Source organism: Pseudomonas sp. NPDC089406 (assembly GCF_044900265.1).
In the GTDB taxonomy this organism is placed as follows: domain Bacteria; phylum Pseudomonadota; class Gammaproteobacteria; order Pseudomonadales; family Pseudomonadaceae; genus Aquipseudomonas; species Aquipseudomonas fakonensis.
The window spans coordinates 55,312-112,982 of the sequence record NZ_JBJDNC010000017.1 but is presented as its reverse complement, the minus strand read 5'-3'; the positions used below and the strand labels follow the sequence as shown (position 1 = coordinate 112,982).

General features: G+C 64.3%; 46 protein-coding genes (2 of these 46 only partly in view). 13 read left to right on the top strand and 33 right to left on the bottom strand.

Features of this window, described 5'->3' with window-relative positions:
- The 5 genes from urtE to urtA all read right to left on the bottom strand — a co-directional run.
- A protein-coding gene (gene urtE / locus ACI2KK_RS14255) for an urea ABC transporter ATP-binding subunit UrtE (protein WP_404669355.1) crosses the window boundary here: on the bottom strand, positions 1–41 show its 5' portion. The gene continues 658 nt to the left of window position 1, outside the view; only the first 41 of its 699 coding nucleotides appear in the window; the start codon lies at positions 39–41; its stop codon lies off the left edge, out of view.
- Positions 42–167: 126 nt separating this feature from the next.
- Positions 168–1,025 (bottom strand): urea ABC transporter ATP-binding protein UrtD, encoded by an 858-nt coding sequence (gene urtD, locus ACI2KK_RS14250; protein WP_404669354.1) that lies wholly within the window; start codon positions 1,023–1,025, stop codon positions 168–170.
- Complete coding sequence (gene urtC, locus ACI2KK_RS14245; protein ID WP_404669353.1) at positions 1,022–2,101, bottom strand: urea ABC transporter permease subunit UrtC; 1,080 nt, start codon at positions 2,099–2,101, stop codon at positions 1,022–1,024. Before urtC ends, urtD begins: the two co-directional genes overlap by 4 nt.
- On the bottom strand, positions 2,101–3,621 hold the full coding sequence (gene urtB, locus ACI2KK_RS14240; protein WP_404669369.1) for an urea ABC transporter permease subunit UrtB: 1,521 nt from the start codon (positions 3,619–3,621) through the stop codon (positions 2,101–2,103). The genes urtC and urtB overlap by 1 nt, the downstream gene beginning before the upstream one ends.
- Positions 3,622–3,726: 105 nt before the next feature.
- Positions 3,727–4,992, bottom strand: coding sequence for an urea ABC transporter substrate-binding protein (gene urtA, locus ACI2KK_RS14235; RefSeq protein ID WP_217887379.1), 1,266 nt, complete (start codon positions 4,990–4,992; stop codon positions 3,727–3,729).
- A 520-nt stretch (positions 4,993–5,512) separates the two neighbouring features.
- Here urtA and ACI2KK_RS14230 point away from each other — a divergent pair.
- Complete coding sequence (locus ACI2KK_RS14230; protein ID WP_404669352.1) at positions 5,513–5,812, top strand: hypothetical protein; 300 nt, start codon at positions 5,513–5,515, stop codon at positions 5,810–5,812.
- A gap of 90 nt (positions 5,813–5,902) precedes the next feature.
- On the opposite strand, the gene ACI2KK_RS14225 is transcribed toward ACI2KK_RS14230, so the two are convergent.
- From ACI2KK_RS14225 to cbiE, 14 genes are all read right to left on the bottom strand, one after another.
- Entirely contained in the window at positions 5,903–12,865 is a 6,963-nt protein-coding gene (locus tag ACI2KK_RS14225) for a neuraminidase-like domain-containing protein (protein ID WP_404669351.1), read from the bottom strand.
- Positions 12,866–13,100: 235 nt separating this feature from the next.
- Positions 13,101–14,507 (bottom strand): D-serine/D-alanine/glycine transporter, encoded by a 1,407-nt coding sequence (cycA, locus tag ACI2KK_RS14220; protein ID WP_404669350.1) that lies wholly within the window; start codon positions 14,505–14,507, stop codon positions 13,101–13,103.
- A gap of 286 nt (positions 14,508–14,793) precedes the next feature.
- Positions 14,794–16,158 carry a PepSY-associated TM helix domain-containing protein gene (locus tag ACI2KK_RS14215; protein WP_404669349.1) on the bottom strand — a complete coding sequence of 455 codons (1,365 nt, stop codon included), beginning with the start codon at positions 16,156–16,158 and terminating at the stop codon, positions 14,794–14,796.
- Positions 16,159–16,213: 55 nt separating this feature from the next.
- Positions 16,214–18,280: a TonB-dependent copper receptor gene (locus tag ACI2KK_RS14210; RefSeq protein ID WP_404669348.1), complete on the bottom strand. Its 2,067-nt coding sequence runs from the start codon at positions 18,278–18,280 to the stop codon at positions 16,214–16,216.
- Between the two features lie 69 nt (positions 18,281–18,349).
- On the bottom strand, positions 18,350–18,793 hold the full coding sequence (locus tag ACI2KK_RS14205; protein WP_404669347.1) for a DUF2946 domain-containing protein: 444 nt from the start codon (positions 18,791–18,793) through the stop codon (positions 18,350–18,352).
- A gap of 18 nt (positions 18,794–18,811) precedes the next feature.
- On the bottom strand, positions 18,812–19,294 hold the full coding sequence (locus tag ACI2KK_RS14200; RefSeq protein WP_404669346.1) for a copper chaperone PCu(A)C: 483 nt from the start codon (positions 19,292–19,294) through the stop codon (positions 18,812–18,814).
- A gap of 49 nt (positions 19,295–19,343) precedes the next feature.
- Complete coding sequence (locus ACI2KK_RS14195; RefSeq protein WP_404669345.1) at positions 19,344–19,733, bottom strand: DUF2946 domain-containing protein; 390 nt, start codon at positions 19,731–19,733, stop codon at positions 19,344–19,346.
- A gap of 270 nt (positions 19,734–20,003) precedes the next feature.
- Positions 20,004–20,858, bottom strand: coding sequence for an SPFH domain-containing protein (locus ACI2KK_RS14190; protein WP_404669344.1), 855 nt, complete (start codon positions 20,856–20,858; stop codon positions 20,004–20,006).
- A 27-nt stretch (positions 20,859–20,885) separates the two neighbouring features.
- Positions 20,886–21,323 (bottom strand): NfeD family protein, encoded by a 438-nt coding sequence (locus ACI2KK_RS14185; protein WP_369988296.1) that lies wholly within the window; start codon positions 21,321–21,323, stop codon positions 20,886–20,888.
- 80 nt (positions 21,324–21,403) lie between these two features.
- Entirely contained in the window at positions 21,404–21,814 is a 411-nt protein-coding gene (gene vapC, locus ACI2KK_RS14180; RefSeq protein WP_404669343.1) for a tRNA(fMet)-specific endonuclease VapC, read from the bottom strand.
- Positions 21,814–22,044: a type II toxin-antitoxin system VapB family antitoxin gene (vapB, locus tag ACI2KK_RS14175; protein WP_404669342.1), complete on the bottom strand. Its 231-nt coding sequence runs from the start codon at positions 22,042–22,044 to the stop codon at positions 21,814–21,816. Before vapB ends, vapC begins: the two co-directional genes overlap by 1 nt.
- 59 nt (positions 22,045–22,103) lie before the next feature.
- Positions 22,104–22,856: a cobalt-precorrin-6A reductase gene (locus ACI2KK_RS14170; protein WP_404669341.1), complete on the bottom strand. Its 753-nt coding sequence runs from the start codon at positions 22,854–22,856 to the stop codon at positions 22,104–22,106.
- Complete coding sequence (locus ACI2KK_RS14165; RefSeq protein WP_404669340.1) at positions 22,853–23,947, bottom strand: cobalt-precorrin-5B (C(1))-methyltransferase; 1,095 nt, start codon at positions 23,945–23,947, stop codon at positions 22,853–22,855. Before ACI2KK_RS14165 ends, ACI2KK_RS14170 begins: the two co-directional genes overlap by 4 nt.
- Positions 23,940–25,151, bottom strand: coding sequence for a precorrin-6y C5,15-methyltransferase (decarboxylating) subunit CbiE (gene cbiE / locus ACI2KK_RS14160; RefSeq protein WP_404669339.1), 1,212 nt, complete (start codon positions 25,149–25,151; stop codon positions 23,940–23,942). Before cbiE ends, ACI2KK_RS14165 begins: the two co-directional genes overlap by 8 nt.
- Before the next feature lie 202 nt (positions 25,152–25,353).
- Between cbiE and cobG the strand changes: the two genes are divergently transcribed.
- The 7 genes from cobG to ACI2KK_RS14125 all read left to right on the top strand — a co-directional run bounded on the left by cobG (position 25,354) and on the right by ACI2KK_RS14125 (position 31,845).
- Complete coding sequence (gene cobG, locus ACI2KK_RS14155; RefSeq protein ID WP_404669338.1) at positions 25,354–26,679, top strand: precorrin-3B synthase; 1,326 nt, start codon at positions 25,354–25,356, stop codon at positions 26,677–26,679.
- The gene (locus ACI2KK_RS14150) at positions 26,672–27,298 is read left to right on the top strand and encodes a precorrin-8X methylmutase (protein ID WP_404669337.1); all 627 of its coding nucleotides are present in this window, start codon (positions 26,672–26,674) and stop codon (positions 27,296–27,298) included. Before cobG ends, ACI2KK_RS14150 begins: the two co-directional genes overlap by 8 nt.
- Positions 27,298–28,029 carry a precorrin-2 C(20)-methyltransferase gene (locus ACI2KK_RS14145; protein WP_404669368.1) on the top strand — a complete coding sequence of 244 codons (732 nt, stop codon included), beginning with the start codon at positions 27,298–27,300 and terminating at the stop codon, positions 28,027–28,029. The genes ACI2KK_RS14150 and ACI2KK_RS14145 overlap by 1 nt, the downstream gene beginning before the upstream one ends.
- On the top strand, positions 28,026–29,717 hold the full coding sequence (gene cobJ, locus ACI2KK_RS14140; protein ID WP_404669336.1) for a precorrin-3B C(17)-methyltransferase: 1,692 nt from the start codon (positions 28,026–28,028) through the stop codon (positions 29,715–29,717). The genes ACI2KK_RS14145 and cobJ overlap by 4 nt, the downstream gene beginning before the upstream one ends.
- Positions 29,718–29,809: 92 nt before the next feature.
- A complete protein-coding gene (locus ACI2KK_RS14135) occupies positions 29,810–30,490 on the top strand; it encodes a hypothetical protein (RefSeq protein ID WP_404669335.1) in 681 nt (226 codons plus the stop codon).
- Between the two features lie 58 nt (positions 30,491–30,548).
- Positions 30,549–31,229 (top strand): hypothetical protein, encoded by a 681-nt coding sequence (locus ACI2KK_RS14130; protein WP_404669334.1) that lies wholly within the window; start codon positions 30,549–30,551, stop codon positions 31,227–31,229.
- A complete protein-coding gene (locus ACI2KK_RS14125) occupies positions 31,222–31,845 on the top strand; it encodes a hypothetical protein (protein ID WP_404669333.1) in 624 nt (207 codons plus the stop codon). Before ACI2KK_RS14130 ends, ACI2KK_RS14125 begins: the two co-directional genes overlap by 8 nt.
- Here the strand turns inward: ACI2KK_RS14125 and ACI2KK_RS14120 are convergent.
- The 8 genes from ACI2KK_RS14120 to prmA form a co-directional block, all read right to left on the bottom strand.
- A complete protein-coding gene (locus ACI2KK_RS14120; RefSeq protein WP_217840506.1) occupies positions 31,842–32,438 on the bottom strand; it encodes a MarC family protein in 597 nt (198 codons plus the stop codon). The two genes, ACI2KK_RS14125 and ACI2KK_RS14120, sit on opposite strands and share 4 nt — an antisense overlap.
- 183 nt (positions 32,439–32,621) lie before the next feature.
- Positions 32,622–35,381, bottom strand: a complete 2,760-nt coding sequence (locus ACI2KK_RS14115; protein ID WP_404669332.1) for a response regulator — start codon at positions 35,379–35,381, stop codon at positions 32,622–32,624.
- Positions 35,382–35,516: 135 nt separating this feature from the next.
- A complete protein-coding gene (purD, locus tag ACI2KK_RS14110; protein WP_404669331.1) occupies positions 35,517–36,812 on the bottom strand; it encodes a phosphoribosylamine--glycine ligase in 1,296 nt (431 codons plus the stop codon).
- Positions 36,813–36,999: 187 nt separating this feature from the next.
- Entirely contained in the window at positions 37,000–38,607 is a 1,608-nt protein-coding gene (gene purH, locus ACI2KK_RS14105; RefSeq protein WP_404669330.1) for a bifunctional phosphoribosylaminoimidazolecarboxamide formyltransferase/IMP cyclohydrolase, read from the bottom strand.
- Between the two features lie 79 nt (positions 38,608–38,686).
- The gene (gene fis, locus ACI2KK_RS14100) at positions 38,687–39,007 is read right to left on the bottom strand and encodes a DNA-binding transcriptional regulator Fis (RefSeq protein ID WP_008093076.1); all 321 of its coding nucleotides are present in this window, start codon (positions 39,005–39,007) and stop codon (positions 38,687–38,689) included.
- On the bottom strand, positions 39,004–40,017 hold the full coding sequence (gene dusB, locus ACI2KK_RS14095) for a tRNA dihydrouridine synthase DusB (protein ID WP_217887401.1): 1,014 nt from the start codon (positions 40,015–40,017) through the stop codon (positions 39,004–39,006). Before dusB ends, fis begins: the two co-directional genes overlap by 4 nt.
- A gap of 173 nt (positions 40,018–40,190) precedes the next feature.
- A complete protein-coding gene (locus tag ACI2KK_RS14090; RefSeq protein WP_404669329.1) occupies positions 40,191–41,495 on the bottom strand; it encodes a DUF3426 domain-containing protein in 1,305 nt (434 codons plus the stop codon).
- 42 nt (positions 41,496–41,537) lie between these two features.
- A complete protein-coding gene (gene prmA, locus ACI2KK_RS14085; RefSeq protein ID WP_404669328.1) occupies positions 41,538–42,416 on the bottom strand; it encodes a 50S ribosomal protein L11 methyltransferase in 879 nt (292 codons plus the stop codon).
- A gap of 186 nt (positions 42,417–42,602) precedes the next feature.
- Between prmA and ACI2KK_RS14080 the strand changes: the two genes are divergently transcribed.
- Positions 42,603–46,490, top strand: coding sequence for a dermonecrotic toxin domain-containing protein (locus ACI2KK_RS14080; RefSeq protein WP_404669327.1), 3,888 nt, complete (start codon positions 42,603–42,605; stop codon positions 46,488–46,490).
- Positions 46,491–46,663: 173 nt separating this feature from the next.
- Here ACI2KK_RS14080 and accC read toward each other — a convergent pair whose 3' ends face one another.
- From accC to ACI2KK_RS14050, 6 genes are all read right to left on the bottom strand, one after another.
- Positions 46,664–48,019, bottom strand: coding sequence for an acetyl-CoA carboxylase biotin carboxylase subunit (gene accC, locus ACI2KK_RS14075; RefSeq protein ID WP_404669326.1), 1,356 nt, complete (start codon positions 48,017–48,019; stop codon positions 46,664–46,666).
- A gap of 17 nt (positions 48,020–48,036) precedes the next feature.
- Positions 48,037–48,498, bottom strand: a complete 462-nt coding sequence (gene accB, locus ACI2KK_RS14070) for an acetyl-CoA carboxylase biotin carboxyl carrier protein (protein WP_217887405.1) — start codon at positions 48,496–48,498, stop codon at positions 48,037–48,039.
- 100 nt (positions 48,499–48,598) lie between these two features.
- Complete coding sequence (gene aroQ, locus ACI2KK_RS14065; RefSeq protein WP_011535870.1) at positions 48,599–49,051, bottom strand: type II 3-dehydroquinate dehydratase; 453 nt, start codon at positions 49,049–49,051, stop codon at positions 48,599–48,601.
- 177 nt (positions 49,052–49,228) lie between these two features.
- Positions 49,229–50,992, bottom strand: coding sequence for a protein-disulfide reductase DsbD (locus ACI2KK_RS14060; protein WP_404669325.1), 1,764 nt, complete (start codon positions 50,990–50,992; stop codon positions 49,229–49,231).
- A gap of 116 nt (positions 50,993–51,108) precedes the next feature.
- Complete coding sequence (locus tag ACI2KK_RS14055; RefSeq protein WP_404669367.1) at positions 51,109–51,888, bottom strand: methyl-accepting chemotaxis protein; 780 nt, start codon at positions 51,886–51,888, stop codon at positions 51,109–51,111.
- A gap of 1,405 nt (positions 51,889–53,293) precedes the next feature.
- On the bottom strand, positions 53,294–54,910 hold the full coding sequence (locus ACI2KK_RS14050) for a PleD family two-component system response regulator (RefSeq protein WP_217887408.1): 1,617 nt from the start codon (positions 54,908–54,910) through the stop codon (positions 53,294–53,296).
- 250 nt (positions 54,911–55,160) lie between these two features.
- Between ACI2KK_RS14050 and ACI2KK_RS14045 the strand changes: the two genes are divergently transcribed.
- The 4 genes from ACI2KK_RS14045 to speA form a co-directional block, all read left to right on the top strand.
- Entirely contained in the window at positions 55,161–56,228 is a 1,068-nt protein-coding gene (locus ACI2KK_RS14045) for a DUF2333 family protein (RefSeq protein WP_404669324.1), read from the top strand.
- Between the two features lies 1 nt (position 56,229).
- On the top strand, positions 56,230–56,766 hold the full coding sequence (locus ACI2KK_RS14040; RefSeq protein WP_404669323.1) for an NUDIX hydrolase: 537 nt from the start codon (positions 56,230–56,232) through the stop codon (positions 56,764–56,766).
- A gap of 317 nt (positions 56,767–57,083) precedes the next feature.
- Positions 57,084–57,455 (top strand): translation initiation factor Sui1, encoded by a 372-nt coding sequence (locus ACI2KK_RS14035; RefSeq protein WP_217840492.1) that lies wholly within the window; start codon positions 57,084–57,086, stop codon positions 57,453–57,455.
- Between the two features lie 150 nt (positions 57,456–57,605).
- On the top strand, positions 57,606–57,671 hold the 5' portion of the coding sequence (speA, locus tag ACI2KK_RS14030) for an arginine decarboxylase (RefSeq protein WP_217886651.1). Its footprint extends 1,848 nt past the window's final position; only the first 66 of its 1,914 coding nucleotides appear in the window; its start codon is at positions 57,606–57,608; the stop codon falls past the right edge of the window.

Genomic DNA, 57,671 nt, shown 5'->3' with positions numbered 1-57,671 from the left:
CTGCCGCCGTAGTATTGGTGCAGGGTGTCGATTTTGAGCATGTGTTGTTCCTGAAAGGTTGGGGTGGCAGTGCTGGCCCTATCGCCGGCAAGCCGGCTCCTACAGGGAATGCGCCGGCCTGTAGGAGCCGGCTTGCCGGCGATAGGGCCCTCGGGCCCACCCGAAGATCATCGACCGAGATACACCTCGACCACCCGCTCATCCGCCTGCACCTGGGCCAGCGACCCTTCGGCCAGCACGCTGCCCTGGTGCAGCACCGTCACATGGTCGGCAATGCTGCCGACAAAGCCCATGTCATGCTCCACCACCATCAGCGAATGGGTACCCGCCAGCGAGCGGAACAGCTCGGCGGTGAACTCGGTCTCGGCGTCGGTCATGCCGGCCACCGGCTCGTCCAGCAGCAGCAACTGCGGCTCCTGCACCAGCAGCATGCCGATCTCCAGAAACTGCTTCTGGCCGTGGGACAACAAGCCCGCCTGGCGCTGCGCCAGGGGCAGCAGGCGCAGGGTGGTGAGCACCTCTTCGATGCGCTGGCGCTGCTCGCCGGCAAGGCGCGAGGCAAGGCTGGCCCACACCGACTTGTCGGCCTTGAGCGCCAGCTCGAGGTTTTCGAACACCGTCAGCGCCTCGAACACCGTGGGCTTCTGGAACTTGCGGCCAATGCCGGCCTGGGCGATCTGGCACTCGCTCATGCGGGTCAGGTCGAGGGTGTCGCCAAAGTACGCGCTGCCGGTGTCGGGGCGGGTCTTGCCGGTGATCACGTCCATCATCGTGGTCTTGCCGGCGCCGTTGGGGCCGATGATGCAGCGCAGCTCACCCACGCCGATGTACAGGTTCAGCGCGTTGAGCGCCTTGAAACCGTCGAAGCTGACGCTGATGTCTTCCAGGCTCAGCACCGTGCCGTGGCGGGTGTCGAGCCCGGCCTTGCGTGGCTGGCCCAGGCCGATGGCGTCGCGGCTGCTGCCGAGGTTGTCGAATACCGGTTCCAGCATGAATTCCGGGTGTACCGGGGGCACGCCTCTCATGGCTGGCTCCTTTTCTTCACAAGCCCGACCACGCCCTTGGGCAGGTACAGGGTGACGACGATGAACAGCGCGCCGAGGAAGAACAGCCAGAACTCCGGAAACGCCACGGTGAACCAGCTCTTCATGCCGTTGACCAGCCCGGCACCGAGCAGCGGGCCGATCAGCGTACCGCGCCCGCCCAGGGCCACCCACACGGCGGCCTCGATGGAGTTGGTCGGCGACATCTCGCCGGGGTTGATGATGCCCACCTGGGGCACGTACAGGGCGCCGGCCAGGCCGCACAGCACGGCGCTGAGCACCCATACCAGCAGCTTGAAGCCGCGTGGGTCGTAGCCGCAGAACATCAGGCGGTTCTCGGCGTCGCGCACGGCGGTGAGCAGGCGGCCGAACTTGCTTTGGGTCAGCCGCCAGCACAGGTACAGGCTGCCCAGCAGCAGCAGCACGGTCAGGCTGAACAGTACCGCCCGGGTGCCGGGGGCAGCCACGTCGAAGCCGAGGATGGTGCGAAAGCTGGTGAAGCCGTTGTTGCCGCCAAAGCCGGTCTCGTTGCGAAAGAACAACAGCATGGCGGCGAAGGTCAGGGCCTGGGTCATGATCGAGAAGTACACGCCCTTGATCCGCGAGCGGAAGGCGAACCAGCCGAACACCAGGGCCAGCAGCCCCGGCGCCAGCACCACCAGGCACAGCGCCCAGGCAAAATGCTGGGTGCCGGCCCAGTACCAGGGCAGCTCGTTCCACGACAAGAAGGTCATGAAGCCCGGCAGGCCGTCACCGGCGGCCTGGCGCATCAGGTACATGCCCATGGCATAGCCGCCCAGGGCGAAAAACAGCCCGTGCCCCAGCGACAGCAGCCCGGCGTAGCCCCACACCAGGTCCAGGGCCAGGGCAACGATGGCGTAGCAGAGGATCTTGCCCACCAGGGTGAGGGTGTAGGCCGACACCTGCAGCGGGTTGTCGGCCTGCAGCAGCGACAGCAGCGGCAGGGCCAGCAACACCAGCACGGCGAGGGCGCCGATGGCCAGGGTCAGGCGTGGCCCGGCCTTTTGCGTGGCGGTGACGATCAGTGGCTGGTTCATCAGTCGATTACCCGTCCCTTGAGGGCGAACAGGCCTTGCGGGCGCTTCTGGATGAACAGAATGATCAACGCAAGGATGAGGATCTTGCCGAGCACCGCACCGATCTGCGGCTCCAGCAGCTTGTTGGCGATGCCGAGGCCGAACGCGGCCCACAGGCTGCCGGCCAGTTGCCCGACGCCGCCGAGCACCACCACCAGGAACGAGTCGATGATGTAGCTCTGGCCCAGGTCCGGGCCGACGTTGCCGACCTGGCTCAAGGCCACGCCGCCCAGCCCGGCGATGCCCGAACCCAGGCCGAAGGCGAGCATGTCGACGCGCCCGGTGTGCACCCCGCAGCAGGCGGCCATGTTGCGGTTCTGGGTGACCGCGCGCACGTTCAAGCCCAGCCGCGTGCGGTTGAGCAGCAGCCAGGTCAGCAGCACCACCGCCAGGGCGAAGCCGATGATGACGATGCGGTTGTACGGCAGCACCAGGTTGGGCAGCAGCTGGATGCCGCCGGACAGCCAGGCCGGGTTGCTCACCTCGACGTTCTGCGCGCCGAACAGCAGGCGCACCGCCTGGATCAGGATCAGGCTGATGCCCCAGGTGGTCAGCAGGGTTTCCAGCGGCCGGCCGTACAGGTGGCGAATTACCGTGCGTTCCAGTGCCATGCCCACCCCGGCACTGACGGCGAAGGCCACCGGCAGGGCGATCAGCGGGTAGAACTCGATGGCGCCCGGCGCGTAGCGCTGCACCAGCACCTGGACCATGTAGGTGCTGTAGGCGCCGAGCATGAGCATCTCGCCATGGGCCATGTTGATCACCCCGAGCAGGCCGAAGGTGATCGCCAGGCCCAGCGCCGCCAGCAGCAGGATCGAGCCCAGCGACAGGCCGCTGAAGGCCTGGCCGAGCAGCTCGCCCACCAGCAGTTTGCGCTGCACCTGGGCCAGGCTGGTTTCGGCGGCGGTGCGTACCGCGGCGTCGCTTTCGGCGCCGGGTTGCAGCAGGGCTTCGAGGCGGGTGCGGGCCAGCGGGTCGCCGGTTTCGCCAAGCAGGCGCACGGCGGCCAGGCGTACCGCAGGCTCGCTGGCGCCCAGTTGCAGGTTGGCCAGGGCCAGGCCCAGGGCGGCGTGCACGGCAGCGTCCGCTTCGGTGGCGAAGCGCCGGTCGAGGAAGGCCATTTGCGCCGGTTGGGCGCTCTTTTGCAGTTGCTGGGCGGCGGCCAGACGAACAGTGGCCTGGTCGCTGAGCAGTTGATGGCTGGCCAGGGCGTTGTCGATCAGCCCGCGCAGGCGGTTGTTCAGGCGCAGCTTGCGGGTGTCGTCTTCGGCGATGCGGCCCTGGCGCAGGTTTTCCAGCAGCGCCAGGCGTGCCGGTTCTGGTTGGGCGGCCCAGCCTTCGAGCAGGCGGGCCTGCTCGGCGGGCTTGGCGCCGAGAAAGAATTCGCCCTCGCTGGCCTGGGTTGCCAGGGGCAACAGCAGCAGGAGGGTGAGCAGGAGTCTGAGCATGCGGGCAATCCTGTAAAACGGCGGTGGATTCATCGCCGGCAAGCCGGCTCCTACAGGTACGGCGCAAGGTCTGAAACTGTGCGATCCCTGTGGGAGCGGGTTTACCCGCGAATGGGCCGCAAAGCGGCCCCAGTGCACTCAGTTACCTTTCACCGCATAGTCAGGCCGCTTGTCATTCCCCGGAATGAACGGGCTCCACGGCTGCGCCCGCAGCGGTTGCTCGGTTTCCCACACCACGCTGAACTGCCCGTCATCCTGGATTTCGCCGATCATCACCGGCTTGTGCAGGTGGTGGTTGGTCTTGTCCATGGTCAGGGTGTAGCCCGACGGCGCCTTGAAGCTTTGGCCGGCGAGAGCCTCACGCACCTTGTCGACATCCGTGGACTTGGCCTTCTCTGCGGCCTGGGCCCACATGTGGATGCCCACGTAAGTGGCCTCCATCGGGTCGTTGGTCACCGCCTTGTCGGCGCCCGGCAGGCCCTTGGCCTTGGCGTAGGCCTTCCAGTCGGCGACGAACTTCTGGTTCACCGGGTTATCCACCGACTCGAAGTAGTTCCACGCCGCCAGGTGGCCTACCAGCGGCTTGGTGTCGATGCCGCGCAGCTCTTCTTCGCCCACCGAGAACGCCACCACCGGCACCTCGGTGGCCTTCAGGCCCTGGTTGGCCAGCTCTTTGTAGAACGGCACGTTGGAGTCGCCGTTGACCGTGGAGATGACTGCGGTTTTGCCGCCGGCGGAGAACTTCTTGATGTTGGCGACGATGGTCTGGTAATCGGCGTGGCCGAACGGGGTGTAGACCTCTTCGATATCCTTGTCGGCCACGCCCTTGCTGTGCAGGAAGGCGCGCAGGATCTTGTTGGTGGTGCGCGGGTAGACGTAGTCGGTGCCCAGCAGGAAGAAGCGCTTGGCGCTGCCGCCGTCTTCGCTCATCAGGTATTCCACCGCCGGGATGGCCTGCTGGTTGGGCGCGGCGCCGGTGTAGAACACGTTCGGCGACATCTCTTCACCCTCGTACTGCACCGGGTAGAACAGCAGGCCGTTGAGCTCCTCGAACACCGGCAGCACCGACTTGCGCGACACCGAGGTCCAGCAGCCGAACACCACCGCGACTTTGTCCTGGGTGAGCAACTGGCGGCTCTTCTCGGCGAACAGCGGCCAGTTGGACGCAGGGTCCACCACCACTGCTTCGAGCATCTTGCCGTTGACCCCGCCCTTGGCGTTGATCTCGTCGATGGTCATCAGCGCCATGTCCTTGAGCGAGGTTTCGGAAATCGCCATGGTGCCTGACAGCGAATGCAGGATGCCGACCTTGATGGTCTCGGCGGCCTGGATGCTCCAGCTCAGGCCCATCGCCGCGATCGATGCGCTGAGGGTGAAGGCCTTGATCAGACTGCGTCGCTTCATGTGCTCTCTCCGATGAGATGGTTGTTGTTGGCAGGTCGGAGATTGCAAAGGCTGTGCCGAGCGGCGGAAGGCCTGTGATAGAGCAGCTGTGCGACGAATCGGGGCGTTGGGTGCGTCCAGGATGGTGCTTGCGGGTTCGGCTTGCACAGGAATGGGGCCAGGGGCCTGTGAACACTTTTGACACATAAGCGGTACTTGAGTACCGTGCCGCACCGCAGTAGTTTCTGCGGTTCGGGATTGGCGTCCCGGATACAGAGAGCGAGCACTTTCAACAGTGCTCTGCATGGCTGCACCCGTTATGGGCGGGGCCGTGTGTGGGAGCCTTCGGGCTCACCGGCTCTCTCTGTCCGGCACGCCAACCCGCACGGCTCCGTCCACCCTTATTGGCGTATGGGCACGGGGCTTCATAACAGAGAGCCGCAAGGAGATGCACCATGCTCAAGAAGATCGTTCCAGATCCACCGTTCGCGCCTGTCGCTGGCGCACCTCTCATCGATGCTCCCCACCGAGAGGTGCACTCATGAACCCGGAATCGCGGGTCAACCCCGCTATTTGCAAACCCCGCCCCGCTACCGGTTGTTCACAGTTCGGTACCTGCAATCACGCCCACGCCCCGATGCTCTCGGTACATGCCGGGGTGGACAGCGAGGATGCGCTGGTGTGCGCCGTGGCGGCGTTGAAGGCGGCGTATGAGACCAATGCCACGGCATTGGAAAAGGCAGATGAGCCGTTGCGCAGTTTGCTGACGGCGACCGAGAACTCGCTGGAAAAGGGGTTGGCGTTGGCCGAGGCGGTGCTTGAAGGGTTGGAGCACGGCTGAACCGCTGAGGCCGCTTTGCGACCCTTCGCGGCATAAGCCGGCGAAGGGTCGCAAGGACAGCTAAAGGAACGAAGGCGCCTCTGGCTACTGTTAACCTTCGCTGGCCGGGGCAGCCTTTTGCCTGGCCTCGCCAAGCGCCTTGATGAAAGTTTCATCCCCGGCCTTGGCGGTGTAGACCATGTTGAACCTTATGTCCTCGATGACCGAGAGGTCCTTGAGCAGGCCCTCGTCGCCCAGCAGTTCGAGTGTCCATTGCGAGATGGCGCCAGTACCCTCGAAAGGCAGGTAACGGCCATCGTGGAACATCAGTTCATAGACCCAGGTGCCCGCATCGTACCCCAGCCCGTCTTCGGCCACCGTCGACGACAACGCGATCTGCTGGTTTTCGCGGGGATTGCGCTGCACCAGAGTGGGGTTTTCGCGAGCCTCTTTTGCCTTGGCGTCGTCTTTGCTCTCGGTGTAGAGCGAGAACGCTGCGGTCGAGTCGGGCTCAAGCAGCGTTGTACTGCCGGTCTGCTTGAGGAGTGCACACAGCTCTTCCACCGGTTTGCCCGATTTGAGCACGAGCGTGACAGACACATACTTGAGTTGGCGCAGGTATTGGCCTGGGTAGTTCTTGTCAAAGTCGTCCGCCGTGAACGCGAATGTGTGGATCAGCGGCTTGGTGCGCTCGGCGTCCGTTGTGAAAATGTCGGCCCACTTTTTTTCTGCCGTGGCTGGGGTGCTATCCAGTTTTTTCTTGAGGCTGAACGACTTCTTGATCGTCAACCGCCGCTCGTTTTGGGCGAGGTACTCGTTCTCCATCTGCTGCAAGTTCACCAGCAGCGATTCGCCCACCAGCATGCCTTTGTAGTTGTCGCGCCAGGCGGTGGTATCGATGAAACTGTCACGCCGGTAGTTACCGATTTCGTAGCGCCAGGCGGCTTCTGCACTCATGCACAGCGAGCGTACAGCGTCGTAGGCGGCGCCGTAGATCTGTTCCTGGCGTGCCACCAGCCAGTTGTAGATGGGAATGATGGTGAAGCCGGTGGTCATGGACACGTAGGCCTCTTTCAGGTTGACAAGGTCCTGCCGGCACTGTTCAAGGGCGATGCTGCTGGCATTCAGCTCAATGTCAGTTTCGGCAAGCTGCTGGTCGATGATTTTGAGATCCCATTCGGTCTGGGATTTACTGAATTTCCATTCGGCTTCGCGGCGGTTGTAGGCGGCTTGTACAGTCAACTCGCTAGATATGCAGCTTGCTACGGTTGCTAGTGCCTTGCAGTCTTCGGCAGCCGCTTTGGCAATGGCCTCAGGTTTGTTACCCCCTGCCGCCACTCCAAAAATGGTAGGCACTACAGTGGCTGTCACCCCCCCCAATATTTCGAAAACGGCGCTACCTGCCCTATAGGTATTCGCTATCCAAGTAAACGCTGTAGCGCTTTCCTCTTCTGGCGAACGGCCGGTATCAATAAGCTGCTCAAAGTAGTTTTGCTGTGCGGCTGACTTGTCACGGCTTGTAAGCAGTACTTTTCTCTTCGCCTTGATGCTGTTGACAGCCTCTTTCCCTAGGCGCATGGCAAATTCGGCCATCTTGATATCCTGCTCTTTGAGCTGCACCGACAAGCTGGTGTTGAATTCCTCTTCCATCAAGCTCATGTAGTGTCTGCCGAAGTCCGACAACTGCTGGGCGGCTGCCTTGGCGAGGGGCAGCAGTTGGCGGAAGCGGTAGTGCGGAATGTCAACCTGGTCACGGCGGTAGGGGATCGGCAGGTTGCTCACGCCGCCTCGTCCATTGTCGAAGGCGTCCAGGCTTTCGCTGTTCCAGTCCAGTGGTGGGAGCTGTTTGCCATCCAGGGTAAGCCCGTGGCGCAGGTTGTACAGACGGCTTTGCAGGGTCTGGTGCAGGTCGAGCACGCGGCCATTGAGGGGCCGACGGAACCCGCCAGGCTCGACCGCAGCCAGGGCCACAGGGTTCCAGCGCGAAGCATTGCTGCCCTCGGGTAGCGGGCCGAGCAATTGCTGCGCCTGCTGGTAACACAGCCAGGCCTGGTTCAGTGAGCTGAGGGTGAGCTGGCGGTAGAAGTGATCGCCCTGCAACTGCCAGTTCTCCAGCAGCGCCAGGTAAATTGCCTGTTGGTAGTGACGCGACAGGGTAAACACCCGGCTGATGGGGTCGACGCCCTTGCGCAGGGTCGAACTCAACGTCCCCACCTGGGCAAGCGGGCGGGTCCCCCAAGGCGCGGGCCTGCCTTCCTCGTCGGCTTTGCTCCGGTAAGGGTTGAACAGGTAACGCAGGTACCAGTCCTCGGCTTCTTCGAACTGTTGTTGCTCGGTCAGGCGCATGGCCACCAAGGCGGGCAAATGCAGGAACAGTTCACGCAAATAAAGCGCGTTGGCGCCGTGGAAGTCCATGTCGACAAGCGCGTCCGACTCAAGGCTCGGTTCTTGCAGCTTCTGCGTGTCCCAGGCCAGCACCTGCTTGACCCCTTGGCTGGCGCGTGCGACCAAATTCTTGCCGAAGAGCGTATTGAGACGAATCTTGTGCATTGGCAAGGCAGGTTCGAGTTCTTTAACCTGGCTAAGGTCGAGATACTGTGCCTGATTAGCATTCGAAGCAATGGACACCGTCCAAGGCTCGTCAGCGTCGGTGATTGGTGCTACGTCGAATACGGCCTTCCCTATATCTATTTCACTAGCGAAATCATATCGGGTTTGCCCGGTATGACTCATCCTGGATACATATTTATGATGTTTGACTGATATCGTTATTTTCTTGTGTTCTTTGGCTTCGATTTCCAGTGAGATGGAATAGTCGTCAGACGTGAATTGGTATAGGTTTTTCCTGATTGATTCATCATCTACAAAAATTTCTGTACAAACTTTTGTTTCATCGTTGTTACGGCCTGGGATGCCGGATGTCTTAGCGAGGTCTGTGCATCCGCGAATATTAATGCTGATTTTATCTCTCTCGGGAGAAGAGAATTTTGCGGTAATGTCAACGTGGTTCATGTTGGCGCTTGTTAGCACTAGATGTACTGGACTGCCGTCGTAAGGATGCTGGATGTCGTGCGTATTTTTGTAAGAAGCCAAGAGTGAGGTGCAGAGCTTTTTTGCCTCTTCGTCACTGATGTTCTTGTTGTCTAATAGCAGGAGGTCCCGTGCTTCAAGGTAGTAATCGGTATTCCGGACGAGTTCATTATTTTCGTCGTTTTTCAGCGATTTGGTAGTGTCATGCAATAGCGCCGTAAGCCACAACCCATTTTTAGTGGTTTCCTGAACAATCACGATCAAACCGGGCATGAAGTTGACGCTCTTTGTGAGCTTTTCATCCCATGCTCCATCTTTATAGCCATTCAGGCAGAACAGTTCATTGCTGGTGCTCCAAGTGTCATCGCTCTGTTGAAATGAAAAGTTTACTGACAGCTTTCGCTTGTTATGTAACGACTTATTAGGCTGTGTGCCGTCAGGCAGGTCGGTGCTGCCACGCTCTACCCAAAACACATAGCGTCGACCGGCAATGACCACCGGGCGAACAGTGTCCTGAAGGTGGCCGTCCGACTTGCTTTGGGCCATTTCACCGGTGGCCACCAGGTCGATTTTCTCCCACTCGCTCCAGGCCAGCGGGCTCAGCCGGTTCTGGTTGTCACGCAGGCGCATGTCGAGTGTCCGCCAGTAATACTCACGCGGTGTGGTATTGGTCTTGGCGATCAGGTGATAGGTGTCCTGTTTGGGGTCATGCCCATCCAGGTAACCGCTGATCACTTGCAGGTTGCTGACCCGTTCGAACTTGGCCAGGTAGGTGCAAATGGCGGTGTGCAGCAGCGAGGCGTCCATCTTGCCCTGGTTGAGGGCCACCTCCAGCTCCTGAAACGCCACGCTCTTGTTGGGCCGGTTGGCGTAGTAGATCAGGTTGGCGGGGTGGTTGTAGCGGTCGATCAGGCGTTTCCATGTGCCGTATTGCCCCAAGCCATTTTGCCATTCGGCCTGGGCGTCGCCTGTGGGGCCTGTGTCGTCGTACCCCGGCTCAAGCCGTGCAAACAGGCGCGAAAGATAGTGCTGCAGGCTGCCGATGGCTTGGTTAAGCAACGTCGTGGTGACCTTGCTGCTGACCCGGATATCGGTCAGGCAGTAACTCGACAGGTCATCGAAGGAGGCCACGCTGGGCTTGGCGTCAGGTTCAGGCGGAGCCCAGTGTCCGATCAGATAGCCGGCCAGTGCGTCGCGCCAGTGTTCGCGCATCTGTTTTTCGACCACTTCCCGCAGGGCGTCATCGGCGCTGGCCATCAGCAGTTGGCTGGCGCCTTCAAATTCCCGGTAAGGTGAGGTCTCGTTGAGCTCGCTGAGGCTCAGCAGCGAGTTGCAGGCCAACCCGGTTTTATCGCATAGCCGTTTCAGCCTCAGGATAAAGTCGATATCGCTGATGGTGCTAGGCACACAGGGGGTGCCGACCAGGCGATTGACCGTCCCAGGACGGTCAGCCAGCGCTTCCATGGCAATAGGCTGATAACCGTACGTTCGCTTCGCTTCCCAAGCGTTTGTCCATTCATCAGGTTTATACGCTTGGGTGTACTGGGCCTGCGTGAGCAGTAACGGCCCTGGGTTGTGATTGAGAAACTCGACCAGTTTGTCAATAAAACTTCCGAGCGCACCTGCGTAGCGAGAGCCACTCGTTGGGCGACCGATAAACCACCTGAGTACATAACGGATGCCATGTTCGCTGTAGTAAGACAATTCCGGCTCTGAGAGCGTTGTCAGAAAGTCATCAAAGGTTGGCTTTATATCCTCAACCACCTCCACTTCCAGGGTGTTCGGGCAGGCCATTACGACTTCGCTCGCGCGCCATCCGATCAAGGTGCTCAATGCTTTGGCAGCATCGGCAACATTCGCTAAATCGGTTGTGTGGCGGTGCTTGGTTAGATAATCGGTGGCATCACGCTCATCGCCGCCATTTGCCCTGCACACCTCGACCCAAGCCCGGAAGCGGCTGAGCTGATAGCACAGGTCGAGGTTAATGACCTCGCCAGGCGTCTTCTCCAGGTCGAACCATTCCGGGTTGTCACACAGCGCCCGCAACGCGCCGGGGCTCAAACGCAGCAAGGCAACGAGCACGCAGCGGCGCTCAAGTTTGAACCACAGCTGCTTTGCAACTGATCGGGCAGTAGCGTCGGTCTCGCTCTTGCCGTTTTTAGCCAATACCCGGGTTGCTGCCTGCAGCACCTCTACCGCAGTCGTGCCGGCCCAGCCCAACAGCGGCGGCACATGCTGCAGGCTTAGGCCGGCTTGAGCCCGCTGGTTCCCAAAAGCGATCATCAGCAGGGTCGCGGCCGTGTCGTGCTGTTGGCTTTGCGTCGCTTCGGGCTGCAGCGCATCCTCGATAAACTCTTGCTGCCTCTGGAGGGCGTCCATCAGCTTGCTGCCTGGCGTTTCCGTTGCTGTGGGCACTGGCGTCAGCGCCCCTAGCAAAACGCTGGGCAGGATCTGCTGCTGGCGCAGCCATTGGTCCAGATTGCTCAGCCCGACCAAGATGTCGAGTACATCGCCACCGCGGATATCACTGATCAGCGGGATGCCGGCCAACTGAGCGAGCACGTCGCTGCCCGTTGTCGCCAACAGCGCAACCAATGCGCTTGCCTCGCGGGTAGAGCGCCGGAACAAACGATGCAAGCGGCTGAGGCGATACAGGGCAGAGAGCAGCGACAGCGAGACACTGAGCGTTTCCAAGCCTTGTGTCTGCTTGACCTGCGCCAGATACACCTGTGTTGCCTGCTCATCCACGCCCAAGGCCTTGGCCAGTGCGGGCACGACCTTGAACTGGCCATCCTTGCCATCGCTCGGGTCGAATGCGCGGTCGTCGAGGATCAGTAGGTCTAGCGGGTCGAGCTGCCCGGCACCTGGGCCATCGAGTACCCGGTCGAGCATGGGCACTTGCTTGTCAATGGCATACGGGTTGACTTCACACACCAGGGCGGCGAACTGCTCGGCGCTGATTCCGTAAGCTTCATTCAGGTAGCGGAAAACCCCGAAGGCACTAAGGGTGCGGGGAGTCAGGTGCCAGTTTTCGAGCTGTCCTTCGGCACGCAAGATCGAGGTCAATAGCAGATCGACGTCATTGAAGGGCAGCGCCAGCGCCCGTTGCAGGCGGATCATCTGGTACATGCGCGACAAGGCGTCGTAATCGAGCATGTCGAACTGCGGTTTGATACCCGCTCCGGCCAAGGCATCCTTGATCGTCACTGGCGTATTGCGACGCGCATTGATGTACGCCGCGCCGTAGTGGAATTTTTTCAGTTTTGGCTTAGCGGTAGGGCGGTAGGCATTGGACCTGCGTACCAGGCTGTAGCTGGCGGCGGCACTGTCATCGACTCCGGCCACAGCCAGCATTTCCAGTATCTGCTCGAAGCTCAGCCCGGTGCGGCGCCCAAATGTCTCGACATCGAGCAACGAAGCGATGGCCTTTTGGGCATCGATATCGGCAATGCCATACCACTTGCGCCAGTCGTCTGCGCTGCTGCGCAGGGGCTTTTCTTCCAGTAGCAACGCTTGCAGGGCCGGGCTGAAACCGCTGGCGTTACGCATGACCTGGCGCAGTTCATCGCTGCGCAACCCGTCGTAGCAGAAGCTGGGGTAGCTGTACTGCGCCTGTTGCAGCAGTTCGAAGAGCGGGATCTTCTTGTGTGAGAGCACCGCCTTGGCTTGCTCGTGGGCGTAGTTGAACGGCAGGCAGGCGTGCAAGCCTGCGCTCGCCAGGACTTCGGGCAAGTAAGTCGTTGCCCCGGCACGTTCCTGGGCATGATGCGTGAGGGCGCGAATGGCCAGGGTCAGGGCGCTGATGGGTTGTTCCAGTGTACTGGGATCGAGCAGCAGTTCGCCGATGTCCGGGCGGCGCTCGGCGAGCGTCAGGCGCGTTGTTGCCGTGCTGGCCTCTTCCAACGTACGGGCTTTCTGGTAGAGCCCATGCAGGTACGCGATGGGCCCGTTGTTCGATTCAGGCGCATCGGCGCTGCAGGGGTCGGCTAATTGTTCCGGGAACAGTTTGGCGTAGGTGTTGGCGGAGGCAGATTGTTCGCTCATGCGGATATGCTCCCTGGCGAATGCAGATCGTCATTGCGACACGACACCGTTGGGAGTATTGGGAGAGCAGCGCGAGGGTGACAACTGGCAAAAATGTCAGGTCGATGCCTGAGCGGAAGCTGAAAGGCTGAGGTGGTGGGGGGCGACGCGTGTATGAAGATCTCGCGTAACCCTCCTGGCGCGATACCCGCCTGCACGAGCGTAGTGAGGGGCCGCACAGCGGCCCCACTTGAATTCAGCCATTACGCACTGCGGTACGCGCATGGCGCTTGCTGCGCACGAACTGGTAGGTCACTGCCAGCAGCAGGAACCAGATCGGCGTCACCACCAGCGCCGAGCGGGTGTCGGCTTCCAGGCTCAGCAGCACCAGAATGCCGGCGAAGAATGCCAGGCACACGTAGCACATGAAGCGCCCGCCGGGCATCTTGTAGCTCGACGCTTGATGCAGCGCCGCGCGGTTTTTGCGGTAGCTCAGGTACGACAGCAGGATCAGCGTCCAGACGAACATGAACAGCACTGCCGACACCGTGGTCACCAGGGTGAAGGCTTCGACCACGTCAGGTACCAGGTAGATCAGCACCGCGCCCAGCAGCAGGCAGGTGCAGGAGAAGTACAGGCCGTTGGCCGGCACCGAGCGGCGCGAGAGTTTCTCGAACGCTTTGGGTGCATCGCCTTCCTGGGCCAGGCCGAACAGCATGCGGCTGGTGGAGAACACGCCGCTGTTGGCCGACGAGGCGGCCGAGGTGAGCACCACGAAGTTGATGATGCTCGCCGCTGCCGGCAGGCCGGCCAGCACGAACAGCTCGACGAACGGGCTCTTGCCCGGCACCACGTCGCGCCACGGGGTAACTGCCATGATGGCGATCAGCGCCAGCACGTAGAACACGATGATGCGGATCGGGATCGAGTTGATCGCCCGCGGCAGGGTGCGCTCGGGGTTCTTGGCCTCAGCGGCGGTGGTGCCCACCAGCTCGATGCCGACGAAGGCGAACACGGCAATTTGAAAGCCCGCGAAGAAGCCCATCAGGCCGTGGGGGAACATGCCGCCGTCGTTCCACAGGTTGGCCAGCGACGCGGTGTCGCCATTGGGCGACTGGAAGCCGGTGATGACCATGTACAGGCCGGTGGCGACCAGGCCGAGGATGGCGACGATCTTGATCAGGGCGAACCAGAACTCCATTTCGCCGAACAGCTTCACCGTCACCAGGTTCAGCGACAGCAGCACCGCCACGCAGGTCAGCGCCGGTATCCACTGCGGCAGCTCCGGGAACCAGAACTGCGTGTAGGCGGCGATCGCCACCACGTCGGCGATGCCGGTGACCACCCAGCAGAACCAGTAGGTCCAGCCGGTGAAGTAGCCGGCCCAGGGGCCGAGCAGGTCGGCGGAGAAGTCGATGAACGATTTGTAGTTGAGGTTCGACAGCAGCAGTTCGCCCATGGCGCGCATGACGAAGAACAGCATGAAGCCGATGATCATGTAGACGAAGATGATCGACGGGCCGGCCAGGCTGATGGTCTTGCCCGAGCCCATGAACAGGCCGGTGCCGATGGCACCGCCAATGGCGATGAGCTGGATGTGGCGGTTGGTCAGGTTGCGTTGCAGGTGCTGGTCGTCAGCCTGCGGTGAAGTGGGTTGGGTCATTGGCTGCATTCCGTTGAGTGTCAGTCTTCTTGTACGAGGTAGCCGGGTAGGCTAACACGCCCGTCCCAGATGGGGGCGTGACAGATCGACACTGGTTTTGGATAGCAGTTGTCTGTGTGCCGGCTTCATCGCAGGCAACCGTCGATCCCTGTAGGAGCGGCCTTGTGTCGCGAAAGGGCTGCGCAGCAGCCCCAGGATTTGTGCATCATGAAGAATTGTCGGGGCTGCTGCGCAGCCCTTTCGCGACACAAGGCCGCTCCTACAGGATGCACCGCTTGGAACCCTTTCAGGCGCTGGCCATCACCCGGCGCCGCACCACCAGGCTATCCACCACCCACATCACGACCATCGACACCCCCACCAGCGGGAACGCCACGCCCAGCACCAGCATCACTCCCACGGCGGTCTTCCAGCGTGGCAGGTCATGGCGCAGCGGCGGCACGCCCAGCCCGCTTGCCGGTTTGCGCTTCCACCACATCATCAGCCCGCTCACCGAGCCCAGCAGAATCATCAGGCACACCAGCAGGATGATGATCTGGTTCACTGGCCCGAACATCTTGCCTTCATGCAGCATCACCCCAAGCTCGGTGGCGCGGGCCACCGGGCTGTAGTCCTGCCAGCGCACATCGGCCAGCACCTTGCCGGTGTACTGGTCGACATGCAGGGTGGCGTCGTTGCGCGGGTCGTCGGCGAACACGGCGATGGTGAACACACCCTCGGCGCTGGTCGGAATGGTGATGCTGTAGCCCGGTTCGACCTTGCGCAGGGTGGCCACGTCCTCGACCTGCTGCAGGGTCACCTGCGGCGCGGCGGGTGCCTGGTCCAGCATGTGGTGGCCGGCATGCTCGGCGTGGGCGCCGGACACCGGCATCGGCGTGTTCTCCACCGCCCAGGGTACGGTCTGGCGGTGCGCGCTGTTGAGCTCGCGCGCCTCTTTGTCGGACTTCGGCACATCGTTCCACATGGCCGCCGGAAAACGGTTCCACAGCTCGGCGTACTGCTTGCCCCACATGCCGGTCCAGGTCATGCCGCTGATCAGCATCAGCAGCAACAGCGCCGAACCCCAAAAGCCGGTGACCGCGTGCAGGTCGCGCCACAGCAGGCGCCCGCGGGCACTGAAACGTGGCCACAGCACCCCGGCGCTGCTGCGCCCACGCGGCCACCACAGGTACAGGCCCGACACCACCAGCACGATGCCCCAGCCGGCGGCCAGCTCCACCAGGCGGTCACCAACGGTGCCGACCATCAGCTCGCCGTGCAGCGCGCGGGCGATGGCCTGCAGGTTCTGCTTGGCGTCCTGCTGGCCCAGCCATCTGCCGCTGTAGGGGTCGATGAATACGTTCAGTTCGCGCCCGCCTTCGTGCACCACGAACTGCGCGCTGCGTTCGGCGTTCAGCGGTGGCAGGTACTGGCCGATGTGGCCTTTTGGGTACACCTGCTGCACCGTGGCCAGCAGGCTGTCGGCGCTCTGCCGATGCTCGCCGGCCTCGACCACCATCAGGTCGCGGTACAGCAACGGGTCAAGCTGCGGCTTGAACAGGTAGATGATCCCGGTGATCGCCAGCAGGATCATGAACGGCGCGACGAACAGCCCGGCATAGAAATGCCAGCGCCATGCCAGGTTGTAGAACGATACCTTTGGTTTGCTCATGGAGCCTCCCGTGTTGCTGGTTGGGCGCGGTCAGGCCCGCGCCCGTTTGTTGTTGTCAGAAGCTGAAGTCGACCTTGGTCCACAAGGTGCGGCCGGGTTCGTTCACCGGTTGCGGGTCGGCCGCCGGGTAGCCGAAGCCTGCGTTGCCGGCCAGGTTCAGGTGCTCGGCGTAGGCCTTGTCGAACAGGTTGTCGACGCCGGCGCTGAGCTTGAGGTTGCGGCTGACCTTGTAGGCGCCATTGAGCGAGAACACGCCGAAGCCGCCGCTCTTCTGGTAGTCCTTGCCCACCACGTTGCCCTGGTTCTCGGCGATGCGGTTCTGCGCCGCCACCACCCGCCACAGGCTGCCGACGCTCCAGGCGTCGCGGCTGTAGCTCAGGCCCAGGCGGCTTTCCAGCGGCGGCATCTGCGGCAGCGCCTTGCCGTCGCTGCTGTTCTTGCCCCAGGCGTAGGCCAGGGTGGCATCGGCCTTCCAGTTTTCGGTCAGTTTGTAGGCCGCGCCCAGTTCGCCGCCCATGATGCGCGCGTCGATGTTCTGCGCCTGGGTGCTGCTCATGCCCATCATGCCGGTGCGGTAGTCGAACAGGATGTAGTCGCGCACCTGCCCGACAAAGCCCGAGGCCCAGGCCTCCAGGCGTTCGCCCTGGTACTGGATGCCGAAGTCCAGCTGGGTGGTCTTCTCTGGCTTGATGCTGTCGAAGGCGTTGCGGCTGCCCGCCGGGCCCTGGTCGGGGGAGAACAGCTCCCAGTAATCGGGGAAGCGCTGGGCGTGGCCGAGGCCGATGTAGGTGGTGGCCGGCACGGCCGCCAGGTCGTGCTCGTAGCGCACGAAGCCGCTGGGCAGGGTGTCGGCGCGGGTGTTGCCGTTTGTCGCGCTGTCACTGCGGTAGTCCTTGGCCGAGGCGCGGTCCAGGCGCGCGCCGCTGATCAGGCGGTTATCGCCGGTGAGGTACCAGGTGAGCTCGCCGAAGGCGCCGTAGTTATGGAAGTCGGCGTCCTTGTCCCAGGGCTTGTCCTTGTAAGTGTCGATGCCCATGGCGCTGCGCGCGCGGTGCTCGTTGGTCTGCGCGTCGATGCCGCTGATCAGCTGCACATCGGCCCAGCGCCAGGTGGCCTTGATGCGCGCGCCCAGGGTGCGGCGGTCGACGGCGGCGGCCATGGGGCCGGCCATCATGCCGGTGCCCGACGGGGTGCGCAGGCTGTAGTTGTCCATCACGTGGTCGGCGTAGTTGTAGTAGACCTGCGCCTCGAGCTTGTCGAGCACCTCGCCGAGGTTGGACTTTTCAAAGCGCAGGCCCAGGCTTTCGCGCTTGAACTGCGCACCGTCCATGCCACGCCCGGCGTAGCGGGCTTCGCCATCGCCCTTGCCGGCGGTGAGCTCCAGCAGGGTGTCGGCGTCGGGGGTCCAGCCCAGGGCGACGTCGCCGTTCCACTTGTTCCAGCGCGAGGGCACGGTGTCGCCGTTGCCATCCTCATAGTCATCGGAGTGCGACTGGTTGCCGACGAAGCGGGCGTAACCCAGGCTGTTGCCGGCGGCGGCGTCGAGCACCTTGTCGAAGCGGCCGTTGGAGCCGGCCATCAAGCTGGCGTTGACCCGGCTGCCCAGCTCGCCGAACTTCTCAGGCTCGCGCTCGAAGAGGATGGTGCCGGCCGAACCGCCGGGGCCCCAGATCACGCTTTGCGGGCCCTTGATCACGGTGAGGCGGTCGTAGGTCTCTGGCGAGATATAGGACGTCGGGGCGTCCATGCGGTTGGGGCAGGCGCCGAGCATCACGCCGCCGTTGGTGAGGATGTTCAGGCGCGAGCCGAACATGCCGCGCAGCACCGGGTCGCCGTTGGTGCCACCGGCGCGGATGGCCGAGAACCCGGGGATGGTCTTGAGGTAGTCGGCGCCGTCGCTGGCGGGCACCGGCTGGCGCGGGTCCTTGGGGTTGGTGACCACGGTCAGCGGCGAGCTGGGCGCCACGGCGGTGATCACTGTGGGGCTGAGCTCGGGGGCATCGACGTCATGGCCTTCGTGGCCGGTTTCGGCGGCCAGGGCCAGGGGCGCGAGCAGCGAGCCGCAGAGCACGGCGAGGGTGCCGCGCAGCGAGAGCACGGATACAGGGGTACAGCTGGACATAGTGATTCCAGTCGATCAGTCAGGCACAGGCACGAAGCCTTCGTGGCTTCGGGCGTTTGGGGTGTGGCGTCAGGCGCTGATCGAGCGGGGTGGCGCGCGGCTGCGCGCGCCAGGGAATACAGCCTGCCGGGCATGGCCCTGGCGCGTGGCATTGGTGAGGTGAGCGGGGGGAAGCACGCTGCCCGCGCTGAGCGGGCTGAGGGTTTGCGGCAGGGCGGGGCAGTTGAACAGCAGGCTGCAGTAGCCGCATTTTTCCCACATCACATGCAACTGGCCATCGTTGCCGTGGCCCTGGTGATGCTCGTGCTGGCTGCCATGGGCGTGGCTGGCGGGCATCGGCATGCTCATGTCCATGGACATGTTCATGCCGGCGTGGTGCTCCATCGGCATCGACTGAGAGATCAGCGGGCCGATGAAGATCATCCACATGGCGAACAGGCTCAGCCAGCCGCCACCGACGCGCCTGCGGTCAGGGCGGGTGCTGCGGGCGGAGCTGTTGCGCGGCAGGCTCATGGCGAGCGCCAGTCAGGGTCAGTGCGTGTGTTCGTGACCTGGCTGGTCGGCTGGCGGCTGCTTCTGCACGGCGACGTCGACGGTGATGTCACCGGCTTTTTCGAAGTGCAGGGTCAGCGGGAAGCGCTTGCCATCAGCCAGCAGGCTGCGGTCCTTGGGCTGCAAGATCATCACGTGGTAGGCACTGGGGGCGAACACCACGTCCTTGCCGGCGGGCACCGGCACGCTGGCAACTTGTTGCATCTTCATGGTGCCGCCGGCGGTCATGGTGTGTTCGTGCAGCTGTGCGTCGTTGCTGATCGGGGTGTCCACCGACAGCAGGCGGTCGTCGCTCTTGCCGTTGTTGTGCACGATGAAGTAAGCCGCCACGTTGGGCGCGTTGGGCGGCAGTTCCAGCGACCAAGGGTGGGCGATGTGCAGCTCGCCAACGCTGTATTCATGGGCGTTGGCGTAGGCGCCGGGCAGCAGCAGGGCGGCCAGTACGAGGGCTTGCTTGAGCATGGTGGTTCTCCGGTCTGTCGAGGTTCAGGCAGCAGAAAGCTTGGTGAACTCAGGCCAGCGGAGAGGCTCGGGGGTTTAGCGCTGGCCATAGCTGGCGCGGCGTGGGCTGGTAGTCGGCAAGGGCCGGCGCTTCGCTTGCGGGCAGCCGCTGCGGGGTGTGCAACTGCGCCGGGTAGCCGGGCAGGGCCAGCAGGGGCGCTGCGCCCGAGCAGCACCAGCAGTTCATCATGCTGGCGCTGTCGTCGCTTTGCGGGCCCAGGTCGATCTTGGCCAGGGCCTGGACATCGACCTTGGCCTTGTTCGCCATGCTCGAACAGAAGGCCCCCCACAGCAGCTGCTCGGCCGGGCCCTTGGACGCGGCAGAGGAAAGCGGCATGGCCAGCAGGTTGAACAGCACTGCAAGGCAGGCTATCCAGGCAATGTGCCGACGTGGGGGCATGGAGAGATCCGGTCAGGAATCGTGGTGGCTATTGTACGGCGGAGTATAGGTAAAAATGCCTGGGTGCGGTGAAGTGCCGCACCTTGGGGTTGGGGTTGGCCATCACAGGCTGCCCACTGACCTGTGGGAGCGGCTTCAGCCGCGAACACCGGCGTAGCCGGTGCCAGGCACCGCGTCGCTTGCTTCGCGGGTGAACCCGCTCCCACAGGGATCGCATGAGTCTGATCATTATGCGATCCCTGTCGATGTGGCCTGGCCCCCCCGGCGATATCAGGCCTTGCTGCGGCCCATCAAGCCGCGCACGGTCTCCTGCAGGTCGGCGGGCAAGACCACCACCTTGGCGTTGTCGCTGCCGGCCAGGTTTTCCATGGCGCCGATGTAGCGCTCACCCAGCAGGTACATGGCCGGCACGGTCTCGCTGCCCACCGCTTCCTTGACCAGGGTGATGGCCCGCGCCGAAGCTTCGGCCAGGTTGACCTGGGCTTCGGCATCCAGCTTGGCTGCCTGCAGGCGTGCTTCGGCTTCCAGAATGGCCGCCTGCTTGTTGCCCTCGGCGCGGGTCACGTCGGCTTTACGCTCACGCTCGGCGGCAGCCTGGCGCTCCATGGCGGTCTGCATGCTTGGCGAAGGCTTGATGTCCTGGATTTCCACCGAGCGCACGGTCACGCCCCAGTCTTCGGTCTGCTCGGACATCGCTTCGCGCAGGCGTGCCTTGATCTGTTCGCGGCTGGACAGCGCTTCGTCCAGGTCCATGGCACCGACGATGGCGCGCAGCGAGGTCATGGTCAGGCTGGTGACGGCGAACGAGAAGTTCTGCACGCCGTACGAGGCTTTTTGCGGGTCGACCACCTTGGCGAAGCACAGGGCGTTGGCGACGATCACCGCGTTGTCCTTGGTGATGATTTCCTGCTGCTGCACGTCGAGGATGATGTCCTTGGTCGGCAGGCGGTAGGCGACCACGTCCATGTACGGGATGACGATGTTAAGGCCCGGCTTGAGGGTGCTGTGGTAGCGGCCCAGGCGCTCGACGATCCATTCTTCGCCCTGGGGCACGATGCGCACGCCCTTGAACACGGTGATCAGTACGAATGCGGCGAGGGTGCCGACGACGATGAGGCTGGTCATGTTTGCAAACTTCCTTTTAGTGCGGGTTCAGGCCCGGGTGATGCGGGCGGTGTTGCCTTCGATGGCGGCCAGGCGCACGCGCTCGCCGGCGGGGATGTCGCTGTCGGCGACGCAGGTCCATTCCTCGTTGCCCAGGATCGGCTTCTGGAAGCGCACCCGGCCTTTCTGGAACGGCGACACGCTCACGGTCAGCAGGCCGACCTCGCCGATCACGCTGTCGGCGGTCCAGCGCACGTCAGGCTTCTTGCTGCGGAACACCTTGAACCACAGCAGTGTGGTGAGGGACGAGAACACCACCCACAGCAGCCCCTGCATGTCGAGTTGCAGGCTGGGGGCAAGCAGGGCGATGAACGACACCAGCACGGCACCAATGCCGAACCAGAGAATGAAGAACGTGGGCAGGACCAGTTCCAGCAAGATCAGGGCTACGCCGAAGACGAGCCAGATCCACCATTGCATTTCCATATGGGTGGGGCCTTCCAGTAGAGGGGAGGTGAGTTTACGGCAAGAACAAGGCACAGGGCCATTGCCGCACCATGACGTCATCAGCCTTCAGGCGAGAGCCAGTCCTCAACACGCAGGCCGGGCACGCGTTGGAACTCACGAACATTGTTGGTAACCAGCACCAGGCCTCGGGCACGTGCATGGCCGGCAATCATCTGGTCATAAGGCCCGATAGGGGTACCGGCTTTGGCCAACTCGGCACGCAATTGGGCGGTGTGGGCTGCACCCAAGTCGTCATAATCGAGCACTTCAAGGCGTGCGATGAAACCTTCTACCACGGCGAGGTTACGTTCGGGTACGGCAGATTTTTCGGCACCGTAGACAAGCTCCATCAGCGTCACGGTGCTGATGGCGAGTTGGCCATGGTGGCGGTTGAAGGCTTCGCGCACCTGCTGTGGTTTGTTCTTGATGGTGAAAATGCAGATGTTGGTGTCGAGCATGTATCTGAGCATCAGAATCCTTCGCGCTCCTGGTCGGCGGGTTGCTCCCTGCTTGCCATGTAGTCCGGGGTCACATCATCGCCTTCGAACCAGAGATCCCAGGCTTCACCTGCAGGCGAGATGATGCGCGAGCGCCCGACCGCGACGATGTCCACGCGGGTGACGTCTTCGGGAAGGGCGAGAGCTTTGGGCATGCGAATGGCCTGGCTGCGGTTGCTTTTGAAGACTGCACCTTGCTCCATGATCTGCCTCCTTGAAAGCGCAAAAGTATGTCTGAAGTTTATGCTCAGGTGCGTATATGTCAAAGGGATATACATTGGCCTGGCAATGCGCAACGCCTTTCGAGCTCTTCCACCATCTTTTGCGGATCATCAAAAACCCGATCCACGTCCGGCAGCCGGGGCCGCCTGAGCACCAGCACCGGCACCCCCCGCTCCCGCGCCACTTCAAGCTTCGGCTCGGTGGCCGCGCTGCCGCTGTTCTTGCTCACCAGCACATCGACCTGGCGCCGCTCGAACAGCGCGCGCTCGTCGTCGATGTTGAACGGCCCGCGGGCGCCAATCACCTCGCAGCGCTCGTTGCCCGGGCAAGCCTCGAGGGCGCGAAGGGTCCAGAACTGGTGCGGCGGGATTTCGTCCAGGTGCTGCAACGGCTCACGGCCCAGGGTGAACAGCGGTCGCCGGAACGCTGCCAGGGCCGCGATCAGCTCGTCCCAGCCCGCTACCTCGCGCCAGTCATCACCGGCCTGCGCCTGCCAGGCCGGGCGGCGCAGGGCCCAGCAGGCCACCCCGGCACTGCGCGCGGCCTGGGCGGCGTTGGCGCTGATCTGCGCGGCGTAGGGGTGGGTGGCGTCGATCAGCAGGTCGATACCTTGGTCACGCAGGTAAGCCGCCAGGCCCTCGGCACCGCCGTAGCCGCCGACCCGCACCTGGCAGCTGAGGTCGCTGGGTACCCGGCCGATGCCGGCCAGGCTGTACACATGCTGCGGGCCGAGCTTGCGGGCGATGGCCAGGGCCTCGGTGACGCCGCCCAGCAACAGGATGCGCCCGCTCATGGCACCCCCGCCTGGCCGACGATGCCACCCTGGCGGTCGATGGCGAACACCTCCACCTGCACCTGGGCCGGCACCACGCTGCGGGCGAAGGCCAGGGCGTGGCGGCACACTTCATCGCCCAAGGCGATACCGGCAGCGTGGGCCAGGGCCAGGGCCTGCTGGCTGGTGTTGGCGCCGGTTATCGCCTGTTGCAGCGTGGCATCGGCGCCTATGCCAGCGGCCCAGCCGGCCAGTTGCGGCAGGTCGATGCTGGAATGGCGGCTGTGCAGGTCCATGTGCCCGGCGGCAAGCTTGCTGATCTTGCCGAAGCCGCCGCACAGGGTGAGGCGCGCCACCGGCACTTTGCGCAGGTGCTTGAGCACTGCGCCGACGAAGTCGCCCATCTCGATCAGGGCGATCTCGGGCAGGTTGTAGACCCGGCGCATGGTGTCTTCGCTGGCGTTGCCGGTGCAGGCGGCGATGTGTGTGTAGCCGTTGGTGTGGGCAACGTCGATGCCCTGGTGAATCGAGGCGATGTAGGCCGAGCAGGAGAACGGCCGGACGATGCCGCTGGTGCCCAGGATCGACAGCCCGCCGAGGATGCCCAGGCGCGGGTTCATGGTTTTCAGCGCCAGGGCTTCGCCATCGCGCACGTTCACCGTCACCTCGAAGCCACCGGCATAGCCGCACTCGCTGGCCAGTTGCTGCAGGTGGTCGCCGATCATCTTGCGTGGTACCGGGTTGATCGCCGGCTCGCCCACGCCCAGTACCAGCCCGGGGCGGGTCACGGTGCCGACGCCACTGCCTGCAACAAAACGCACGCCGGGCTCGGCAATCAGCCGCACCTGGCTGTACAGCAGGGCGCCGTGGGTGACATCGGGGTCGTCGCCGGCATCCTTGAGGGTGCCGGCCTCGGCGCCGTCGCCGAGCAGGTGGCAGAACTCCAGGCGCATCTGCACCACCTTGCCCTTGGGCAGGGTGATGGCCACCGCGTCGTTGTGCTGGCCGCTCAGCAGCAGGCGCGCCGCTGCCAGGCTGGTGGCGGTGGCGCAGCTGCCGGTGGTCAGGCCGCTGCGCAGCGGCGCGGGCTGTTCGCGGGTTTCTTCACGCATTGGCGGGCTTCACCACGTCCAGCAGGGTGATCGGCAAGGCCTGGCGCCAGGTATCGAAAGCGCCCAGCGGCTGAGTGTGGGCGATGTGGATGCGGGTCAGCTCGCCGCCGTGGGTCTCGCGAAACTGCGCCAGCATCACCTCGCTTTGCAGGGTGACGGCGTTGGCCACCAGCCGCCCGCCCGGGCGCAGGCGCTCCCAGCACAGGGCCAGCACGCCGTCGCCGGTGACGCCGCCGCCGATGAAGATCGCATCGGGCTGTTCAAGCGCTTGCAGCGCCTGCGGTGCCTTACCGCGCACCAACTGCAGGCCAGGCACGCCCAGCGCATCGCGGTTGTGTTCGATGAAACCCTGGCGCCCTTCGTCGGCCTCGATGGCCAGGGTGCGGCAGCTGGGGTGGGCGCGCATCCATTCGATGCCGATTGAGCCACAGCCGGCACCCACATCCCACAACAGCTCGCCGGGTTGTGGTGCCAGGCGCGCCAGGGTGATTGCGCGCACGTCGCGCTTGGTCAGTTGGCCATCGTGGCGGAAGGCGCTGTCGGGCAGGCCGCTGGCACGATGCAGGCGCATGGCATCGGGGCTCGCCTGGCACTCGATGGCCACCAGGTTGAGCGCGGCGATATCGCTGTGCCGCCAGTCATCGGCGCTGCCGGCCAGTTGGCGTTCATCGATGCCACCCAGGTGCTCGAACACCCGCAGCTGGCTGGGGCCGAAGCCGCGTTCGCGCAGCAGGGCAGCGATGGCGGCGGGGCTGTGCTGGTCGTTGCTCAGCACCAGCAGGCGCAGGCCGCTGTAAAGATGGGCGTTGAGCGCAGCTAACGGGCGTGCCACCAGCGACACCACCTGCACGTCCTGCAGCGGCCAACCCAGGCGGGCGGCAGCCAGGGCGCAGGAGGAGGGCATCGACAGCACCTGCATTTCGTCGGCCGGCACCTGGCGCGCAAGGCTGGCGCCGACGCCGTAGAACATCGGGTCGCCGCTGGCCAGCACGCACACCGGCTCGCCGCGCAGGGCCAGCACGTCGGCCAGGGAGAATGGGCTCGGCCAGGGCAGGCGTTCGCCGGTGACGCAGCGCGGCAACAGGGCCAGTTGGCGCGGGCTGCCGAAGATGCGCGTGGCTGACAGCAGTGCGCGACGGGCCTGTTTTCCCAGGCCACTGAAGCCGTCTTCGCCGATGCCTGTAACTGTGAGCCAGGGGGCCATGCGTTCCTCGTTGTAGGTGCGTCGTGGGAGCGGGCTTGCCCCGCGATGGCGATAAGGCAGGCAACTTGGCCAGCCTGACATGCGCAATCGCGGGGCAAGCCCGCTCCCACGTTTGATTCATGCGTTCGACCGCCGGTTTTTCATGCCGCCGGACAAAGCAGGCATAATACCGCGCCTTCTACACTCAAGCGCACTTTCACGATTGCTGGACGCCCCCTTGAAGCAACCCCGAACCCCCGCCGTTTCGCCCCGCCCCTCGGCCTGCCCGGGGTTGTGGCGCATCGTTGCCGCGCGCGATGGCGGCATCTGCCGCATCAAGCTGCCCGGCGGGCTGCTGCTGGCCGAGCAGGCCGAGGCGGTGGCAGACGCGGCAGAGCGTTTTGCTGGCGGGGTGATCGAGGCGACCAACCGCGCCAACCTGCAGATCCGCGGCATTGGCACCGACCACGCAGGCCTGGTCGAGCACCTGCTGGAGGCCGGGTTGGGCCCCCGCGATGCGGCTGGCGACGATGTGCGCAACCTGATGCTCAGCCCGCTGGCCGGCCTCGACCCGGCGATGCTGCTGGATACCCGGCCGCTGGCCGGGCAGATCCTTCAGTTGCTGGAGTCCACGCCGCGTTTTCATCAGCTGTCGGCCAAGTTCGCTGTGCAGCTGGACGGCGGTGAGGGCCTGGCCATGCTCGAGCACCCCCATGACCTTTGGTTGTCCGCGCTGGTGCACGGCCAGCGCACCTGGCTGGCATTCGGCCTGGCCGGCTGCCCGGCCCGAGAACCTGCACTGGGCATGGTGCCGGTCGAGCAAGGCCTGGCGTTGGTGCGCGCGGTGCTGGAACGCTTTCTCGACCTGGCCAGCACCGAGCAGTCGCGCATGCGCCAATTGCTGGCAAGCTGCCCGGCGCAGGGCTTTGTTGACGGGCTGGCGCTTCGCTTCGTCGATGCACCGCCCGGCTGGCGCCGCCCGGCCGCCGCCACGCCCTGGCTGGGCGTGTTGCGCCAGCAGCAGGGTATCGCCTTGGGGGTGGCGCCGCCGCTGGGCCGCCTGACCCCGGCCATGCTGCGTGCGGTTGCTGCTATCGCCCGGCAATGGGGCGATTCCAGCCTGCGCCTGAGCCCGTGGCAGGGCTTGGTGATCACCTCGCTGGCCCCTGCCCATGTACACCAGGCCCAGGCCGAACTGCAGGCGCTCGGCATGCTCTGTGAAACCGCCCACCCCCTGGCCCGAGTAGCGGCCTGCACCGGTTCGGCCGGCTGCGCCAAGGCTCTGGCCAATACCAAGGCCGATGCCGTCACCCTGGCTGCGCACCTGCACCACGGCGCCCCCGGCAGCGTGCACCTGTCGGCCTGCCAACGTTCCTGCGCCGTGGCCCATGTTGCCCCGGCCACCCTGCTGGCCCGTGCCCCGGGCCGCTACGACCTTTACTTGCGCGACGCGCGCCTGCCGGGCTTCGGCCGGCTGCACGCGAGCGACCTTACCCCAGAAGAAGCAGGCGCCATGCTCGACCTGCCGACGGAGCACCTTGATGATTGAATACATCCGCGATGGTCAGGAGATCTATCGCAATTCCTTCCGCATCATCCGCGAGGAAGCCCGCCTCGAGCGGATCCCCGCCGACCTGGAAAAACTCGCCGTGCGGGTGATCCATGCCTGCGGCATGGTCGAGGCCATCGACGGCCTGCAGTTCTCCGAAGGCGCCGGCACCGCCGGCCGTGAGGCGCTGAAGAACGGTGCGCCGATCTTGTGCGATGCGCACATGGTCGCCGAAGGCATCACCCGCGCCCGCCTGCCGGCCAACAACCCGGTGATCTGCACCCTGCGCGACCCCAGCGTGCCGGGCCTGGCACAAGAAGTGGGCAACACCCGCTCGGCGGTGGCCCTGGAGCTGTGGCGCCCGCACCTGGAAGGCAGCGTGGTGGTGATCGGCAACGCGCCCACCGCACTGTTCTACCTGCTGGAGATGATCGATGCCGGCGCGCCCAAGCCTGCGCTGATTCTCGGCTTCCCGGTGGGCTTCGTCGGCGCGGCCGAGTCCAAGGCGATGCTTGCCGCCGACAGCCGCGGCGTGCCGTTCGTGATCATGCAGGGCCGATTGGGCGGCAGCGCCATGGCGGCGGCTGCGGTCAATGCCCTGGCCACGGAGGTGGAATGATGCACGCACGCGGACGACTGCTGGGCCTGGGCGTGGGCCCTGGCGACCCCGAGCTGATCACGCTCAAGGCCCTGCGCCTGCTGCGCGAAGCGCCGGTGGTGGCGTACTTCGTGGCCAAGGGCAAGCGCGGCAATGCCTTTGGCATTATCGAGGCGCACCTGCAGGCTGAGCAGACCTTGCTGCCTCTGGTGTACCCGGTGACCACCGAGGCGTTGCCGGCGCCGCTGTCCTACGAACAGGTGATCAGCGACTTCTACGACGAAGCCAGCGTGCAGGTGGCCGAACACCTGGATGCCGGGCGCGATGTGGCGGTGATCTGCGAGGGTGACCCGTTCTTCTATGGCTCCTACATGTACCTGCACGATCGTCTGGCCTCGCGCTACGAGGCGCAGGTGATCCCCGGCGTGTGCTCGATGCTCGGTGGCGCCTCGGTGCTGGGTGCACCGCTGGTGTACCGCAACCAGACCCTGACCGTGCTGTCCGGCGTGCTGCCCCATGAAGAGCTCAAGCGCCGCCTGGCCGACGCCGACGCGGCGGTGATCATGAAGCTGGGGCGCAACTTCCCCAAGGTGCGCCAGGTACTGGGCGAGCTGGGCATGGACAGCCGCGCGCTGTACGTCGAGCGCGCGACCATGGCCAACCAGAAGATCGTCGCGCTGGACGCGGTCGACCCGCAGTCTTCGCCGTACTTCTCGCTGATCATCGTGCCGGGTGAAAAATGGCAGGGATGAACAGGGCCCCGGCGATCGTCATTCTCGGCCCGGGCAGCCTGGCCACCGCGCGGCGTATCCAGCAGCGTTACCCACAGGCGCAGATCCATGGCCTGCAAGGGCGCGTGGAGCAGGCCGAGCGCTTCTACGAGTCGTTCGGCGACACCTTGCGCGCGCTGTACCAGCAGGACACGCCGATCATCGCCCTGTGCGCTGCAGGCATTGTCATTCGCACCCTGGCGCCGCTGTTGGGCGAAAAGGGCAGCGAGCCGCCGGTGCTGGCGGTGGCCGAGGACGGCAGCGCGGTGGTGCCGCTGCTGGGCGGGCTGGCCGGGGTCAATGTCATGGCCCGGGAAATGGCCGAGGTGCTTGGGGTGAACGCTGCGATCACCACCAGCGGCGAGCTGCGTTTCGGCACTTGCCTGCTGAACCCGCCGCAGGGCTATGCGCTGGCAGACCTTGAGCAGGGCAAGCGTTTTGTTTCCGACCTGCTGGCGGGCGAGGCGGTGCGCATCGAAGGCCATGCCCCGTGGCTGGCGCAGGCGCAGTTGCCGGCCAGCGACAGCGCACAACGGACCATTCACGTAGGGTGCTCGGTGCGCCCTACCAGTCGTGACGAGTTGTTGATCCATGCTCGCTGCGTGGTGGTGGCGGTGGCTGCCGGTAGTGCCGATGTAGTTCAGCAGGTGCGTGACAGCTTGCGCGTTGCGGGCATCGCCGAAGCTTCGCTGGCCGGCCTTCTGGCCAGCGAAGCCGACATGGCCGAGCCTGCGCTACACGAGGCCGCCCGCGTATTGAATGTCGGCCTGCGCTTTGCGCCCGGCGCCGATAACCTGCAAGCCATGCTTGCGCAGGCGCTGCCGCAGGCCGTTGTGCAAACGCTCGGCGGTGTGGCCATCGCCATCGCCGACGCGCCGGTGGATGTGCATCAGGTTGGCCGCAAGCGCGGCCGCCTGGCGGTAATCGGCCTTGGCCCCGGCGCTGCCGAGTTGATGGTCCCTGCGGTGCGTGCCGAGCTGGACCGTGCCGAGGATGTACTTGGCTACGAAACCTATGTGCGCATGGCCGGCCCGTTCCGTGATGACCAGGTGCAGCACTGCACCGACAACCGCGAAGAGATGCAGCGTGCCCGGCATGCTTTCGCGCTGGCCGCGCAAGGGCGTTCGGTGGTGGTGGTCTCATCCGGAGACCCTGGGGTGTTCGCCATGGCAGCTGCAGTGCTCGAGGCGCTGCACGAATCCACCGACCCGGCCTGGCATCGGGTCGACCTTGAGGTCCTGCCGGGTGTTTCGGCATCGCTGGCCACTGCAGCGCAGGCCGGCGCACCGCTGGGGCACGACTTCTGCGTGATGTCGCTGTCGGACAACCTCAAGCCCTGGTCGATCATCGAAAAGCGCCTGGACCTTGCGTGCCAGGCCGACCTGGTGCTGGCGTTCTACAACCCGATCTCCAAATCCCGGCCGCACCAGCTGGGGGTAGCACTGGATGTGGTGCGCCGACACCGCGACGGGAATACGCCTGTAGTCCTTGGCCGCGATATCGGCAGGCCGGGGCAGACGCTCAGGGTCGTAACCCTGGCCGAACTGGTGCCGGAGATGGTCGACATGCGCACCATGGTACTGGTGGGTTCGTCGACAACCTGCACATTCCCGCGTCTGGCGGGGGGTGTATGGGCCTACACGCCGCGCTGGTACCCTTCGGCAACCTAGCCTGTTGGGAAATCCTTCAAGGTTCTGCCCCCATGGCGCGCTGGCTATGGTGGCAGCCCCTAATCCAGGGGCTACCTTGAAGGATTTTCCCAATGTCCGAGCAAACACAGGTCACCGCAAACGACAGCGCAATACTGGTCGAAGGCAACCTGCTCGCCTGCGGCGCAGGCATGTCTTCGCAGAGCCGTCACGACGTCAAGAACGCCTACCACTTTGCCACCCTGGTGGCCGACAAGGCTTTCGATGCCGAAACCCAGAGCCGCGAATGGTACGACCGGTTCATCGATGTCATGCGTGATGTCGGCTTCACCATCCCCCGGCGCAGCTACGAGCTGGAAACCTCTGCAGAGTTCTCTGTCACCGTAGGCGCCGTTGCAGTGCGCACCATCGGTGTGGTCGGCAGTGCGCTGCTGGGCGGCACGGCGCTGGGCGCGCTGGCCAAGAGCGCGTTCGACAAGCTGACCACGGTCGAGAGCGACGCCCGCATCATCGAGCACAAGCGCAAGAACAAGGCCCGCGGCATGGTTGGCCTGGCAGCTTGCATCGAAACCGAAAACAACGATGTGGTCATGGTGGTCAGCTGCATCAAGGCCCGTGCACCTGAGTTCGACGGCGATGTGCTGGGTATCCAGTGGACCCTGGACAAGTCCGAGTACTACGCGGGCACCGCCGTGCTCACGCTGAATAATTTCGTCTACGACAAGGTCCGCGAAACCGTGGAAAACAAACTTGGCGTGCGCAGCGTCGAGAACGTTCTGCAGTACGACATCTGAGCGTGCGGCGGCGCCGTCAGGGCGCCGCCCTTTTCGGACCTTCTGATGAGGCCAAGTGATGGACAGAGCAATCGAGCCACTGATGTTGATTGGTGCAACGGCGTTGCTGCACCCTCCCCACGCCTTGAGCGAACAACGCCAAGCCGCCTTCGATTCGATCCTGTACGCCCAACTGGTGGCGAACAAGCAAGCCGGGTCACGTTTTGCCGACCATGAAAGCTGGTACCGGGCCTATCGCAATGCCTACCACCCGCTGGGCTGGATCAAGCTGGCGCAAACCCATGATTTCAAACGGTTGGGGCAAACCCTCGACGGCAGCCGGACGCAACCCCTGGAGGCCTGGTTGCGAATGCGCTCGATCGAGCACGAGGCCGTACTGGCTGCGGTCAAGGCGCAACTGAGCGGGTCGGCCGAGGGCTTTGCCCACCTGTTCAAGTTCGCCGTGCAGGGCAACCGGGTGGCGGTCGAAATCGGGGTACTCAAGCCGGGGCCGGTGCTCGACCTTTGCAGCATCACCCTGCAACGCGAGGCAGCGGTCCCGAATATCAGCCTGGACGCGCTGTTGCGCGAGCAATTGCTCGGCGGCGAAATCGAGTTCTACGGGGTTTCGCTGGCGCTGGACAATGGGCGGTTCCAAAGCCAGCGTGATGAGCTGCGGGCGCTGATGAAAGACCGGGATGAACAGGGGGCGTGGTGCTTCGACCTGGGGGGCGGCGCGGCAGGAGGCGAGCATGCTTGAGGCCAACTCTGCGGTGATTGGCGCCGGGATCGTCACGTTCCTGCCGGGCATTACCAAGGCACGCAAGGCGTCGGTGAAACTGGCGCTGGCCATGGCCGAGCGCGCGGCCGAGTCGGTCAGCAAGGAAGGTTTGCTCGACGACTGGTTCACTTACTACCGTAACCAGCTCAGGTTCATGGGTTGGGACGCGGTGTCGGCGGAGCAGGTCCACTGGCCGGACGAGGGCCGTGCACGCCAGGTCGATCAGGTGCTGCAGACCATTGCGGCAACCGCTGGCGAGCACTTTGCCGAGGCCTGCAGCCTTTCCATGGGCCGGTTGCCTGGTAGCGCAGCGGCGTTGCTGGCACTGGAGCAGCATGCCTACGAACGCCAGCACTTTCAGTTACTGCCCTGTGCGCCGGCGGGCGCTGGCCGGGTGGACATGGTGCTCTACCACGAGACGGACACCCAATCGGCGTTCCGTGCGGGCTTCATCAGCCGCAAGCGCAGCCATCGCAACGTGCGTGCGGAGCTGGTGCGCTTCAATATCCAGGCGTTCGAGCAAAGTTACCTGCCCAAGGTTCAGGACCGCGTGGTTCAGCTTTGCCGGGCGCGTGTGCTGGATTACGACAGCTAGCTGACCAGGTAGCCCTTGATCCCGGTGAAGATGATCTGCGCAGCCAGGGCGCAGACGAACAGCCCCATCAGGCGGCTGACGATCTGCAGGCCCTGGTCGCCCAGAATGCGTTCGATACGGTGCGAGAGGTACAGCACCAGGCCCACGGTGAAGCTGGCCAGGGCGATACTGACGATGGCCAGCAGCTTGTCATCCCAGTGCGGTTGGCTCACCCCCATCACCAGCAGCGCACCGATGGTGCCCGGGCCCACGGTCAGCGGGATGGTCAGCGGCACGATGGTCACGTCCTGCTGCACGTTGTCGGTCTGGATCGCCGACTTGCCCTGGGCCATGCCCAGGGCCGAGATGAACAGCACCGAGCCTGCGCCGATGCGAAACGCATCGGCGGTGATGCCGAACACGCCAAAGATCACCCGCCCGAACAGGTACAGCAGCACGCTGGCCACCAGCGTGGCGATCGCCACCCGCCAGGCCAGTTGCTTGCGCTCCTTGCCGGAGTAGCCGCGGGTCAGGCTGATGAAGCACGAAAGCACGAAGAACGGGCTGTAGAGCACGAGCATCTTCAGGTAGACGCTGAACAACTCATGGAGCATGGGGGTGGTCCGCGGCGGGGGGATGTCACTGTATAGCATGGAACCTGTAGGAGCGGCCTTGTGTCGCGAAAGGGCCGCAGAGCGGCCCCGGGATCTCGCTACAGCAAAAATGGCCGGGGGCTGCTGCGCAGCCCATTCGCGACGCAAGGCCGCTCCTACATCGACAGCGCTGCCGGCGGCGTTTCAGTCCAGTGGGTCGGTCACTACCTGCCGCTTCCCCGCCCAGTACTGGATGACTTCACGCAGTTGCGAAAGCTCCACCGGCTTGGCCATGTGCCCGTCCATGCCGGCCAGGCGTGCGCGTTCCTTGTGCTCGGCGAGAATGTGCGCGGTCAGCGCCACCACCGGCGTGCGCGGGCGCTGGTTGGCCGATTCCCAGGCGCGCAGCTGCTGGGTGGCGCTGAAACCGTCCAGTACCGGCATTTCGCAGTCCATCAGCACCAGGTCGTAGTGCCTGGCTTTCATTGCCTGCAGCGCTTCTTCGCCGTTGCTGGCGGTGTCCGGCTCCAGGTCCAGCTTGCCGAGCATGCCGCGGATGACCTTGGTCGAGATGCTGTTGTCCTCGGCCACCAGGATGCGGAAGTCGCCCGGCAGGTGCAGCGGTTGCGCCGTGCTGCTGGGTGGCAGCGCCATGGCCTGTTCGCGGCCGCGCAGGGCCAGCTCTTCGGCCAGGGTGGTCTTGAGGGTGTAGCCGGCCACGGGCTTGGCGAGGATGCGCTTGATCCCGGCGTTGCGCGCGATGATCTTGCTCGGGGCGTTGCTGATGCCGGTGAGCATGACCACCAGGATGTCGTGGTTCAGGCTCGGGTCTTCCTTGATCTTGGCGGCCAGCTGCATGCCGGTCATGCCGGGCATGTTCTGGTCCAGCAGCACCACGTCGAAGTAGTCGCGCAGGTGCGCCTTGGTGCGCAGCAGCGCCAGCGCCTCCTTGCCCGACGGCACGGCGCTGACGTTCATGCCCCAGGCACTGCACTGCTGCACCAGCACCTTGCGGCAGGTGTCGTTGTCGTCCACCACCAGCACCCGTGCCTCGCGCAGCGGGCCGTCGAAGTCGGCCGGCGGCTGTTCCAGGCGTTGCGGGTCCAGCGGCAGGGTCAGCCACAGGGTGTTGCCCATGCTGGTGCTGGTCTTGATGCCGAACTCGCCCTGCATCAGGGCGATCAGCTGCTTGGCGATCACCAGGCCCAGGTGGCCGCCGAGCTTGTTGCTGGAGAGGAAGTGGCGGCTGTGCAGTTCGGCCTGCAGCAGGGCATCGCGTTCGGCCGGTGGCATGGGCGCGCCGCTGTCCTGCACGGCGATGCGCAGGCGGGGGGTATCGCTGCGCTGGTCGAGGGCCACTACCAACAGGATTTCGCCCTGGTCGGTGTTCTTCAGGGCGTTGTCGAGCAGGCTCGACAGGGCCTGGCGCAGGCGTGTCGGGTCACCGCTGACCACCCGCGGTACCTGGGGCTGGGTGAAGCTGATCAGCTCGATGTTCTGCTGCTCGGCCTTGGCCCGGAAGATGTTCAGGCAGTCCTCGATCAGCGCGTTGAGGTCGAACTGCACGTCATCCAGTTCGATCTGCCGCGATTCGAGCTTGGAGATATCGAGGATCTCGTTGATCAGGGTGAGCAGCTCGTTGCCAGCGCTGTGGATGGTCTGCACGTAGTCGCGCTGCTTGACCGACAGCGGCGTGCCCAGCAGCAGCTCGGTCATGCCCAGCACGCCGTTCATCGGGGTGCGGATTTCGTGGCTGATCTTGGCCAGGAACTCGGCCTTGGCGTTGATCTCGGCGTCGCTGGCGGCCAGGGCGCGGCTGGCGCGGAAGCGCTCCTCGCTCATGCGCCGCAGGCGCTCGCTCACCGACAGATTGAGCAGCAGGCCACTGGCCAGGGTCAGTACCATCAGTATGCACAGCAGCCAGGGGGTGGGGGTGCGGGTGAGGCCGAGCAGCGCCGGCAGCAGCACCAGGCCGCCGAGGTTGAACACCAGCATGGCCAGGGCGAACAGCCGTGCCGGCACGAAACCCTTGTGCCAGTGGTAGGCGCTGACCAGCAACATGCTCAGGCTGCCAAGGGCCATCAGGGCGTAGGTCATCAGGTTCAGCGGCAGGGTGTCGACGAACAGCAACACCAGGCCGCTGACCGCGACCACCAGCATCTCGCCCTGCAGCAGGCGGTTGAGCCGTGCCGAATTGCAGCGGGCGAAGAAGTGCTGGGTGAAATACAGGCCGGCCAGCCCGGCCAGCACCAGGGTGAGGTAGGCGGTCTGGGTTTGCGCGCTGTACCACAGGTGCGACCAGGGCCCGCTGAGGTTGAGCAGAATCAAGGCGCTGAGCAGCATCAGGCCGTGGTACAGGGCCAGGATCAGCGTGGTGCTGGAGCGGGTGTAGGCGAAGCGGATCAGGTTGTGCACGATCAGCATCGCCAGGCCGCCGAACAGTACGCCGAACAGCAACGGCAGGCGCTGGTCCGCAGCGGCCGTGGCGGCAGGCTCCAGGCTTATGGCCGGGCGTAGCTGGTGCTCGGACACCAGGCGCAGGTAGATGTCCACCGGTTGCTTGCTGTGCGGCAGCGGCAGGATGTGGTCGCTGCCGTGCAAGTCGGAGCTTTCGCCCTGGTGCCCATGGTGCAGCTGGCGCAGCAGCTTGCCGTCTTCGAGGGCATAGAGGTCCAGGCGTGACAGGTCGGGGGCGAAGATGCGCACCAGCTGTTCACTGTCGCTGGGCAGCAGGCGATAGTGCAGCCACAGGGCCTGGTCGGGCAGGGCGGCATCCAGTTCTTCGAGGGTGACGGGGCTGAACTGGTTGCGGTAACGCTCGGAGCGTACGTCGGAAAGCTGCAGGCTTGCCTGCTCATCGAGCAGCGCAGACCAGCCTGCGGCCTGTTCGGCGTGGGCCGGGAGCAGGCAGAGCAGGGTCAGCAGGCTGACGATAAGGGCTGTGGCAATCCGAAGCCGACGCACGACGAAATCCTTTCTTAGCGAATGAGCCAGGCAATAACTATGCGCGGCGGGCCAAGGCGAAGGCAAGGCCCCGAGGGGCCTTGTCGACGAGCCGAAGGCCGCGCGCGCAAGGCTGCGCGGCCGTTCGGTACAACATTACTGCTGCTGTTCACCGCGCTCGCGGGCAATTGCCCGGTAGCCGATGTCGGTGCGGTAGAAGCTGCCATTCCAGCTGACTTCCTTGGCCAGGCGGTAAGCCTGCTGCTGTGCGTCGGCCACGCTGGCGCCCATGGCAGTGGCGCAGAGCACGCGGCCACCGTTGGTGACTACCTGGCCATCCTTGAGCGAAGTGCCGGCATGGAACACCTTGCCTTCGATTTGTGCTGCTGCGTCCAGGCCGCTGATGGCGTCACCCTTGGCGTAGTCGCCCGGGTAGCCGCCGGCAGCCAGCACCACGCCCAGGCTCGGGCGCGGGTCCCACTGCGCTTCGACCTTGTCCAGGGCCTTGGCGAAGGCGGCTTCGATCAGCAGTACCAGGCTCGATTCCAGGCGCAGCATGACCGGCTGGGTCTCAGGGTCGCCGAAGCGGCAGTTGAACTCGATGACCTTGGGGTTGCCCGCCTTGTCGATCATCAGGCCGGCGTACAGGAAGCCGGTGTAGACGTTGCCTTCCTCGGCCATGCCGCGCACGGTCGGCCAGATCACCTGGTCCATCACCCGCTGGTGCACGTCCGGGGTGACCACGGGGGCCGGGGAGTAGGCACCCATGCCGCCGGTGTTCGGGCCGGTGTCTTTATCGCCGACGCGCTTGTGGTCCTGGCTGGTGGCCATGGGCAGCACGTTGTGGCCGTCGACCATGACGATGAAGCTGGCTTCCTCGCCGTCGAGGAACTCTTCGATGACCACGCGCGAACCGGCTTCGCCGAAGGCGTTGCCGGCGAGCATGTCGCGCACGGCGTCCTCGGCTTCCTGCAGGGTCATGGCGACGATCACGCCCTTGCCTGCGGCCAGGCCGTCGGCCTTGATCACGATCGGTGCGCCTTTTTCACGCAGGTAGGCCAGGGCCGGCTCGATCTCGGTGAAGTTCTGGTAGTCGGCGGTGGGGATCTTGTGGCGGGCCAGGAAGTCCTTGGTGAAGGCCTTGGAGCCTTCCAGCTGGGCTGCACCCTTGGTTGGGCCGAAGCAGGCAAGGTTACGGCTGCGGAACAGGTCGACCACGCCGATGACCAGCGGTGCTTCCGGGCCAACGATGGTCAGGTCGACGTTTTTCTCGGCGAAGTCGGCCAGTTGTTCCAGGGCGCAGACGTCGATGGCGACGTTCTCGCACTTGGGCTCGATGGCGGTGCCGGCGTTGCCGGGGGCCACGAAGACTTTCTCGACGCGTGGGTCCTGGGCGACTTTCCAGGCCAGGGCGTGCTCACGGCCGCCGCTGCCGATGATCAAAACTTTCATGTCAAAACCTCGAAATCTGTATGACGGCGATCCGCGTTCCCTGTAGGAGCGGCCTTGTGTCGCGAAAGGGGCGCGTAGCGGCCCCAGCTTTTCAGCTTCGCAGCACAAATTGCCGGGGCCGCTTTGCGGCCCTTTCGCGACACAAGGCCGCTCCTACAACAGGGACCGGGATCGGCCCAACATCTGTTTAGTGGCGGAAGTGGCGCATACCGGTGAACACCATCGCGATGCCGGCCTCATCAGCGGCAGCAATCACCTCGGCATCACGCATCGAGCCACCCGGCTGGATCACCGCGCTGATACCCACTTTAGCTGCGTTGTCGATACCGTCACGGAACGGGAAGAACGCGTCCGAGGCCATGACCGCGCCCTGTACCTGCAGGCCAGCATGCTCGGCCTTGATTGCAGCAATGCGCGCGGAGTTGACGCGGCTCATCTGGCCGGCGCCGACGCCGATGGTCTGGCGCTGCTTGGCGTAGACGATGGCGTTGGACTTGACGAATTTGGCGACTTTCCAGGCGAATACCAGGTCGTGAACTTCTTGCTCGGTCGGGGCGCGCTTGGTGACGATCTTCAGGTCATCGGCGCTGATCATGCCGATATCGCGGCTCTGTACCAGCAGGCCACCGTTGACCCGCTTGAAGTCCCAACCGGCAGCACGCTCGGCTGGCCATTCGCCGCATTCCAGCAGGCGTACGTTCTGCTTGGCAGCGACCACATCGCGGGCGGCCTGGGAGATTTTCGGGGCGATGATCACTTCGACGAACTGGCGCTCGACGATGGCCTGGGCGGTTGCGCCGTCCAGTTCGCGGTTGAAGGCGATGATGCCGCCGAAGGCCGACTCGGTGTCGGTTGCGTAGGCCAGGTCGTAGGCCTTGCGGATGCCGCCTTCGTCTTCAGGAACCACGGCCACGCCGCACGGGTTGGCGTGCTTGACGATGACGCAGGCCGGCTTGACGAAGCTTTTGACGCACTCAAGGGCTGCGTCGGTGTCGGCGACGTTGTTGAACGACAGCTCTTTACCCTGCAGCTGAATGGCGGTGGAGATGCTGGCTTCGCCTTTCTTGGCTTCAACGTAGAACGCCGCGCTCTGGTGCGGGTTCTCGCCGTAGCGCATTTCCTGGGCCTTGACGAACTGGCTGTTGAAGGTGCGCGGGAACTCGCTGCGCGCCTCGGTGGACAGGGTGTCCTTGGCCTGGTCGATGGTGCCCATGTAGTTGGCGATCATGCCGTCGTAGGCGGCAGTGTGCTCGAACGCCTTGAGCATCAGGTCGAAGCGCTGGGCGTAGGTCAGGCCGCCAGCTTTCAGGCCTTCGACGATACCGGCGTAGTCGCAGGCGTTGACCACGATGGCCACGTCTTTGTGGTTCTTGGCCGCCGAGCGGACCATGGTCGGGCCGCCGATGTCGATGTTCTCGATGGCGGTCGGCAGGTCACAGCCCGGCTTGCTGATGGTGGCTTCGAACGGGTACAGGTTGACCGCGACCAGGTCGATCGGCTTGATGCCGTGCTCGTTCATGATGGCGTCGTCGGTGCCACGACGGCCAAGGATGCCACCGTGGATCTTCGGGTGCAGGGTCTTGACCCGGCCGTCCATCATTTCGGCGAAGCCGGTGTAGTCGGCCACTTCCACCGCGTTAACGCCGTTGTCCTTGAGCAGCTTGTAGGTGCCGCCGGTGGACAGGATCTCGACACCGAGCTGTTGCAGCTCACGGGCGAATTCGAGGATACCGGTCTTGTCGGAGACGCTGATCAGGGCGCGGCGGACTGGCAGGCGGGTAGTCTGGTCGGTCATTTCGGGTTCCATAACGCGGTGGATTCAGCAAAAAAGGCGCCTCTTTGCATGAGCGCCTTTTTTGTCGGGGGTTCTGGCCTTACAACAGATCGTACTGCTTGAGCTTCTTGCGCAGCGTGCCTCGGTTGAGCCCGAGCATCTCGCTGGCCTTGGTCTGGTTGCCCTTGACGTAGTTCATCACGCTTTCGAGCAGGGGCGCCTCGACCTCCGAGAGCACCAGGTTGTACACGTCCGTGACGGTTGCGCCTTCCAGGTGGGCGAAGTAGTTGTGCAGCGCCTTCTCGACGCTGTCGCGCAGGGTCTGGCCCTCCTCGCTCGGCGTGTTCAGGTGCTGCTTGAGGTTGGCGTTGTCGCTCACGGGCGTTGTTCCACTCACTAATGTCTCGGTCATCATCGTCATGCGGCCACCCCTTGTTCGTCCTCTGTACCAAGGCTCTGTCGACGTTCGGCGAAATAGGCCTGAACGTTGGCGCACTGCGCTTGTGTGTCTTGCAACGCGTTGAACTGGCTGCGGAACTCCTTGCCGCCAGGCCGGGTTGCCAGGTACCAGCCGACGTGCTTGCGGGCGATCCGCACGCCCATCACATCGCCGTAGAAGGCATGCAACGCGGCCAGGTGTTCCAGCAGAATGCGTTCCACTTCATCCAGCGTCGGTGCGGGAAAATGCTCGCCCGTGCGCAGGTAATGCTCGATCTCGCGGAAAATCCACGGCCGCCCCTGGGCGGCACGGCCGATCAAAAGGCCGTCGACCCCGGTGGCGTCCAGCACCGCCCGGGCCTTTTCCGGCGAGGTGATATCGCCGTTGGCGAATACCGGGATCGACACCGCCTGCTTGATCGCGGCGATGGTGTCGTACTCGGCTTCACCGGTGTACAGGTCGGCGCGTGTGCGGCCATGCACCGCCAGCGCCTGAATGCCGGCCTGTTCGGCGATTTTCGCCACGTTCAGGCCGTTCTTGTTCGCCCGGTCCCAGCCGGTACGAATCTTCAGCGTCACCGGGACCTCCACTGCGCCGACCACGGCATGGAGGATCTCGCTGACCAAGGCTTCGTCTCTCAATAAAGCAGAGCCGGCGGCCTTGTTGCAGACTTTTTTTGCCGGGCAGCCCATGTTGATGTCGATGATCTGCGCGCCGGCGGCGACATTCGCCTGGGCTGCGGCTGCCATCATCTGCGCGTCACCACCGGCGATCTGTACCGAGCGCGGCTCGGGATCACCTTCGTGAATGCGGCGCAGGCTCGACTTGCGGCTGTTCCACAGGCTCATGTCGCTGCTGACCATTTCCGACACCACCATGCCTGCGCCCAGGCGCTTGCACAGCGTGCGAAATGGCTGGTCCGTCACCCCGGCCATGGGCGCAAGGATCAGGTTGTTGTGCAGTGTGTATGGGCCGATGCGTACCGCCGACATAGGTGTTCCCTGTTGTGGGGCCGGATCATTGGAGTTCGAAAAAGGGTTGGCATGATACCCGCTCTCGGTGACCGGATAAAGATGAATCTGGATAAAATCTGAACAACTGCGGCGTTATGCCTGGGGGTTCGCAACAGTCGATTGGCGCCGGCTGGCCGGCGCCTGGAAGGGGGTTACTCGGGGGAGCGGAAGCTCAGGCTGTAGTTCACCGCCTTCGGGCCCGGGTCGAGGATGTCCAGGGCAATGTGGATCGGTGTCTGGCTGGGCATTTCGCCACGCCCGGCCAGCTCGCCTGACAGGTACTCGCTGGGTTTGAAGCGACGACTGGCGATCAGTTGGCCGTTGAGGTCGGCAAAGCGCAGCTCCAGCAGCGGGAAGGGCTGGGCGAACGGGGCGCGGTTGTAGATGATCGCGTCGACGATCAGTGCGCCCTTGAAGTCCGGGTGGCTGCGCACCACCAGGTTGCTGCTCTTGATCCGCGAGATGTCGACGCGGGTCGGCACTTCGCAGCCAAGCATCGGGCACAGTTGCTGGAACCACGGGCGGTACTGGTCCTGGCGGGCCATTTCGTCGAAGTGGTACCAGACGTACTGGAATGCCAGCAGGCCGGCGGCCAGCAGGGTCAGCAGGCCCCACAGCAGGCGTTTGCCCCAGTTCGGCGCAGGCTTTTCCCAACCCAATTGCAATGGGTCGTCGACCACGTCGACCAGCGGCTCCTTGCGCGGGCGTGGGAGTTTGCTGGCCAGGCTCGGCTCCAGGCGCTCGTCGGCGGGTTCGTCGAGGGCCCCCTCGTCGCGTGCCGAGAGGCGCTCGCTGCGCACATCGTCGTCCAGGGCCGACAGCCCCTTGGCAGGCTTGGGTTCATCATCGCCTGCCTGGCGCTCGAACGGCGGCTCCAGGTCGTCATCCATAGGCTGCTGGCGTACTGGCGGCTCGTCGTCCAGGTCGAGGTTGGCGTTGCCGAGGGTGGGCTCGGTTCGCTCATCTGCTGCTTCGGGTTCGGGCGCCGGCAGTTCTTGCTCGATCAGCACGGGGGCATCGCTGCGCTCGGCCTCGGGCTCGGGGTGATCGTCGGTGGCGGTGCCGAACGGCACGTCGTCGGTATGCTCGTCGCTGGCCTGTTCGTCACGCCGTGCATGCAGGGCAGGTTCTGCCGTGGCAGCGCGGCGATCGCCGGGGCGGCGGCGTTCCAGGCGGGCCAGTTCGTGGTCGAGGTCCAGGGCGTCCAGCGCCTCGGTGGTGCTGGCCAGGTCCTCGACCGGCGCGGCCGGGGGCTGCTCAACCGGTACCGGCGCGGCAGCCGGCTCAGGCGCCTGGGCGTTGGCTGCGCGGTTCTGCTCCAGCAGTTGCTTGGCCGCATTGAACACCTGCAGGCAGTTGCCGCAGCGCACCACGCCACGGGCCACGCTCAACTGGTGGTGGGTGACGCGAAAGCTGGTCTGGCAATGCGGGCACTGGGTGACGAAACTGTCGGTCATGCGGCGGTCCGGGGGCTGTGCAGCGGTTGAGTCTAGTTTGACCTAGCGGCGGCGGCCACTGATCCGTACCCAGCCGTCGCGTACGACGATCGGGTCCAGGTCGAAGTCGGCAGCATAGGCGCTGGCCACTTCCTCACCCTGTTCGGCGAGGATGCCCGACAACGCCAGCAGGCCACCGGGGCGTACCAGGCCGGACAGTTGCGGTGCCAGCGAAACCAGCGGGCCGGCGAGGATATTGGCCACCAGTACGTCGGCCTGCATGGCCGGCATCTGCTCGGGCAGGTACAGGTCGAACGTGGCGTCGGCAATGCCGTTGCGCTGGGCATTGTCACGGGAGGCCTCGATGGCCTGCACGTCGATGTCGGTACCGACCGCGTGGCGGGCGCCCAGCAGCAGTGCGGCGATGGCCAGGATGCCCGAGCCGCAGCCGAAGTCCAGCACCTGGGTGCCTTCGAGCTGTTGGCCGTCGAGCCACTCAAGGCATAGCGCGGTGGTGGGGTGGGTGCCGGTGCCGAAGGCCAGGCCGGGGTCGAGCAGCAGGTTGACTGCGTCCTTTTCCGGGGCTTCGTGCCAGCTCGGTACGATCCACAGGCGCTGGCCAAAACGCATGGGCTGGAAGTTGTCCATCCAGCTGCGTTCCCAGTCCTGGTCCTCGATCACCTCGGCTTCGTGCTCGGGCAGCTCATTGCCGGTCAGCAGTTGCAGGTGAGCGAACACTTGCTCTGGCTGGGCATCGGCTTCGAACAGCGCCAGCAGGTGGGTGTGCGACCACAGCGGGGTGGTGTTGAGGTCCGGTTCGAAGATCGGCTGGTCTTCGGCATCCATGAACGTCACCGACACCGCGCCCACTTCAAGCAGGGCGTCTTCGTAGGTTTCGGCTTGTTCCGGGCTGATGGCCAGGCGTACTTGCAGCCAGGGCATGGCGGGCACCTTAAATGTGGTTCGGTGTAATTCGAAGTGGCAGTCTGTGACTGCCAAAACGAGCATTTTACGCGAGCACGCCCCTTACGGACAGGCCGCAGGATGATCCGTCGAACAAATAACTACCGCTGGTCGTGCCGCGGCGCTACCTAGAATCTGGGCCCCAAGCCTACAAGGTATAGCGTCATGAACGACCAGCCTGCTACCCATTCTCGCATTGACGATTCGTCGGCCCACGCCATCATTGAGCGACTCGGGCGCTGGAGTGCGGCCTTCGAGCAGCGACGCCACTCCCAACTGACCTTTATCGAGGCAATCGAAAGCGACGCGCTTGTGCAACTGCGCACGTACTACGCCGAAGATATCGACCCGAATTTCATCCAGGACCTGCTGGATGCTGCTTTGCAGCGCATGGTCACCCAGGAGTCGGTGCTCTATGACGAAGCAGAGCATGGCATCTATCACATCAGCGACGGGGAGCCGCGTGAAGTGCCGCTAGAACGGCGCCAGCAGGTCGAACAACTGGCGGAGAGCATCGGTGGGCGTATGGTTGAAACCTACCGGGACTACCTCACCCGCCACTGGGAGACGAAGCCCCATGGCTTGAGTGATGTGCTCGAGTATCAGAAGCGAATCAGCCAATGTTGCGAGCAGCACTGCATTGATCTTGAAGCCGCGCTGGGCGCGCCGCAAGTCGCCGCGATGACCAGTGCCCAGGTGCGGGCGCTGATTCGGGAGCAGGGGCGGAACTGGCATGCACAGCCTGCGCTGTTGCTCCTCGCCGATGCCGATGAGAAGCAAGTGATCGACAGGCTTGTTCGCAAGCACCTGCCGCAGTGGTATCGCAATTTGAATGCCGAGGACGCCGCGGTGCTGAGTGCCGCTCAGGGCGCTTGCGACGGAGCACAGTCAACACTCGAAAATTTGCTGGGTAGTGCGCGCTCGTTGCGTGAGCATGCGGGAAGCCTGGCGTGCGTCTATCTGCATGAGCATTTCGACCTGCCATTGTCTGCCGACCTCATCACCGTCAAATGCGAACCGTCAGCCACGGAAAATGGGAGCGTCAGGACGCTGACGCTTACCGAGCTGGTGATGGAAGGCGCAATTGACGTGACACAGGTGTACAAGCCGCTGCAGGTGAGCATGCCGTTACTGCATTGCAAGCCGCCTTCAGCTGAGCAACTACAGGGTTTGTTGAGCGAACTCGATGCACCGCACAGCTACGTTGCGACCCTCAAGCAACGCCATCAGGACGCTGAAGTCGGGTTGGCGCAGCTAGAGCTCTATGACTTGCAATTGCGCTACAGCCTGCTGCTTGCCAGCAAGAAAGGGCACGTGTCGGGCGCGCATCATGATCAGGTCATGGCACTGCTCGCCCAGGAGCCGCAAGGCGATGAGATCTGTCCTCTGCAATTGTGGGTGGGCGCAGATTGCAGTGACTTGTTGTTGTTCGCTGTAGCAGATGACGCCTTTGTGCTGTATGCCCCCGGTAAACCCGATGGCCAGGAGTGGATAGAGCTGGTATCACAGCGCGCGCTCAACAGTGAAATCGGTAGTTGGCTGGCGGAAGAAACGGGGCGTCATTATCTGTTGAGCCAGGTTCCCTTCGATCAACGAGCCACGGTCAGCGCATCCATTCTGAGCATCGTGGAAAAACCTTCCGAATGGTCCCTGAGTCTGGATCGCCGGCGAGCCCTGACGGGGTACCAGGCATGCCTGGCCGAGCGGGTGCGCTTGAGCAATAAAAAGGTCGAGGATGAGGTCGAGGCGGCCATTGCACCGCATTACGCACTCAACCTGAACATTGGCCAAAAGCGCGTGATCAACCTGGAAAAGCAGGTGGCGTTGCAAGCTGAGCACGTGTTTGCCGCGTCGATGCAGGATTATGAAGGTTTTCACGCGTTTGCCCGACGTACGGTCGAGACTGCCATCAAGCCTTATCTGGCCGACAAGGGCATTACCGAGCAAGTCGACCCAGAGTCAATTCTGTTCGATCTGCCGTCCACTGACACGCATACGCCGCTGACGATGAACCTGGTCGATCTGGTCTGCTATGGATATGACGACAACTCTGGTCTGGACAACCCGAAAAAGGGCGTGCGCTCCCTGGTTGGCCAGGACCTGAGCGCTCTGCGCAGCCACGATTTTACGCGCTATGCACGTCGCGCTTACGTTGGCGAGAAGTACATCACACACATACGCGAACACTATCTGGACGAGTCCTCGGCGGATTACGCGGCTCGTCGGCGGATGTTCGGTCGTGCGCTGATCTCGGCGATGGACCGCGATTTGCGTCTGGCCAGTATCAAGGCTGAACTCGACCAATCGACCTATATGAAACTGATTGCACTGGTGACGGCGCTGGGGCGGACGCTGAGCCAGCCCGACATCGTCAGTGAGTCGGAAACGGTGGTCGAAAGTTCGGGGGTGTTTCGCTTGTCGATCGACGGCTGTTTCGTACTGGGCGTCTATGTCCTGCGCGATGTGACAGGCGAAGTGGCGACTGACTGGCTGTATACCCCAGACGCCCCGGATAGTGTTCTGCTGCGCCCCTATCAATCCCTGAATGCTACAGGTACGGGTGTGCTCTACGATTATCTGCTCAACCGCGTTACGTTGACCTCCAGAGCCAAAGTCAGCACGCGTCTGAAGAGGTTGGCCAGTGGCGATAGTCATCGTGATTCCCTGCGTGGGCTCAACCAGGTGGTGACGGTTGCCGGGGAGTACAACGCGTTCATCGAGCATGCGCTCGCCGATGTCGAAGATGCGACCCTTGGCAAAGCCGAAGTCATTCGCGCCCAGGTGTTCAAAGGCGTTTTGTTCAGCGCACTGCCATTGCTGGTGTATCCACCGTTCGCCATAACGTTTACTGCCTTCATGACCGCCTCCGCTTTGAAAAAGGCCATCATCGCCCATACCCGATGGGAAACCGCAGTGGCCCTGCAGAACTGGCTTGAAGCGTCGTGGAGTTTGTTGGGGGCGGTGTTGAGTGTGCCGGGAGTGAGCCTGGGAATGCTCAAGTCAGCGCTTGTGCCCTTGCGCCAGGCAGTTGTTCGCCACCCTCAGGTGACGGGGGCGACACGAGCCCCCTCCCTGCAGCTCGACAACTCCTGGGCAGTCAAGAGCAAGCCTGGCGATCTGCACAAGGTGATCGAGGACGGCATCTGGAAGGGCACCTACCGCAGCGGCGCCGAGGGCGCTACCGACGCAGAGCATTTCATCCACTCGGGCGGTCGTTACTACAAGGTCACACACGACGTCGAGCAGGCTACCTTGCGGGTGTTCAAGGCCAATCGCCCGCTGAGCTACCATCGCCAGGCAGTGCGATTGCATGAAGATGGCCGATGGGTTGCCAACAGCACGGGCCTTCGCGGCGGCGATCATGTGCAGGATGCTGGAACCCTGACGCAGGCGCGGCAAATTACCAACGGTGAAGGTGCGCCATCGCAGATACGTGGCGCTCTGCAGGGCGAGGCCGTGGTGGCGCGATACGCGGGGGCGGCGGATGATTACCTGTATACCGTCAATGCACAGTCCTGTGTGGCGGTATCCTTGTACAACCCGGCAACGCGTGCAGGTGCGGTGCTGCATGTTGATCACAATGTCCGCAGCCTGATCGAGCCCGCACTGCGGCAAGTGCTGACGGAGATTGGCGCTGTGCAGAACGGCGCGGGCGTCAGGGCAGTCATGGCCGGCGGCGACTGGTTGGGTGGTGTGGATGTCGGCGGCGTCGTGCGGACGTTGCTCAGGCGCCAGGGAATCCAGGCAAGCTGGCAGCACTGGTCGTTCTCGTCGTGTTTTGGCGGCAGCTATGGCATGACGCTGAACCTGGGGAGCGGGGTTACGCGTGTCTACCGAACGCCTGCGAGGTTGGTCGAGCAAGTGCTTGATCCGATCATGAGGCAGGCCAATTTCCGGGTGCCGGGTGTGCCCGCTCGCGCCTTCAGATTCAAAAGCCGTTTCCGCGTCGGCCCACTGTATGAGCGGTCAGGCGGAGTCGTGGAAGATGCTGCCGGATTGGCGCCTGCCCCGGACGAACTCGCCTTGCAGGCGATCTCCGTGGTGAGCGTCTGACAATCAGGTACCACGCTCATGCGAGTCAGGGTGACCTGCTCGATCCTGCGCAGGTGGCAAAAAAAAACCGATGCCAGATTCTGGCATCGGTTTTTTGTGGCATCCCCGGTTTTTTCTGAAAGGCCAGTGGCTGGCATCGCAGCGGTTGCCGGGCGTGCTACCTCAACAAGCGATCACTCCTGGTTGGCCAGTTTGTGCTCGAGGTAGTGGATGTTGACGCCGCCTTTGCAGAAACCTTCATCACGCACCAGGTCGCGGTGCAGCGGGATGTTGGTCTTGATGCCGTCGACGACGATCTCGTCCAGGGCATTGCGCATGCGCGCCATGGCTTCGTCGCGGTCCTTGCCGTAGGTGATCAGCTTGCCGATCAGCGAGTCGTAGTTCGGCGGAACCGAATAACCGCTGTACAGGTGCGAATCGACGCGTACGCCGTTGCCACCCGGGGCGTGGAAGTGCTTGACCTTGCCTGGGCTCGGGATGAACTTCTTCGGGTCTTCGGCGTTGATCCGGCATTCCAGCGAGTGGCCGCGAATCACCACGTCTTCCTGGCGGAACGACAGCTTGTTGCCAGCGGCGATGCTGAGCATCTCCTTGACGATGTCGATGCCGGTGACCATTTCCGAGACCGGGTGCTCGACCTGGACGCGGGTGTTCATCTCGATGAAGTAGAAACGGCCGTTCTCGTACAGGAACTCGAAAGTACCCGCACCGCGGTAGCCGATCTCGACACAGGCGTCGACGCAACGCTTGAAGACTTCCTGGCGGGCCTTCTCGTCGATGCCCGGGGCCGGGGCTTCTTCCAGCACCTTCTGGTGGCGGCGCTGCAGCGAGCAGTCACGGTCACCCAGGTGAATGGCATTGCCCTGGCCGTCGGACAGCACCTGGACTTCCACGTGACGTGGGTTGGTCAGGAACTTCTCCAGGTACACCATCGGGTTGCCGAACGCAGCACCGGCTTCGGTACGGGTCAGTTTGGCCGAGGAAATCAGGTCCTCTTCCTTGTGCACCACGCGCATGCCGCGACCGCCACCGCCACCGGCGGCCTTGATGATCACCGGGTAGCCGACCTGGCGAGCGATGGCCAGTGCGGTTTCTTCGTCTTCCGGCAGCGGGCCGTCGGAGCCCGGTACGGTCGGAACGCCCGACTTGATCATCGCGTCCTTGGCCGAAACCTTGTCGCCCATCAGGCGAATGGTGTCGGCTTTCGGGCCGATGAAGGCGAAGCCGGAGTTTTCCACCTGTTCGGCAAAGTCGGCGTTTTCCGCGAGGAAGCCGTAGCCCGGGTGGATGGCGGTGGCGCCTGTCACTTCGGCGGCAGCGATGATTGCCGGAATGTGCAGGTAGGAATCCTTGGACGATGCAGGGCCGATGCAGACCGACTCGTCTGCCAGGCCCAGGTGCATCAGTTCACGGTCGGCCGTGGAGTGCACGGCGACGGTCTTGATACCCAGCTCTTTGCAGGCACGCAGGATCCGCAGGGCAATTTCCCCGCGGTTGGCGATCAGAACTTTTTCGAGCTTCCCAGACATCGTTGGCTCTCCGCGAATCAAACGATGGTGAACAGCGGCTGGTCGAACTCAACCGGCTGGCCGTCTTCCACCAGAATGGCGTCGATCACACCGCCGATTTCGGCTTCGATGTGGTTCATCATCTTCATGGCTTCGACGATGCACAGGGTGTCGCCTTTCTTCACGGCCTGGCCCACTTCAGCGAAGTTCGGCGAGGTCGGCGACGGCTTGCGGTAGAAGGTACCGACCATCGGCGAGCGGACCACGGTGCCTTTCAGGGCCGGGGCGGCAGCAGCGGCTTCGGCGGCAGGTGCTGCAGCGGCGACTGGAGCGGCGGCAACCGGGGCGGCCATCGGAGCCGGTGCGTAGAACTGTTGGGCGGCCGGGGTCTTGCTGTTACGGCTGATGCGAACGGACTCTTCGCCTTCCTTGATTTCCAGTTCGTCGATGCCGGACTCTTCCAGCAGTTCGATCAGCTTCTTGACTTTACGGATATCCATTAATCAGCAACTCCCAGTGTTTGGTCGGGGATGTAATTTGAAAACGTGTCGAAAACGTTTCTTCCAAGCCTCGGCCCATTGGGGCCAAAGCCTTGTGTCATCAGGGCTGTGCGTTGGCAGCCAGGTGTTCCAGTGCAGACTCCAGGGCCAGCCGATAGCCGGTGGCGCCCAGGCCGCAGATCACCCCCACGGCAACATCGGAGAAGTACGAGTGGTGACGGAACGGTTCACGCTTGTGCACGTTGGAGAGGTGCACTTCGATGAATGGGATGCTCACCGCAAGCAACGCGTCACGTAATGCGACGCTGGTGTGTGTGAAAGCGGCCGGATTGATCAGGATGAAGTCCACGCCTTCGTTGCGTGCGGCATGGATGCGGTCGATCAATTCGTATTCGGCATTGCTCTGCAGGTATTGCAGGTGGTGGCCGGCGGCGCGGGCGCGTTGCTCCAGGTCCTGGTTGATCTGGGCGAGGGTGGCTGCGCCATAGTGGCCCGGCTCGCGGGTGCCCAGCAGGTTCAGGTTGGGGCCGTGCAGCACCAGTAGGGTTGCCATCTGCGATTCCTTGGTTTTGTAGGGCAATTCGACATAGCGCGGCGATATTGCCGCAACGGGCGTCGAGTGTCCAGTTCCCGGCAATAGCCAGCACGTTGCCCGAGGTTCGCGCAAAGTATGTGACCAGATGATTAACTCTGGTCACTTGCAACGAGATTTTTCACAAGTCGCGGGAAGTTATAGACCGAGTTGGCCGCGCACGCGCGCCAGAACCGCAGCAAAATCGCCGGCGTTTATCTCGCCGATCACCCGATCAGCGGTCAGTTCGCTGCCGTTCGCGGCAAAGAACATCAGCGCCGGTGGGCCGAACAGCTGGTAGCGGTCGAGCAGGGTGCGCTGCTCGGCGTTGCTGTCGGTAATGTCGAAGCGCAGCAGGCGCAAAGCGCCAAGTTGCGCCTGAACCTGCGGTGCGTTCAACACTTCGTGCTCGATCACCTTGCAACTGATGCACCAGTCGGCGTACCAGTCCAGCAGCACCGGCTGGCCGGCGGCCTTGGCTTCGGCCAGGGCGGCATCGAGGGCGGCGGGGGTGGTGAGGGTTTGCCACGCGTCAGCCTTGGCCGGTGCCGTGTTGCCGGCGGCGATGGGTGCCGGCAGCGGGCGCAGCGGGTCGCCCTGGCCGCTGAGGGCGCCGTACCAGCAGGCCAGGGCGTACACCAGCAGGGCCAGGCCGAGCAGTTGCGCCAGGCGCTGGCGGGGGGTCTTGACTACTAACTCCAGGGCGCCGAGGAACAGCGCCACCCCGGCGGCCAGCAGGCCGATCAACAGCAGGGTGGCCGGCCCCGGCAGTACGCGGCTGAGCAGGCCGATGGCCAGGCCCAGCAACAGCACGCCGATGGCATTTTTCACGGTGTTCATCCACGGCCCGCTTTTCGGCAGCCAGGCCGCACCGCCGGTGGCCACCAGCAGCAGCGGGGCGCCCATGCCCAGGCCCAGGGCGAACAGCTTCAAGGCGCCGCCGACGGCATCGCCGCTGGCGCTGATGTACAGCAAGGCGCCGGCCAGGGGCGCCGACACGCAAGGCGACACCAGCAGGCTGGAGAGCACGCCGAGCACGGCTGCGCCCAGCAGCGAGCCGCCCTGGGTGCGGTTGGCAACCTTGTCCAGGCGGTTGCTCAGAGCCTGCGGCAGCTTGATTTCGAACAGGCCGAACATGGCCAGGGCGAACAGCACGAAGAACGCCGCGAACGGCACCAGCACCCAGGCCGACTGCAGCCGCGCCTGCAGGTTGAGCCCTGCGCCGAACAGCCCCATCAGTGCGCCGAGCACGGCGAAGCTGGCGGCCATCGGCAGCACGTAGGCCAGCGACAAGGACAGGCCGCGCAGGCCGCCGACCTGGCCGCGCAGCACCACGCCGGAGAGGATCGGCAGCATCGGCAGCACGCAGGGGGTGAAGGTCAGGCCGATGCCTGCGAGGAAGAACAGCGCCAGGGATTTCCAGCTCCAGCCTTGTTCGGTGCTGCCGGTGCTGGCCGTACCTTCGCCATCGATGCTCAGGCGTTCGGTTTCCGGTGGGTAGCACAGGCCCTTGTCAGCGCAGCCCTGGTAGCCCACCAGCAGGGTGAAGGCGCGCGGGTCGTTGCGCGGCAGGTCGATGTCGACCACGCCGTGGTAAACCTCGACGTCGCCGAAGAATTCGTCGTGCTTGGCTTCGCCCTGGGGGATGTTCGGCGTGCCCAGCTTGATGTCAGCAGGTTCGGTGTGGAACAGGAAGCGGTGGCGGTACAGGTAGTAGCCGTCGGTGGCGACCAGGCGCAGCTTGATGCTTTGCGCATCGGCCTGCACCAGGCTCAGCTTGAAGGCCTCGTGCACCGGCAGGAAGTCGGCATTGTTGGCCGTCGAGGCGGCGCCGAGGGTGGCGCTGGGGCGGTTGTCGAGCAGGCTGCTGGCGAAGGCGGGGCTGGCCAGCAGCAGGAGAAGCAGGAAAAACAGGCGGCGCATGGCGGACTCGCGAGGTGGAACCTGGTGCGCATCATAGCGGAGTTGGCAAGGCAACAGGGCCATTGTGGGCTGTGCGGGCCCTATCGCCGGCTTGCCGGCGATAGGGCCCGCGAAGGTTACAACCGGAACGCGCGCACTGCGGTATTGAGCTCACCACCCAGCTTGAGCAGTTGCTCGCCCTGCTCACGCCCCTCGCCAATGCGTTGCAGGTTGTCCCCGCCCAGCTCGTGAATGCGCGCGCTGTGGTCGCGAATCTCGCTCACCGCGCCGGTCTGCTGCGCGGTCACGTCGGCAATACGCACGGCGGTATCGGCGATGGTGCGGATGGCGGTAACGATCGCGTCCAGTGCGCCGTCAGCCGATTGCGCCTGGTCGGCGGTGGCCTCGGCGTGCTCGAGCTGGGTGCGCATGCCCTCCACCGAATCGCGGGCAGCTTGCTGCAGGCGGTCGATCAGCGCCTGGATTTCGCCGGTGGCACCGGTGGTGCGCTGGGCCAGCGAGCGTACTTCGTCGGCGACCACGGCGAAGCCGCGGCCCATCTCGCCGGCCCGGGCTGCCTCGATGGCGGCGTTCAGTGCCAGCAGGTTGGTCTGTTCGGCAATCGAGCGGATCACCGTCAGCACGCCGCCGATGGTGGCCGACTCCTCGGCCAGTTGTTCGATCATGCGCGCATTGCCCTGCACCTCGTCCACCAGCGAACGCAGGCCCGACAGGCTTTGGCCGATCACCGCCTGGCCCTGCTCGACGGCGCGGCCGGCATCGCGGCTGGCGTCGGCGGCGGCGCTGGCGTCACCGGCCACCTGCTGGATGGTTGCCTCCAGCTCGCCCAGGGCGTCGCGGATCTGCGCGGTATCGCCGGCCTGGCGCTCGGCGCCGTCGTGCAGGGCGCTGCTCATGCCGGCCAGGGCGTGGCTGCTGCCGGCCACTTGCTCGGCGTTGTGGCGGATGGTGCCGACCAGCTCCACCAGGTACTGGCGCAGGCGGTTGAGCGATTCCTGGATATCGTGCAGCTCGCGGTTGGTCTTGCCCAGGGCGATAGCCTGGGCGAAGTCGCCCTCGGCCCAGCGCGACAGCGCCGGGGCGAGGCCTGTGAGGGTGCGCGCCAGGCGCCGTTGCAGGGTGTCGATCAGCAGGGCGATCAACAGGATCAGGCCGATCATCAGCCCCTGCATGATGCGCACCTCGGCGGCGATCTTCGCGTGCTGGCCGCGTACTTCGGGCTCAAGGCCGGCGATGGCCTGTTGCACGGCCTCCAGGCGCTGGTTGGTGCTGGCGGCCAGTTCGGTGCGCCGTTCGATCTGTTCGCGGGTGCGTTGCAGTTCGGCCGGGTAGCGGTTGACCAGGCTCTGCAGCTCGCGCTTCAGGCCCACGGCGACATCTTCCTGCTGGGTGCTGGCTTGTGATTCCAGGCCCATCATGGCTGCGAAGTCGTCGGCGTTGGATTCGGCGGCGCGGGTCACCCCCAGCAGCGGCAGGCCGTCGATGAGCTGGGCCTGGGCGGCGATCAGTTGCAGTTCACGTTCAACCTCGGCGGCCAGTTCGGCGCGGCCACTGCTGACCAGCTTGTCGCGGGCCAGCGACAGGCGGCTCAGGTGCAGGGCGGCGTCGAACAGCGGGGTGAGGTAGCGAATGGCCTCGCTGCTGCCGCTGTCGCGGGCGTAGCTGGCCAGTTGCTCGAAGTTCGCCCCCAGCTCACGCTCGGCCTGCAGCAGCAGGGCCTGCGGGTCGCCGGCCAGCTTGCCGGCGGCCAGCAGTTCGTTGCCGGTGAAGGCTTGCAGGCTGTCCAGGCTTGGGCGCAGCTTGCTGGCCAGCTCGTCCGGCCAGTCGGCCAGGGCGGCTTGCAGGCGGGTGTTGGCCTCCACCGCCGCAGAATGGCGCAAGGCGTCACCGCTGTTCAGGTACGCCTGGATATTGCGTGCGCCTTCGTTCTGGAACTGCTGGGACAGGCCCAGGTAGCGCTCCATCAACTGGTAGGGGCGTTCGAGGGCACGTTGCGACCACCACAGGGTCACGCCCAGGGCGATACACACGGTTACCAGCAACAGGGTATTGAAATTGGTCAGCCACTTCAGGCGCATAGCCGCGAACTTCCTGCGGGGGAGTGGAGAGGTCGGGGCCTGAAGTTATTGCTGTTTTGTGACGAGGTGATGACGGCGGGGGCTTGGCGCCAAAAAAAAGTGGCACTGTGCCGGTATGGGGTTTTGGCCAATGGCCTCATCGCAGGCAAGCCTGCTCCTACAGGGGCTGTGTCGATGCGGACCCTGTAGGAGCAGGCTTGCCTGCGATGAGGCCGGTACCGGTTTAAAGGTCCACCCGCACCACGCAGTTGCGCCCGGCATGCTTGGCCCGGTACAGCGCCTCGTCAGCCGCGCTGGCCATGCTCGGCGCATCCAGCTCGCCATCCAGCTGCACCACCCCGGCGCTGAAGGTGCATTGCAGGTCGTGGGGCTGGGCCGGGTAGTGGATTTCAGCGAAGCGCCGGCGGATCTCGTCCAGCACCTTGTGCGCCGCTTCCAGCGTGGTGTTGGGCATGACGATGGCGAATTCTTCGCCGCCGTAGCGGCCAATGAAGTCGGTCTTGCGCAGGCGCTGCTTGAGGAACAGCGCCAGGCTCTTGATCACCCGGTCGCCCATGGGGTGGCCGTGGCGGTCGTTGATCTTCTTGAAGTGGTCGATGTCGAGCATGGCAAAGCTCAGCGGCTGCGCTTCGCGGCGGGCGCGGAAGCTGCAGTCCTCGAGCAGTTGCAGGATATGGGTGTGGTTGTACAGCCCGGTAAGGCTGTCGCGGACCATGCGCGCCTTCAGGTGGCGGGCACGGGCGGCACGGTTGCGCACGGTGGTGACCAGGTGGCGGGCGCGGATCGGCTTGGTGAGAAAGTCGTCGCCGCCCTCGCTCATGGCATCCAGCTGCTTGTCCAGGTCGTCCTCGGCCGACAGATAGATGATCGGCACGCTGACATAGCGGTCGTTGTGGCGGATCACCTTGGCAAGCTCGGTGCCGGTGCACTCGGGCATGTACATGTCGAGGATGATCAGGTCGGGCTGAAAGTCCGCCAGCTCGCTCATGGTGCGGATCGGCTCGGTGAGGGTGCGGGTGATGATGCCGGCGCTGTTGAGGGTGCGCTCGGTGTGCAGGGCCTGGGCGCGGGAGTCGTCGATCACCAGCACGCGAAACGGCTCGTACTGGGTGGCGCTGGTCAGCAGCTCGACCTTTTCCAGCAGGCTCGAGGCCTCCAGGGTGCCGGTGAGAAACTCCTGGCCGCCCGCGCGCACCGCCGCCAGGCGGGTGCTGGTGTCGGTTTCGTGCAGGCTGAAGAACAGCAGCGGGATGTGCTGCTCCAGGCCTTGCTGGGCCTGGGCTGCCAGTTGCAGGCCGACGCCCGGGCCGCTGAAGTCGACGTCCATGACGATGGCAGACGGCAGCCGCTCGCTCATCGACGCCTGGAACGCCTCGGCGCTGTACAGCGCCTGCACGCCCAAGCCGAAGAACTCCAGCTGCTGGGCCAGGCGCTCGGCGCGGTCGTGGTCCTGCAACACGATGTACACCGGTTTGCGCAGTGGCGGCAGGGGCACGTTGTCGAGCTGGTCGCCCTTGCGCAGGCCGGTGCGCGACAGGCGCTGCATCAGGCGGTTGAGCTCGCCGATCAGTTCGGAGTTGAGCCGCGCGCTGTTGGCCTCGATGGCCCGCAGCGTGTGGCCGATGGCCTGCGACAGGCTGCCGTGCTCGGGCTGTTCGAAGCGTTCGGCGTAGCGTTGCAGGCGCAAGTTGGCTTCGCACAGCTCGCCCAGGTCGGCGCTCGACCATTCGCCACGCTGCAGGCGCTGCCAGATCTCGAGAATCTGCCGGGCCTGGTGGATGACCCGTTGGGCGAAATGCTGCTTGAGGCGCTCGTGGCTCGGCTCGGCTGGCTGGGTCATGTCCTGACTACTTATTAGAGGAGGGGTGCAGGTTCGATGATGGCTCTATGCTAGCACTGCTTTTCCGGCAAGCGAGTGCCTGGCGTCAACAAAGTGTCCCGGGCCCATTATTCAGTTAATGACCCGTTGGTCGCTTATACGAAAGGCGACGTCTGCTTTATAGTGCTGGCACGCGGGCTTGCCGTGGCACCCTGGCCATGGGCTGTGGTCAAAGCCCCTGAACCCGTCATGACTGATCAAGGACAACGCCATGCTGGACTGGAAAAACCGCGAGGCCAAAGCCGAGCCCCGTGAGCGGGCCGAAACCCGTACCTCCGCCACCCGCAGCTACCTCGGTGGCCTGTGGAGCCGCGCCCTGGGCACGCTGATCGGCCTGTACCTGCTGGTGTGCATCGGCCTTGGCTGGTACTGGAGCGAAGAGCCTGCGCTGTTCCCGGTGCAGCAGAACGCCCAGGCCGCCGCCGAGCGCAACGGCCAGCAGATGGTGGTGGGCTACACCACCATCGAGACCCTCAAGACCGTCGCCGGCACCCTGCTCGACAAGCCGGGCGGTTACATTTCCAACGACCGCTTCCCGCCGGGCCTGTGGATGGACAACATGCCCAGCTGGGAGTACGGCGTGCTGGTGCAGGTGCGCGACCTGTCCCGCGCCCTGCGCAAGGACTTCGCCCGCTCGCAGTCGCAGTCCACCGAGGACGCCGACCTGGCCAAGGCCGAGCCGCGCTTCAACTTCGACAACAAGAGCTGGATCCTGCCGTCCAGCGAGTCGGAGTTCGAAGAGGGCATCAAGTCGCTGAACCGTTACCAGGTGCGCCTGGCCAAGGGCGACCAGGGCGCGATCTTCTACACCCGCGCCGACAACCTCAACAACTGGCTGGGTGACGTGGCCACCCGCCTGGGCTCGCTGTCGCAGCGCCTGTCGGCCAGCGTCGGCCGGGTCAAGCTCAACAGCAACCTGAAGACCGAAACCGTGGTCGCAGGCCAGGCGCCGCAGGTGGACGAAGAAGTGGTCGAGACGCCGTGGCTGCAGATCGACAACGTGTTCTACGAAGCCCGTGGCCAGGCCTGGGCGCTGTCGCACCTGCTGCGCGCCATCGAGGTGGACTTTGCCGACGTGCTGGCGAAGAAGAACGCCACGGTCAGCGTGCGGCAGATCATCCGCGAACTGGAAGCCTCGCAGGAGCCGCTGTGGAGCCCGATGGTGCTCAACGGCAGCGGCTTTGGCATGTGGGCCAACCACTCGCTGGTGATGGCCAACTACATCTCCCGCGCCAATGCCGCAGTGATCGACCTGCGCCAACTGCTGTCGCAGGGCTGACATGGCCATCAGCCCAGCCGAGGTCGCGCACCGCGCGGCCTCCGACGCCGAGCTGGTCGCCTGGGTGGATGAGCACGACCAGCCCCTTGGCGGCCTGCCGCGGGCCGAGCTGCGCGAGCGCGGCCTGATCGGGCGCTGCACGTTCATCCTGCTGTTCAACGGCAAGGGCGAGCTGTGCGTGCACCGGCGCACCCTGAGCAAGGCACTGTACCCCGGCTACTGGGATGTGGCGGCGGGGGGCATGGTGACCTGCGGGGAAAGCTACGAAGACTCGGCGGCGCGCGAACTCGAAGAAGAGCTGGGTGTGGGCGGCGTGCCGCTGCGTTTTCACGAGAAGTTCTACTTCGACCAGCCGGGCAACCGGCTGTGGTGCGCGGTGTTTTCGGCGGTGTGGGACGGGCCGTTGCGTCTGCAGCCTGAAGAGGTGATGGAGGCGCGCTTCGTACCGGTGGCCCAAGCCGAGCAGGAGGGCCAGAAGCTGCGCTATTGCCCTGATTCGCTGGTGGCGTTGCAGCGTTACCAGGCGAGCCTCGCCTGAGCGCCGGCACACGTCTGTAGGAGCCGGCTTGCCGGCGATGAGGCCGGCAGCGTTGGCGCAAGGCCTGGGTCTTTTGCTTGCAGGCCCGGCCCTATCGCCGGCAAGCCGGCTCCTACAGGGAGGCGGGTCGCAAAAACTGCGCAAAATGCCGCAATCCGGTACTTAGCAACCGCCTGATTTATCGTTACACTGCGCGCCCTTTTCGGGCTGTCGCAACGCTTTGCGGCAGTAGCGCCGCCCCTGCCAGAGTGGGGCTTCGCGGTCGGGCCCTGGCTCAGGGGTCGACCAGTTTTTGTCCTCAGCACCGAGGATCAAAAGTGGCCAAGAAAGCTTCTTCCTTTTCCGCCCTTGGCGGTCTCGTGTATTCCACCGATGCCGGTCGGCACTGCCCCGACTGTGGCCAGCCGGTGGACGCCTGCACCTGCAAGCAGCAAACCATTCCCGAAGGCGACGGCATTGCCCGTGTGCGCCGTGAAAGCAAAGGCCGTGGCGGCAAGACCGTGACCACCGTCAGCGGCGTGCCGCTGCCGCCGGACCAGCTCAAGGAGCTGGCCGCCACCCTCAAGCGCCGCTGCGGTACGGGCGGTGCGCTGAAGGACGGGGTCATCGAGATCCAGGGCGACCATGTCGAGCTGCTGATCGGTGAGCTGACCAAACAGGGCTTCAAGGCGAAAAAGTCCGGCGGCTGATCCGTCTGCGCGCTTTTTTGCCCAGTGCTTTCTAAACTCGTTGTCGTGGCCAGGGTCTACCCCTGGGCATGGCGAATCGTCATTTTCAGCTTTTACACTGCGCCCGCCCCATGCGGGGCAGTGTCTTCGACTTTTCTATGGGGGACTTGAATGTCCGTACGACGCACACGCAAAGACGATGGTAGCCAATGGACCGTGGCCGACAGCCGCAGTGTT

Coding starts and splice junctions, on each gene's coding strand:
- accB (WP_217887405.1), bottom strand. CDS start 48,498: ATGGATATCCGTAAAGTCAAGAAGCTGATCGAACTGCTGGAAGAGTCC.
- ACI2KK_RS14170 (WP_404669341.1), bottom strand. CDS start 22,856: ATGAGCGGGCGCATCCTGTTGCTGGGCGGCGTCACCGAGGCCCTGGCC.
- urtA (WP_217887379.1), bottom strand. CDS start 4,992: ATGAAGCGACGCAGTCTGATCAAGGCCTTCACCCTCAGCGCATCGATC.
- purH (WP_404669330.1), bottom strand. CDS start 38,607: ATGACCGACCAGACTACCCGCCTGCCAGTCCGCCGCGCCCTGATCAGC.
- fis (WP_008093076.1), bottom strand. CDS start 39,007: ATGACGATGATGACCGAGACATTAGTGAGTGGAACAACGCCCGTGAGC.
- prmA (WP_404669328.1), bottom strand. CDS start 42,416: ATGCCCTGGCTGCAAGTACGCCTGGCCATCAGCCCGGAACAAGCCGAA.
- urtC (WP_404669353.1), bottom strand. CDS start 2,101: ATGAACCAGCCACTGATCGTCACCGCCACGCAAAAGGCCGGGCCACGC.
- ACI2KK_RS14060 (WP_404669325.1), bottom strand. CDS start 50,992: ATGCGCCGCCTGTTTTTCCTGCTTCTCCTGCTGCTGGCCAGCCCCGCC.
- ACI2KK_RS14045 (WP_404669324.1), top strand. CDS start 55,161: ATGCTGGACTGGAAAAACCGCGAGGCCAAAGCCGAGCCCCGTGAGCGG.
- ACI2KK_RS14055 (WP_404669367.1), bottom strand. CDS start 51,888: ATGAGCAGCGCCCTGCACGACGGCGCCGAGCGCCAGGCCGGCGATACC.
- vapB (WP_404669342.1), bottom strand. CDS start 22,044: ATGGAGCAAGGTGCAGTCTTCAAAAGCAACCGCAGCCAGGCCATTCGC.
- purD (WP_404669331.1), bottom strand. CDS start 36,812: ATGAAAGTTTTGATCATCGGCAGCGGCGGCCGTGAGCACGCCCTGGCC.
- ACI2KK_RS14165 (WP_404669340.1), bottom strand. CDS start 23,947: ATGCGTGAAGAAACCCGCGAACAGCCCGCGCCGCTGCGCAGCGGCCTG.
- accC (WP_404669326.1), bottom strand. CDS start 48,019: ATGTCTGGGAAGCTCGAAAAAGTTCTGATCGCCAACCGCGGGGAAATT.
- ACI2KK_RS14040 (WP_404669323.1), top strand. CDS start 56,230: ATGGCCATCAGCCCAGCCGAGGTCGCGCACCGCGCGGCCTCCGACGCC.
- cycA (WP_404669350.1), bottom strand. CDS start 14,507: ATGACCCAACCCACTTCACCGCAGGCTGACGACCAGCACCTGCAACGC.
- cbiE (WP_404669339.1), bottom strand. CDS start 25,151: ATGGCCCCCTGGCTCACAGTTACAGGCATCGGCGAAGACGGCTTCAGT.
- dusB (WP_217887401.1), bottom strand. CDS start 40,017: ATGTCGGCGGTACGCATCGGCCCATACACACTGCACAACAACCTGATC.
- ACI2KK_RS14230 (WP_404669352.1), top strand. CDS start 5,513: ATGAACCCGGAATCGCGGGTCAACCCCGCTATTTGCAAACCCCGCCCC.
- ACI2KK_RS14050 (WP_217887408.1), bottom strand. CDS start 54,910: ATGACCCAGCCAGCCGAGCCGAGCCACGAGCGCCTCAAGCAGCATTTC.
- ACI2KK_RS14195 (WP_404669345.1), bottom strand. CDS start 19,733: ATGCCCCCACGTCGGCACATTGCCTGGATAGCCTGCCTTGCAGTGCTG.
- ACI2KK_RS14205 (WP_404669347.1), bottom strand. CDS start 18,793: ATGAGCCTGCCGCGCAACAGCTCCGCCCGCAGCACCCGCCCTGACCGC.
- aroQ (WP_011535870.1), bottom strand. CDS start 49,051: ATGGCAACCCTACTGGTGCTGCACGGCCCCAACCTGAACCTGCTGGGC.
- ACI2KK_RS14090 (WP_404669329.1), bottom strand. CDS start 41,495: ATGACCGACAGTTTCGTCACCCAGTGCCCGCATTGCCAGACCAGCTTT.
- ACI2KK_RS14130 (WP_404669334.1), top strand. CDS start 30,549: ATGGACAGAGCAATCGAGCCACTGATGTTGATTGGTGCAACGGCGTTG.
- cobJ (WP_404669336.1), top strand. CDS start 28,026: ATGAACAGGGCCCCGGCGATCGTCATTCTCGGCCCGGGCAGCCTGGCC.
- vapC (WP_404669343.1), bottom strand. CDS start 21,814: ATGCTCAGATACATGCTCGACACCAACATCTGCATTTTCACCATCAAG.
- ACI2KK_RS14225 (WP_404669351.1), bottom strand. CDS start 12,865: ATGAGCGAACAATCTGCCTCCGCCAACACCTACGCCAAACTGTTCCCG.
- ACI2KK_RS14185 (WP_369988296.1), bottom strand. CDS start 21,323: ATGGAAATGCAATGGTGGATCTGGCTCGTCTTCGGCGTAGCCCTGATC.
- ACI2KK_RS14080 (WP_404669327.1), top strand. CDS start 42,603: ATGAACGACCAGCCTGCTACCCATTCTCGCATTGACGATTCGTCGGCC.
- ACI2KK_RS14150 (WP_404669337.1), top strand. CDS start 26,672: ATGATTGAATACATCCGCGATGGTCAGGAGATCTATCGCAATTCCTTC.
- ACI2KK_RS14145 (WP_404669368.1), top strand. CDS start 27,298: ATGCACGCACGCGGACGACTGCTGGGCCTGGGCGTGGGCCCTGGCGAC.
- urtD (WP_404669354.1), bottom strand. CDS start 1,025: ATGAGAGGCGTGCCCCCGGTACACCCGGAATTCATGCTGGAACCGGTA.
- ACI2KK_RS14135 (WP_404669335.1), top strand. CDS start 29,810: ATGTCCGAGCAAACACAGGTCACCGCAAACGACAGCGCAATACTGGTC.
- ACI2KK_RS14120 (WP_217840506.1), bottom strand. CDS start 32,438: ATGCTCCATGAGTTGTTCAGCGTCTACCTGAAGATGCTCGTGCTCTAC.
- ACI2KK_RS14210 (WP_404669348.1), bottom strand. CDS start 18,280: ATGTCCAGCTGTACCCCTGTATCCGTGCTCTCGCTGCGCGGCACCCTC.
- ACI2KK_RS14200 (WP_404669346.1), bottom strand. CDS start 19,294: ATGCTCAAGCAAGCCCTCGTACTGGCCGCCCTGCTGCTGCCCGGCGCC.
- ACI2KK_RS14215 (WP_404669349.1), bottom strand. CDS start 16,158: ATGAGCAAACCAAAGGTATCGTTCTACAACCTGGCATGGCGCTGGCAT.
- urtB (WP_404669369.1), bottom strand. CDS start 3,621: ATGAATCCACCGCCGTTTTACAGGATTGCCCGCATGCTCAGACTCCTG.
- ACI2KK_RS14190 (WP_404669344.1), bottom strand. CDS start 20,858: ATGACCAGCCTCATCGTCGTCGGCACCCTCGCCGCATTCGTACTGATC.
- ACI2KK_RS14125 (WP_404669333.1), top strand. CDS start 31,222: ATGCTTGAGGCCAACTCTGCGGTGATTGGCGCCGGGATCGTCACGTTC.